Annotated in this window: 58 protein-coding genes, 6 tRNA genes and 3 rRNA genes (1 of these 67 cut by a window edge); 7 read left to right on the forward strand and 60 right to left on the reverse strand. The window is 56.2% G+C overall.

Going from position 1 to position 57082, the window contains the following annotated elements:
• Positions 1 to 126: 126 nt before the first annotated feature.
• The 4 genes from ACF6ZU_RS09485 to ACF6ZU_RS09500 are packed head-to-tail and all read left to right on the forward strand — an operon-like array spanning position 127 to position 4112.
• Positions 127 to 1053: a DUF72 domain-containing protein gene (locus ACF6ZU_RS09485; RefSeq protein WP_392891821.1), complete on the forward strand. Its 927-nt coding sequence runs from the start codon at positions 127 to 129 to the stop codon at positions 1051 to 1053.
• Positions 1050 to 1847, forward strand: coding sequence for an endonuclease/exonuclease/phosphatase family protein (locus tag ACF6ZU_RS09490; protein ID WP_392891822.1), 798 nt, complete (start codon positions 1050 to 1052; stop codon positions 1845 to 1847). The genes ACF6ZU_RS09485 and ACF6ZU_RS09490 overlap by 4 nt, the downstream gene beginning before the upstream one ends.
• Positions 1844 to 3139, forward strand: coding sequence for a cardiolipin synthase ClsB (gene clsB, locus ACF6ZU_RS09495; protein ID WP_392891824.1), 1296 nt, complete (start codon positions 1844 to 1846; stop codon positions 3137 to 3139). Before ACF6ZU_RS09490 ends, clsB begins: the two co-directional genes overlap by 4 nt.
• Positions 3126 to 4112 (forward strand): lysylphosphatidylglycerol synthase domain-containing protein, encoded by a 987-nt coding sequence (locus ACF6ZU_RS09500; RefSeq protein WP_392891826.1) that lies wholly within the window; start codon positions 3126 to 3128, stop codon positions 4110 to 4112. The genes clsB and ACF6ZU_RS09500 overlap by 14 nt, the downstream gene beginning before the upstream one ends.
• 106 nt (positions 4113 to 4218) lie before the next feature.
• Here the strand turns inward: ACF6ZU_RS09500 and ACF6ZU_RS09505 are convergent, their stop codons facing one another.
• The 3 genes from ACF6ZU_RS09505 to ACF6ZU_RS09515 form a co-directional block, all read right to left on the reverse strand.
• The gene (locus ACF6ZU_RS09505) at positions 4219 to 4977 is read right to left on the reverse strand and encodes an alpha/beta hydrolase family protein (RefSeq protein WP_392891828.1); all 759 of its coding nucleotides are present in this window, start codon (positions 4975 to 4977) and stop codon (positions 4219 to 4221) included.
• Positions 4967 to 6076, reverse strand: coding sequence for a DUF3182 family protein (locus tag ACF6ZU_RS09510; protein ID WP_392891830.1), 1110 nt, complete (start codon positions 6074 to 6076; stop codon positions 4967 to 4969). The genes ACF6ZU_RS09505 and ACF6ZU_RS09510 overlap by 11 nt, the downstream gene beginning before the upstream one ends.
• Before the next feature lie 277 nt (positions 6077 to 6353).
• Positions 6354 to 7352, reverse strand: a complete 999-nt coding sequence (locus ACF6ZU_RS09515; RefSeq protein WP_392891832.1) for a GlxA family transcriptional regulator — start codon at positions 7350 to 7352, stop codon at positions 6354 to 6356.
• A gap of 101 nt (positions 7353 to 7453) precedes the next feature.
• Here ACF6ZU_RS09515 and ACF6ZU_RS09520 point away from each other — a divergent pair, with 101 nt between their 5' ends.
• Positions 7454 to 8002 carry a cysteine hydrolase family protein gene (locus ACF6ZU_RS09520; RefSeq protein WP_392891834.1) on the forward strand — a complete coding sequence of 183 codons (549 nt, stop codon included), beginning with the start codon at positions 7454 to 7456 and terminating at the stop codon, positions 8000 to 8002.
• 263 nt (positions 8003 to 8265) lie between these two features.
• Positions 8266 to 10470, forward strand: coding sequence for an OsmC domain/YcaO domain-containing protein (locus tag ACF6ZU_RS09525; RefSeq protein ID WP_392891836.1), 2205 nt, complete (start codon positions 8266 to 8268; stop codon positions 10468 to 10470).
• Between the two features lie 187 nt (positions 10471 to 10657).
• On the opposite strand, the gene ACF6ZU_RS09530 is transcribed toward ACF6ZU_RS09525, so the two are convergent.
• Positions 10658 to 11179, reverse strand: coding sequence for a single-stranded DNA-binding protein (locus ACF6ZU_RS09530; protein ID WP_046028847.1), 522 nt, complete (start codon positions 11177 to 11179; stop codon positions 10658 to 10660).
• Positions 11180 to 11188: 9 nt separating this feature from the next.
• A complete protein-coding gene (locus tag ACF6ZU_RS09535) occupies positions 11189 to 12586 on the reverse strand; it encodes an MFS transporter (RefSeq protein ID WP_392891839.1) in 1398 nt (465 codons plus the stop codon).
• A 192-nt stretch (positions 12587 to 12778) separates the two neighbouring features.
• Between ACF6ZU_RS09535 and uvrA the strand changes: the two genes are divergently transcribed.
• On the forward strand, positions 12779 to 15613 hold the full coding sequence (uvrA, locus tag ACF6ZU_RS09540) for an excinuclease ABC subunit UvrA (protein WP_392891841.1): 2835 nt from the start codon (positions 12779 to 12781) through the stop codon (positions 15611 to 15613).
• Positions 15614 to 15678: 65 nt separating this feature from the next.
• Here uvrA and bfr read toward each other — a convergent pair whose 3' ends face one another.
• The 55 genes from bfr to tyrS all read right to left on the reverse strand — a co-directional run.
• A complete protein-coding gene (gene bfr / locus ACF6ZU_RS09545; protein WP_392891843.1) occupies positions 15679 to 16143 on the reverse strand; it encodes a bacterioferritin in 465 nt (154 codons plus the stop codon).
• A gap of 149 nt (positions 16144 to 16292) precedes the next feature.
• A complete protein-coding gene (locus ACF6ZU_RS09550; RefSeq protein WP_392893762.1) occupies positions 16293 to 17747 on the reverse strand; it encodes a catalase in 1455 nt (484 codons plus the stop codon).
• A 189-nt stretch (positions 17748 to 17936) separates the two neighbouring features.
• Positions 17937 to 18323, reverse strand: coding sequence for a 50S ribosomal protein L17 (gene rplQ / locus ACF6ZU_RS09555; protein WP_024778333.1), 387 nt, complete (start codon positions 18321 to 18323; stop codon positions 17937 to 17939).
• A gap of 42 nt (positions 18324 to 18365) precedes the next feature.
• Entirely contained in the window at positions 18366 to 19367 is a 1002-nt protein-coding gene (locus ACF6ZU_RS09560; protein WP_003186012.1) for a DNA-directed RNA polymerase subunit alpha, read from the reverse strand.
• Between the two features lie 22 nt (positions 19368 to 19389).
• A complete protein-coding gene (gene rpsD / locus ACF6ZU_RS09565; RefSeq protein ID WP_003176404.1) occupies positions 19390 to 20010 on the reverse strand; it encodes a 30S ribosomal protein S4 in 621 nt (206 codons plus the stop codon).
• Positions 20011 to 20028: 18 nt separating this feature from the next.
• Positions 20029 to 20418, reverse strand: coding sequence for a 30S ribosomal protein S11 (gene rpsK / locus ACF6ZU_RS09570; RefSeq protein WP_002555466.1), 390 nt, complete (start codon positions 20416 to 20418; stop codon positions 20029 to 20031).
• A gap of 30 nt (positions 20419 to 20448) precedes the next feature.
• Entirely contained in the window at positions 20449 to 20805 is a 357-nt protein-coding gene (gene rpsM, locus ACF6ZU_RS09575) for a 30S ribosomal protein S13 (RefSeq protein WP_003186020.1), read from the reverse strand.
• A gap of 130 nt (positions 20806 to 20935) precedes the next feature.
• Positions 20936 to 21052 (reverse strand): 50S ribosomal protein L36, encoded by a 117-nt coding sequence (gene rpmJ / locus ACF6ZU_RS09580; protein ID WP_002555468.1) that lies wholly within the window; start codon positions 21050 to 21052, stop codon positions 20936 to 20938.
• A 27-nt stretch (positions 21053 to 21079) separates the two neighbouring features.
• Positions 21080 to 22408, reverse strand: coding sequence for a preprotein translocase subunit SecY (gene secY, locus ACF6ZU_RS09585; protein WP_003228718.1), 1329 nt, complete (start codon positions 22406 to 22408; stop codon positions 21080 to 21082).
• Positions 22409 to 22846 (reverse strand): 50S ribosomal protein L15, encoded by a 438-nt coding sequence (gene rplO / locus ACF6ZU_RS09590; protein ID WP_007896782.1) that lies wholly within the window; start codon positions 22844 to 22846, stop codon positions 22409 to 22411. It lies immediately after the preceding gene.
• A 3-nt stretch (positions 22847 to 22849) separates the two neighbouring features.
• A complete protein-coding gene (rpmD, locus tag ACF6ZU_RS09595; RefSeq protein ID WP_003186033.1) occupies positions 22850 to 23026 on the reverse strand; it encodes a 50S ribosomal protein L30 in 177 nt (58 codons plus the stop codon).
• Between the two features lie 2 nt (positions 23027 to 23028).
• Entirely contained in the window at positions 23029 to 23529 is a 501-nt protein-coding gene (gene rpsE, locus ACF6ZU_RS09600) for a 30S ribosomal protein S5 (protein ID WP_007943782.1), read from the reverse strand.
• Between the two features lie 3 nt (positions 23530 to 23532).
• On the reverse strand, positions 23533 to 23883 hold the full coding sequence (gene rplR, locus ACF6ZU_RS09605) for a 50S ribosomal protein L18 (protein WP_003186037.1): 351 nt from the start codon (positions 23881 to 23883) through the stop codon (positions 23533 to 23535).
• A 10-nt stretch (positions 23884 to 23893) separates the two neighbouring features.
• Positions 23894 to 24427, reverse strand: a complete 534-nt coding sequence (rplF, locus tag ACF6ZU_RS09610) for a 50S ribosomal protein L6 (RefSeq protein ID WP_003176412.1) — start codon at positions 24425 to 24427, stop codon at positions 23894 to 23896.
• Positions 24428 to 24439: 12 nt separating this feature from the next.
• Positions 24440 to 24832 carry a 30S ribosomal protein S8 gene (gene rpsH, locus ACF6ZU_RS09615; protein ID WP_003186040.1) on the reverse strand — a complete coding sequence of 131 codons (393 nt, stop codon included), beginning with the start codon at positions 24830 to 24832 and terminating at the stop codon, positions 24440 to 24442.
• Positions 24833 to 25042: 210 nt separating this feature from the next.
• Positions 25043 to 25348: a 30S ribosomal protein S14 gene (gene rpsN, locus ACF6ZU_RS09620; protein WP_003176414.1), complete on the reverse strand. Its 306-nt coding sequence runs from the start codon at positions 25346 to 25348 to the stop codon at positions 25043 to 25045.
• Between the two features lie 13 nt (positions 25349 to 25361).
• The gene (rplE, locus tag ACF6ZU_RS09625) at positions 25362 to 25901 is read right to left on the reverse strand and encodes a 50S ribosomal protein L5 (RefSeq protein ID WP_003176415.1); all 540 of its coding nucleotides are present in this window, start codon (positions 25899 to 25901) and stop codon (positions 25362 to 25364) included.
• Positions 25902 to 25923: 22 nt separating this feature from the next.
• A complete protein-coding gene (rplX, locus tag ACF6ZU_RS09630) occupies positions 25924 to 26238 on the reverse strand; it encodes a 50S ribosomal protein L24 (RefSeq protein ID WP_003176416.1) in 315 nt (104 codons plus the stop codon).
• An 11-nt stretch (positions 26239 to 26249) separates the two neighbouring features.
• Complete coding sequence (rplN, locus tag ACF6ZU_RS09635; RefSeq protein WP_002555479.1) at positions 26250 to 26618, reverse strand: 50S ribosomal protein L14; 369 nt, start codon at positions 26616 to 26618, stop codon at positions 26250 to 26252.
• A 23-nt stretch (positions 26619 to 26641) separates the two neighbouring features.
• Positions 26642 to 26908, reverse strand: a complete 267-nt coding sequence (gene rpsQ / locus ACF6ZU_RS09640; RefSeq protein WP_003176419.1) for a 30S ribosomal protein S17 — start codon at positions 26906 to 26908, stop codon at positions 26642 to 26644.
• A 2-nt stretch (positions 26909 to 26910) separates the two neighbouring features.
• The gene (rpmC, locus tag ACF6ZU_RS09645) at positions 26911 to 27102 is read right to left on the reverse strand and encodes a 50S ribosomal protein L29 (protein WP_008030901.1); all 192 of its coding nucleotides are present in this window, start codon (positions 27100 to 27102) and stop codon (positions 26911 to 26913) included.
• Complete coding sequence (gene rplP / locus ACF6ZU_RS09650) at positions 27102 to 27515, reverse strand: 50S ribosomal protein L16 (protein WP_007896757.1); 414 nt, start codon at positions 27513 to 27515, stop codon at positions 27102 to 27104. Before rplP ends, rpmC begins: the two co-directional genes overlap by 1 nt.
• 12 nt (positions 27516 to 27527) lie before the next feature.
• Positions 27528 to 28214, reverse strand: a complete 687-nt coding sequence (rpsC, locus tag ACF6ZU_RS09655) for a 30S ribosomal protein S3 (protein WP_003176422.1) — start codon at positions 28212 to 28214, stop codon at positions 27528 to 27530.
• 13 nt (positions 28215 to 28227) lie between these two features.
• Positions 28228 to 28560 carry a 50S ribosomal protein L22 gene (gene rplV / locus ACF6ZU_RS09660; RefSeq protein WP_003103908.1) on the reverse strand — a complete coding sequence of 111 codons (333 nt, stop codon included), beginning with the start codon at positions 28558 to 28560 and terminating at the stop codon, positions 28228 to 28230.
• 11 nt (positions 28561 to 28571) lie between these two features.
• Positions 28572 to 28847, reverse strand: coding sequence for a 30S ribosomal protein S19 (gene rpsS / locus ACF6ZU_RS09665; protein WP_002555486.1), 276 nt, complete (start codon positions 28845 to 28847; stop codon positions 28572 to 28574).
• Positions 28848 to 28863: 16 nt separating this feature from the next.
• Positions 28864 to 29688, reverse strand: coding sequence for a 50S ribosomal protein L2 (gene rplB, locus ACF6ZU_RS09670; protein WP_008030897.1), 825 nt, complete (start codon positions 29686 to 29688; stop codon positions 28864 to 28866).
• 14 nt (positions 29689 to 29702) lie between these two features.
• Positions 29703 to 30002: a 50S ribosomal protein L23 gene (rplW, locus tag ACF6ZU_RS09675; RefSeq protein ID WP_002555488.1), complete on the reverse strand. Its 300-nt coding sequence runs from the start codon at positions 30000 to 30002 to the stop codon at positions 29703 to 29705.
• Positions 29999 to 30601: a 50S ribosomal protein L4 gene (gene rplD, locus ACF6ZU_RS09680; protein ID WP_003228735.1), complete on the reverse strand. Its 603-nt coding sequence runs from the start codon at positions 30599 to 30601 to the stop codon at positions 29999 to 30001. Before rplD ends, rplW begins: the two co-directional genes overlap by 4 nt.
• Positions 30602 to 30613: 12 nt before the next feature.
• On the reverse strand, positions 30614 to 31249 hold the full coding sequence (gene rplC / locus ACF6ZU_RS09685; protein ID WP_003186059.1) for a 50S ribosomal protein L3: 636 nt from the start codon (positions 31247 to 31249) through the stop codon (positions 30614 to 30616).
• 80 nt (positions 31250 to 31329) lie between these two features.
• Positions 31330 to 31641, reverse strand: a complete 312-nt coding sequence (gene rpsJ, locus ACF6ZU_RS09690) for a 30S ribosomal protein S10 (protein ID WP_003186070.1) — start codon at positions 31639 to 31641, stop codon at positions 31330 to 31332.
• A 156-nt stretch (positions 31642 to 31797) separates the two neighbouring features.
• Entirely contained in the window at positions 31798 to 32991 is a 1194-nt protein-coding gene (gene tuf, locus ACF6ZU_RS09695; protein WP_008030895.1) for an elongation factor Tu, read from the reverse strand.
• 30 nt (positions 32992 to 33021) lie between these two features.
• Complete coding sequence (fusA, locus tag ACF6ZU_RS09700) at positions 33022 to 35127, reverse strand: elongation factor G (protein WP_392891909.1); 2106 nt, start codon at positions 35125 to 35127, stop codon at positions 33022 to 33024.
• 30 nt (positions 35128 to 35157) lie between these two features.
• A complete protein-coding gene (rpsG, locus tag ACF6ZU_RS09705; RefSeq protein ID WP_002555493.1) occupies positions 35158 to 35628 on the reverse strand; it encodes a 30S ribosomal protein S7 in 471 nt (156 codons plus the stop codon).
• Between the two features lie 118 nt (positions 35629 to 35746).
• A complete protein-coding gene (rpsL, locus tag ACF6ZU_RS09710) occupies positions 35747 to 36118 on the reverse strand; it encodes a 30S ribosomal protein S12 (RefSeq protein WP_002555494.1) in 372 nt (123 codons plus the stop codon).
• Positions 36119 to 36334: 216 nt separating this feature from the next.
• Positions 36335 to 40534, reverse strand: a complete 4200-nt coding sequence (gene rpoC / locus ACF6ZU_RS09715; protein WP_392891913.1) for a DNA-directed RNA polymerase subunit beta' — start codon at positions 40532 to 40534, stop codon at positions 36335 to 36337.
• 64 nt (positions 40535 to 40598) lie between these two features.
• Positions 40599 to 44672: a DNA-directed RNA polymerase subunit beta gene (rpoB, locus tag ACF6ZU_RS09720; protein ID WP_392891915.1), complete on the reverse strand. Its 4074-nt coding sequence runs from the start codon at positions 44670 to 44672 to the stop codon at positions 40599 to 40601.
• Positions 44673 to 44892: 220 nt separating this feature from the next.
• Positions 44893 to 45258: a 50S ribosomal protein L7/L12 gene (gene rplL, locus ACF6ZU_RS09725; protein ID WP_145017335.1), complete on the reverse strand. Its 366-nt coding sequence runs from the start codon at positions 45256 to 45258 to the stop codon at positions 44893 to 44895.
• Between the two features lie 75 nt (positions 45259 to 45333).
• Positions 45334 to 45834: a 50S ribosomal protein L10 gene (gene rplJ, locus ACF6ZU_RS09730; protein WP_110755008.1), complete on the reverse strand. Its 501-nt coding sequence runs from the start codon at positions 45832 to 45834 to the stop codon at positions 45334 to 45336.
• 198 nt (positions 45835 to 46032) lie between these two features.
• Positions 46033 to 46728, reverse strand: coding sequence for a 50S ribosomal protein L1 (gene rplA / locus ACF6ZU_RS09735; protein WP_150638506.1), 696 nt, complete (start codon positions 46726 to 46728; stop codon positions 46033 to 46035).
• Positions 46728 to 47159 (reverse strand): 50S ribosomal protein L11, encoded by a 432-nt coding sequence (gene rplK, locus ACF6ZU_RS09740; protein ID WP_008030880.1) that lies wholly within the window; start codon positions 47157 to 47159, stop codon positions 46728 to 46730. The genes rplA and rplK overlap by 1 nt, the downstream gene beginning before the upstream one ends.
• 117 nt (positions 47160 to 47276) lie before the next feature.
• Complete coding sequence (nusG, locus tag ACF6ZU_RS09745; protein ID WP_007896622.1) at positions 47277 to 47810, reverse strand: transcription termination/antitermination protein NusG; 534 nt, start codon at positions 47808 to 47810, stop codon at positions 47277 to 47279.
• A 9-nt stretch (positions 47811 to 47819) separates the two neighbouring features.
• Positions 47820 to 48188 (reverse strand): preprotein translocase subunit SecE, encoded by a 369-nt coding sequence (secE, locus tag ACF6ZU_RS09750; RefSeq protein ID WP_007896620.1) that lies wholly within the window; start codon positions 48186 to 48188, stop codon positions 47820 to 47822.
• A gap of 45 nt (positions 48189 to 48233) precedes the next feature.
• A tRNA-Trp gene (locus tag ACF6ZU_RS09755) sits at positions 48234 to 48309 on the reverse strand.
• A gap of 162 nt (positions 48310 to 48471) precedes the next feature.
• Positions 48472 to 48547 (reverse strand) — tRNA-Thr (locus ACF6ZU_RS09760).
• A 26-nt stretch (positions 48548 to 48573) separates the two neighbouring features.
• Positions 48574 to 48647 (reverse strand) — tRNA-Gly (locus ACF6ZU_RS09765).
• Between the two features lie 24 nt (positions 48648 to 48671).
• Positions 48672 to 48756 (reverse strand) — tRNA-Tyr (locus ACF6ZU_RS09770).
• A 142-nt stretch (positions 48757 to 48898) separates the two neighbouring features.
• Positions 48899 to 49339, reverse strand: coding sequence for a hypothetical protein (locus ACF6ZU_RS09775; protein ID WP_392891920.1), 441 nt, complete (start codon positions 49337 to 49339; stop codon positions 48899 to 48901).
• 7 nt (positions 49340 to 49346) lie between these two features.
• A complete protein-coding gene (locus ACF6ZU_RS09780) occupies positions 49347 to 50096 on the reverse strand; it encodes a pantothenate kinase (protein ID WP_392891921.1) in 750 nt (249 codons plus the stop codon).
• Entirely contained in the window at positions 50086 to 51045 is a 960-nt protein-coding gene (birA, locus tag ACF6ZU_RS09785; RefSeq protein ID WP_392891923.1) for a bifunctional biotin--[acetyl-CoA-carboxylase] ligase/biotin operon repressor BirA, read from the reverse strand. The genes ACF6ZU_RS09780 and birA overlap by 11 nt, the downstream gene beginning before the upstream one ends.
• Positions 51046 to 51178: 133 nt before the next feature.
• Positions 51179 to 51294 (reverse strand): 5S ribosomal RNA (gene rrf, locus ACF6ZU_RS09790).
• Positions 51295 to 51440: 146 nt separating this feature from the next.
• Positions 51441 to 54332 (reverse strand): 23S ribosomal RNA (locus ACF6ZU_RS09795).
• Positions 54333 to 54567: 235 nt separating this feature from the next.
• Positions 54568 to 54643 (reverse strand) — tRNA-Ala (locus tag ACF6ZU_RS09800).
• Positions 54644 to 54671: 28 nt separating this feature from the next.
• Positions 54672 to 54748: transfer RNA gene (locus ACF6ZU_RS09805), tRNA-Ile, on the reverse strand.
• An 82-nt stretch (positions 54749 to 54830) separates the two neighbouring features.
• Positions 54831 to 56367, reverse strand: a 16S ribosomal RNA gene (locus ACF6ZU_RS09810).
• The 16S, 23S and 5S rRNA genes sit together here with 2 tRNA genes alongside, the layout of an rRNA operon.
• A gap of 552 nt (positions 56368 to 56919) precedes the next feature.
• Positions 56920 to 57082, reverse strand: the 3' end of a protein-coding gene (tyrS, locus tag ACF6ZU_RS09815) for a tyrosine--tRNA ligase (protein ID WP_392891925.1). Its footprint extends 1037 nt past the window's final position; the window shows 163 of its 1200 coding nt (coding positions 1038-1200); its start codon lies beyond the right edge, outside the window — the gene reads right to left on this strand; it ends in the stop codon at positions 56920 to 56922.

Genomic DNA, 57082 nt, shown 5'->3' on the forward strand with positions numbered 1-57082 from the left:
TTCTCCAAGCCATCGCGAGCAAGCTCGCTCCTACACTTCGACCGTTTGTAGTCCCGTCGAAACTTTCGCCGCTGCCCCGCAGTCATCCAAAGACAGGGCAACCGGGACCATCCGACGGGAGGCGACATGGCGGCGATTCACATTGGTATTTCTGGCTGGCGCTACACGCCCTGGCGGGGGGATTTCTACCCGGAGGGGCTGACCCAGAAGCGCGAACTGCAATTCGCCTCGCGGGCAGTGAACAGCATCGAAATCAATGGATCGTTCTACGCCCTGCAACGGCCTGAACGCTACGCCGAGTGGTACGCCGACACCCCGAGAGACTTCGTCTTCAGCCTCAAGGCCCCGCGCTTCATCACCCACATCAGACGCCTGCGTGACATCCACATACCCTTGGCCAATTTCTTCGCCTCCGGGGTACTCGAACTCAAGGAAAAGCTCGGGCCGATCCTCTGGCAGTTTCCGCCCAGTTTCAAATTCGACGCCGAGCTGTTCGAAAGCTTTCTCGAACAACTGCCCCACGATACCGAGCAGGCCACCGCCCTCGCCCACCAGCACGATTCGCACCTGCACGGCCACGCCAGCCTGAAGGCGTACAAGAAAAAGCCCGTACGCCATGCCGTCGAAATCAGGAACGACACCTTTATCGACCCGGCCTTTGTCCGTCTGCTGAAACGCCACAACGCCGCGCTGGTCATCGCTGACACTGCCGGAAAATGGCCCTATCGCGAAGACCTCACCAGTGACTTCGTTTACCTGCGCCTGCATGGCGCCGAAGAACTCTACGCCAGCGGTTACACCCCCGAAGCGCTGGATCGATGGGGCGATCGGATCGACGCCTGGCACCACGGCCGGCAACCGTCAGACCCGCACTTGATCGCGCCGCGACAAAAGCCCAGGGCGTGCAGATCCCGCGAAGTGTTCTGTTACTTCGACAATGACATCAAGGTCCGCGCGCCCTTCGATGCCCGCCGCTTGCTCGAGCATTTCCACCTCGACAAGGGCCTCGCCACCGCCCCCGGCGAACCCGCTGCCGAAGGAGTGCTGCCATGAATGGGCCCGAGCCGTTCAGCGCCACCGAGGATCAGCCACAGACCCTGGCTGCCGTGCGCCGTTTCACTGTGCTGACGGTCAACACCCACAAAGGTTTTACCGCGCTCAACCGGCGTTTCATCCTGCCGGAACTGCGTGAAGCGGTGCGCAGCGTGTCCGCCGACGTGGTGTTTCTGCAGGAAGTCCATGGCACCCACGAACACCATCCCCGGCGCTACAGCAACTGGCCGACGATGCCGCAGTACGAATTCCTCGCCGACACCCTGTGGCCGCAATTCGCCTACGGACGCAACGCGGTGTACCCGGCGGGCGACCACGGCAATGCGCTGCTGTCGAAATTCCAGATCATTCGCCACGACAACCTCGACATCTCGATCAGCGGCCATGAAAACCGCGGCCTCCTGCATTGCGTATTGCGCCTGCCCGGCGACGGCCCGGAAGTGCACGCCATTTGCGTCCATCTGGGGCTGCGCGAAACCCATCGCAATGAACAGCTGCAGCTGTTGCGCCAACGCCTGGAAGAATTACCCGACGATGCTCCGGTCATCGTTGCCGGCGACTTCAATGACTGGCGCCAGCGTGCCGATGCCCTGCTCAAACCCTGCGGTCTGCGCGAGGTATTCGCCGAACACCACGGCAAACCGGCGCGCAGTTTTCCGGCGCGCCTGCCAACGCTACGCCTGGACCGCATCTACGTGCGCAACCTCAAGGCCAGTCGCCCGCAAGTCCTGGCGGCGCGGCCCTGGTCCCACCTTTCCGACCACGCACCGTTATCGGTGGAGATCGAGCTATGAGCAGCGCACCGATGGAAAAAACCAGCGTGGAACACCTGTCCACCACCCCGCCGATCCGCGAGCCCGGCGTGGTCGACGTCGAGTACGGCTGGCAGGGCAACAACCGGGTGACACTGCTGGAAAACGGCGAGGCGTATTTCCCGCGGGTGTTCGAGGCCTTGCGCCAGGCCAAGACGGAAATCCTCCTGGAAACCTTCATCGTGTTCGAGGACAAGGTCGGCAACGAACTGCAGCAAGTGCTGATCGACGCGGCGCAACGCGGCGTGCGGGTCACCGCCAGCCTCGACGGTTTCGGCTGTGGCGAGCTGAGCACCGGCTACCTCACCGCGTTGAGCGAGGCCGGCGTGCACATTCAGATGTTTGACCCGGCGCCCAAGCACCTCGGCATTCGCACCAACTGGTTCCGGCGCCTGCACCGCAAGATCGTGGTGGTCGATGGCACGGTTGCATTCATCGGCGGGATCAACTTTTCCGCCGACCATCTGGCCGATTTCGGTCCAGAGGCCAAACAGGATTATTCGGTTGAAGTGCAAGGCCCGGCAGTGGCCGACATTCATCACTTTGCCCTGCTGCAAAGCGGTCGACCGGCGCGGGCCAAGTACTGGTGGCAGCGGCGTCGGCAACGCCGTTCCGAACTGGCCTTCAATGACCACGATGGCCAGGTGCGCCTGGTTTATCGCGACAACGGTGATCATCGCACCGATATCGAAGAGGTTTACCGACTGGTCCTGCGCACTGCCCAGCGCCGGGTGGTGATCGCCAACGCCTACTTCTTTCCGGGCTATCGCCTGCTGCGCGAGATCCGCAACGCCGCCCGCCGAGGCGTCGATGTACGGCTGATCCTGCAGGGGCAGCCGGACATGCTAGTGGCCAAACTGGCGGCGCGCATGACTTATGACTACCTGCTCAAGTCCGGCGTACAGATTCACGAATATTGCGAGCGCCCGTTGCACGGCAAGGTTGCGCTGGTGGACGAGGACTGGAGCACCGTCGGCTCAAGCAACCTCGATCCGCTGAGCCTGTCGATGAACCTCGAAGCCAACGTGCTGATCCGCGATCGCGCCTTCAACCGCGAACTGTTCGAGCGCCTCGAGGTGCTGAGCGACAACCACTGCAAAGCCATGTGTGCGGAAAAATCTCCCCGTGGACGGGTCTGGCACATGACGGTCGGTTTTCTGGTGTTTCACTTCCTGCGGCACTTCCCGGCGTGGGCCGGTTGGCTGCCGGCCCACAAGCCGCGCCTGAAGCCTTTCACTCACCTCGCCGGGGGTGATCGCCATGAGTCGCGTTGAAACACATTCACCGGCTCACGCCGACAGCCCGCATCACTCACGCTGGAGCCGCTGGAAAAAACCGCTGACGATGCTGTTTTTCCTCGCGCTGATCGTGCTGTTCACGATGCTCGCCCAGCGCATCGAATGGAACGAGGTGTTCGACACCCTCGCCGATTTCAAGGTGCGCACGCTGATCATCGCCTCCGGGCTGACGCTGGTGAGTTTTCTGGTGTACGCCTGCTTCGACCTGATCGGCCGCACCTACATCCGCCAGGACCTGACCTGGAAGCAGATCCTGCCGGTGGGCATCATCAGCTACGCGTTCAACCTCAACCTCAGCGCCTGGGTCGGCGGCATCGCCATGCGTTATCGCCTGTATTCGCGGCTTGGGGTGAGCAAAAGCAACATCGCGAAAATCCTCGGCCTGAGCCTGGCGACCAACTGGTTTGGCTACATGGTGATTGCCGGTGCGGTGTTCAGCAGCGGACTGGTGCGGATGCCGCCCGGCTGGAAACTGAGCAGTGGTGCGTTGCAGGGTGTGGGGATTTTGTTGCTGCTGGTGAGCGCGGGTTATCTCGCGGCTTGCCAGTTTTCCAAGCGCAGGGAATGGGCGATTCGTGGCGTCGAAATCAACTTGCCGTCCCTGCGCATGGCGGTACTGCAACTGGCGCTGGGTGCGCTGAATTGGTCGCTGATGGCCGCGGTGATTTTCACGTTGCTGCCGAGCAAACTGGATTATCCACTGGTGCTGGGGGTGTTGTTGATCAGCGCGATTGCCGGGGTGATTACGCACATTCCGGCGGGGCTTGGGGTGCTGGAGGCGGTGTTTGTCGCGTTACTGCAGCATGAGGCTTCGCGGGGAAGTCTGGTGGCGGGGTTGCTGGCGTATCGGGCGATTTACTTCATTTTGCCGCTGCTGATTACCCTGGTGATGTATTTGATTGTGGAGGCCAAGGCCAAGTCGCTGCGGATTGCCAAGAAACCTAAATAATCGTGGCGTTTACGAGGACGTCATCGCCAGCAAGCCGGCTCCTACAAGGTGTGCGCTAACCTGTAGGAGCCGGCTTGCTGGCGATTCGCAAAAGCACCACCGACGTTCAACTTGATTGGATAATGCTCAACCGCTCCCCAACCACCATCTCGGTAATCCAGTCCACCAGGATTGAGGTGTACGCCTGCTGCGACACCGGCTCGCTCAACGCGTGATCGGCGCCGTCGATGATCCGGTGGGTCAGCGAATGCGTCTGCTGGCACGCGGCGCGGTAACTCATGATCGTCGCGTGGGGCACGTAATCGTCAGTCTCGGATTCCACCAGCAACACATCCCCGGTGAATTGCGAACAGGCATGCAGCGCGCGGTTGCTGTCGGCGCGCACCAGCGTGCTGCGGTAATCGCGCAAATCGAGCTTGTCCAGTTCGCGCTTGGGCGTGTGCCATTGCTCGTCGCGGTACAGCGCCGGCACTCGCAACGCCAGCCAGCGCACGGGCCGCAATGAGGTCAGGATCGACGCCAGGTACCCGCCATAACTGGTGCCGACCACGGCAATCGCCGACGTATCGAGCGCCGGATGCGCCAGCAGTCGGTCATACGCCGCCAGCAGATCACGCAGGTTGTCCTCGCGGCTGACCCGCGTCAGCGGAATCCCGGTGCCGCCGGTATGCCCGCGCAAATCGAACGTCAGGCACACGCAACCCAGGCCGGCGATGCCTTTGGCCCGCTCAAGATCACGCTCCTGACTGCCGCCCCAGCCGTGCACGAACAGCACGCCGGGGACCTTGGATTTGGGGCTGAGAAAAGTCCCGCTCATCTGTTCATCGTCGATGTCGATCTGAATGGTTTCGCTTCTAGCCGTCATAGGAATTGACCGTCACGTACTTGAGGAGAAATTCACTGTTTTCCGCCGGGCCGCGGTACACCTCGATGGCGTCCGCCGGCAGCGGCTGATCGATGTAGGTTTCCACCGAGGAAACGCGGATCGCGCGCATTCCTGGGTCGTTGACGAAGCTCTGCAACGCCGCCACTTCGGCGCTGCTGGCACCGCCCATGCGCCAGGACTGCTCGAGCACGCCGCTGCGCGATTGACCGCTGCTGTCCAGGCCCTGGGCAATGTCGTAGTTGCGCCGCGACGCGTAGAAACCGGGGTAGGCTTCGTCCGCCGCACGGTCGAACACCTGCGCTTGGCGGATGGCCAGGCGCACGTCATCGGGCAGGTCCAGCGCCAGCAAATCGTCGTAGTCGCCTTGCACCACGAGCAGGTTGGACCCTCCATAAACCTGCTCGCCCCGGGCGTCGTCGGTCAAGTATTGATCACCGCAGTAACTCAGCAGTTTGTCGCCGATGAAGCTCTGGCCAACGCTGTGGGTCACCACCTCGCTCAGGTCCTGCTCAAGGACCACGCCTTCGTTGAACAGGGCTTTGGCTTCGGGCCTGGCGAGAATTTCGTCGAATTGGTCGAGACTTCGGATGACCTCCTGACCGCGGCCGGCGCAGGCGTGAATCGGCTTCAGGCGAATCGGCCCGCTGTAGAGCAAATGCTCCGCCGCCGGACGCGCATCGTCGAGGGAAAACACGCTCAAGCCATCGAGCACCACGTTGCGCACCTGCTCGGAAAACAAGGGCGACCAGCCCTGCGGCGCGAGAGCATTTTTATTGCGCAGGCCGTGGCTGATCGCTTTGGTGCAGATGAAATCATGCTCGACATAACCACCCCACAAATCCCCCGGCCCGCTGACGCCCAGCTTTCGCGCCGCCGCAGCGCCGACCACGGTTTGAGTAGGCAGCAGGTAAAGGTCGCGACCGCTGTGCCGATCGGGGTCAAAACTACCGCCGAACTTGAGCCCGAGGATCTGCGCCAGCCAGCGGGCCAGCGCGCGGTTGGTCTCGACCTCGTGCTGTGGCGCGTCGGGTCGCACGGAATGGGCGACCACCAGTTTCTTGCGGTTTGTTGGGGTCATGCTTCCCCCTTCAATCGGCGCTGGATGAATGTAGTGAAAGGGGTGCAGAGATCAGGCCAAGGACGCCTGAGTTGAAATAATCGACAATTCAAACAGTTGCCGAATCGGTGATAGCACTAAGCCTGCCTCATTCTGCACGACCGCCATTTCGCTCCCGGCATTTTGCACGACCGCAGTTCCCTTGTAGGAGCGAGCCTGCTCGCGATGAACCTGAGGGCGACGCTTTCATCCAGACAACATGCGTTATCGTTCACGCCCATCGCGAGCAGGCTCGCTCCTACAAGGATCGGGCTACGGCACCCGGTGAAACACCAAACCGCGTTCGATAATCACTCGGCGCCAGCCCGGTAATCTTCTTGAACGTCGCGCGAAAGGCGCTCGGGTCCTGATAGCCCACCGTCCAGGCAATGTGGTCGATGGTGCCGTTGGTGAATTCGAGCATTTCCCGAGCCTTGCCGACCCGCAGATGCTGGCAATACTCAGTGGGCTTCAACCCGGTCGCCGCGCGGAACCGGCGCAGGAAGGTGCGCTCTTCCAGCCCTGCCCGCTCGGCCATTGTCGTCAGCGACACCTCGGTCGCGCCGGTGCTTTGCAGCCAGTGCTGGACCTTGAGAATCGACGCGTCGCCATGGCTGAGAATCGGCGAAAAATTGCTGCCGCATTCGCTCGCGCTGTCGCTGTGTTCCACCACCAGGAATCGCGCGGTGCCGGTGGCGATGCTCGGCCCCAGCAAGCGGTCCACCAGGCGTAAACCCAGCTCGGACCAGGCCATCAGCCCGGCGGTGGTAATCAGGTCGCCGTCATCGACGATCGGTGTATCGGCCTTGAGCTTGATTGCTGGATAACGCTCGGCAAAGGCCTTGGCCGAGGTCCAGTGGGTGGTGGCGCTGCGACCGTCGAGCAAGCCGCTTTCGGCCAATAGAATCGAGCCCACGCACACGCCGCCGAGCGTCGCGCCTTGTGCATGTTGCTGACGAATCCAGCTCAGCAAGCCCTCGGGCGCCTGGCCTTCGGAAAAACCGCCAATTGACGGCGGGATCAGCACCGCCACCAACCCGCCATCCAGCGCGGGATGACTGTCATAGATGCGTTCGGGTGCCTGATCGCCATTGACCTGCCAGTGGCTGACCCGCAGCAGCGGCAACTGCGCCGACTCATGCTCGGCGGCAATCCGGTTCGCCACGCTGAACAAGTCGGTCAAACCGTGCACCGCCGCCATCTGTGCGCCGGGATAAATCAGCACGCCCAGTTCGGCGATTGTCCTTTGTGCTTCCATTGTCAGTTTTCCCCCTGCAATTGTCGGTGCGGCCAATCCTCGCGCGGGCCGCCAGAGCCAATACTTCATTCCACACCAACACACACTTCGAGGAAACAGTCATGGCCAAGCAAGCACTCATCGTAGTTGATATCCAAAACGACTACTTCCCTCAGGGCAAGTGGCCGCTGGTCGGCGCCGACGCTGCTGCGGACAACGCCGTACGTCTGCTCAAAGCCTTTCGCGATGCTGGTGATTCGGTGGTGCACATTCGCCACGAATTCACTTCCGAGGAAGCGCCCTTCTTCACCCCAGGTTCCGAAGGCGCGAAGCTGCACCCCAAAGTTCTCAACCGCGCCGATGAGCCGGTGGTGCTCAAGCATTTCGTCAACTCGTTCCGCGAAACCGAACTGCAGTCGATTCTCGACGAGCAAGGCATCAAGGAGTTGGTGGTGGTTGGCAGTATGAGCCACATGTGTGTCGACGGTATCACCCGCGCCGCCAACGACCTCGGCTACAGCGTCACGGTGATTCATGACGCCTGTGCCTCACGTGACCTGGAATTCAACGGTCTCACCGTGCCGGCCGCCCACGTTCACGCCGCCTTCATGTCGGCATTGGGATTTGCCTATGCCAACGTGGTGTCCACCGACGAGTTCCTGGCGGGTTGACCTGCGCATTCCCCCTGTAGGAGCGAGCCTGCTCGCGAAGGACGAAAACGATAACGCGAGCGTCGTCCAAACGTTTTTCGCGAGCAGGCTCGCTCCTACAATGGGTCGGTGTGCGCTTTCTGCTTTTTTTGCCCGCTGCCGTGCATCGGGCATTGCGCAGAAACAGGTCTAAACCTGATCGACGACCTGACAACCACAAGACTTACCGCTGAAAAGCCGGATAATGGCGGCCAAATCGTCTAGCCGCTATCTGGTAATCCCCCATGGAAATCAAGGTCAACTTTCTCGACAACCTTCGGCTTGAAGCCAAGTTCGATGACTTCACGGTGGTGGCCGACCAACCTATCCGCTACAAGGGCGATGGCTCGGCACCGGGCCCGTTCGACTACTTCCTGGCTTCGTCGGCGCTATGTGCGGCGTACTTCGTGAAGTTGTACTGCAGCACGCGCAATATCCCCACGGATAACATTCGCCTGTCGCAGAACAACATTGTTGACCCGGAAAACCGCTACAACCAGATTTTCAAGATTCAGGTCGAGTTGCCTGCGGACATCTCCGACAAGGACCGCCTGGGCATCCTGCGTTCCATCGACCGTTGCACCGTGAAAAAAGTGGTGCAGGCCGGGCCTGAATTTGTGATCGAAGAGGTGGAAAACCTCGACGCCGACGCCCAGGCGTTGCTGATGCCTGCCTCCACTTCAGACGCCAGCACTTACATTGCGGGCAAGGACCTGCCGCTGGAGCAGACCATCGCCAACATGTCGGCGATTCTGGCGGACCTGGGCATGAAGATCGAAATCGCCTCGTGGCGCAATATCGTGCCCAACGTGTGGTCGCTGCATATCCGCGATGCGCATTCGCCGATGTGCTTCACCAACGGCAAGGGTTCGACCAAGGAAAGCGCGCTGGCGTCGGCGCTGGGCGAGTTCATCGAGCGGCTCAACTGCAACTTCTTCTACAACGACCAGTTCTGGGGCGAAGACATCGCCAACGCGGCGTTCGTGCACTACCCGGACGAGCGCTGGTTCAAGCCTGGGCGCAAAGACGCGCTGCCGACTGAAATTCTCGACGAGTACTGCCTGAAGATTTACAACCGCGACGGCGAGCTGCGCGGCTCCCATCTGATCGACACCAACTCGGGCAACGAAGAGCGCGGCATCTGCTCGCTGCCGTACGTGCGTCAGTCGGACGGCGAAGTGGTGTATTTCCCATCCAACCTGATTGAAAACCTGTTCCTGAGCAACGGCATGAGTGCCGGCAACACCTTGGCCGAGGCCCAGGTGCAGTGCCTGTCGGAGATCTTCGAACGCGCGGTGAAACGCGAAATCATCGAAGGTGAATTTGCCCTTCCGGACGTGCCGACCGAGGTGCTGGCGAAATACCCCGGCATACTGGCCGGTATCCAGGCGCTGGAGGAACAGGGTTTCCCGGTGCTGGTGAAGGACGCGTCCCTGGGTGGCGAATTCCCGGTGATGTGCGTCACCCTGATGAACCCGCGTACCGGCGGTGTGTTCGCCTCGTTCGGCGCGCACCCGAGCCTGGAAGTGGCGCTGGAACGCAGCCTCACCGAGCTGCTTCAGGGCCGCAGCTTCGAAGGCCTCAACGACTTGCCTCAGCCGACGTTCGAAGGGCATGCGGTGACCGAGCCGAACAACTTCGTCGAGCACTTCATCGACTCCAGCGGCGTGGTGTCGTGGCGCTTCTTCAGTTCCAAATCGGACTACGAATTCGTCGAGTGGGACTTCTCCGGCCAGGGTGAAAACTCGAACGCCGAGGAAGCCGCGACCTTGTTTGGCATTCTCGAAGGCATGGGCAAGGAAGTGTACATGGCGGTCTACGAGCATATCGGCGCGACCGCCTGCCGCATCCTGGTGCCCGACTACTCGGAAATTTATCCGGCAGACGACCTGATCTGGGACAACACCAACAAGGCGCTGTTTTTCCGCGAAGACATCCTCAACCTGCATCGCCTGGACGAAGCAGAACTGCAAGCGCTGGTCGAGCGTCTGGTGGAAAGCGAGCTGGACGACTACACCGACATCACCTCCTTGATCGGCATCGAATTCGATGACAACACCGCCTGGGGTCAGTTGACGATCCTGGAGTTGAAACTGCTGATTTATCTCGCCCTGCAACAATTCGAAGAGGCGAAAGAAGCGGTGGAAATGTTCCTGCAGTACAACGACAACACGGTTGAGCGCGGCTTGTTCTACCAGGCCGTCAATGTGGTGCTGGAGATGAAGCTGGACGAAGACCTGGAGCTGGAAGACTACGAAGCCAACTTCCGTCGGATGTTCGGCAACGAGCGGACAGATGCGGCAATCGGCTCGGTGGAAGGCACCGTGCGTTTCCATGGCTTGACGCCGACCAGCATGAAACTGGAGGGGCTCGACCGGCATCTGCGTCTGATCGACAGCTACAAAAAACTGCACGCGGCGCGGGCCGCGGTAACCACGTCATCCCGCTGAGCGCAAATCTGTAGGAGCCGGCTTGCTGGCGATGGTGGAGGTTCAGTCAACCTGCTTATTGACTGAATGGACGCCATCGCCAGCAAGCTGGCTCCTACAAATTAATGTACAAAAGAAAACCCCCGACCAGTCCAGAGGACTGATCGGGGGTTTCGAGGTTAAACCTTACAAAGGTCTAAGCCATATCCTAGAACGGGATATCGTCATCAAAGCTGTCGAAATCCGGAGCCGGCTGCGGGGCGGCCTGCTGTGGAGCCGGGCGCGACTGTTGCGGAGCCGACTGCTGCGGACGCGGAGCCTGTTGACGTGGCGCCGGGGCGGACTGCTGGTAGTTATTGCCCCCGCCTTGTTGGTCGCCCTGTTGTGGACGGCCACCCAGCAGCTGCATGGTGCCTTGCATGTCGACCACGATTTCGGTGGTGTAACGCTTGATACCGTCTTTTTCCCACTCGCGGGTCTGCAGCTTGCCTTCGATGTAGACCTGCGAACCTTTACGCAAGTATTCGCCGGCGATTTCCGCCACCTTGCCGAACATCGATACACGGTGCCATTCGGTCTTCTCGACCTTCTGACCGGTTTGCTTGTCGGTCCACTGTTCGCTGGTCGCCAGACTCAGGTTGGTCACGGCGTTACCGTTAGGCAGGTAGCGAACTTCGGGATCCTGGCCGCAAGTGCCGACCAATATGACTTTGTTAACCCCACGGGCCATAACGTTCTCCTAGGCTTCGCACGCTGCCCCGGCCGGGTTGTTCACCAGGCGCTCGAGGGTAGTGCGATCCAATAGTTCGGTGTCCAATTTGATGTAAATCGCCGCTTCATCCGCGATGATCACTGCATCTGTTACCCCTACAACGGCCATGAGGCGCTCGACCAGACCCGCTTCGCGGATCGCCTCGGGCGACAACGGCAAGCGCAGGCTCGTCACGTAGGGAGGTTCGCGCATGGTAACAGCAAAGGCCAGCCAGAGGGCAGCCAGGCCGGCGCATCCGAGGAAGACAACCGACAGGCCGCCATGCTGGAACATCCAGCCGCCGAGTATCCCGCCCAGTGCCGATCCGAGGAATTGGCTGGTGGAATAAACCCCCATCGCAGTGCCCTTGCCGCCCGCCGGTGAAACCTTGCTGATCAGCGATGGCAACGAAGCTTCCAGCAAGTTGAACGCGGTAAAGAACACCACCGTCCCGATCACCAGAGCCCGCAAGCTATCGCCGAACTGCCAGAAGAATAGCTCAGTGAGCATCAGCGTCAGCACTGCGCCCAACAAAACTCGTTTCATTTTGCGTTTCTTCTCGCCGTAGATAATGAACGGGATCATGGCGAAGAAGGAAATCAGCAGCGCAGTGAGGTAGACCCACCAATGCTGCTCCTTGGGCAGCCCGGCTTTTTCCACCAGGGCCAGCGGCAGTGCAACGAAGCTCGACATCAACATCGCGTGCAACACAAAAATACCCAGGTCCAGACGCAGCAGGTCCGGGTGCTTGAGCGTCGGCATCAGCGCCTGGCGCGCGACACCGGATTCACGGTGCTGCAACGGCCCGGTGGCACGCGGCACCATGAACATCACGATCACAATGCCCACCAGCGCCATGCCACCCGTGGCGAGGAACAACCCGGACAAACCGAAAGCGCGGGTCAGCAACGGTCCTACGACCATGGCGACCGCGAACGACAGGCCGATCGTCATGCCGATCATGGCCATGGCTTTGGTCCGATGCTGCTCGCGGGTCAGGTCAGACAGCAACGCCATGACCGCTGCGGAAATCGCCCCGGCGCCTTGCAGGATTCGTCCGGCGATTACGCCCCAGATCGAATCGGCGTTGGCTGCCAGCACGCTGCCGAGGGCGAAGACGATCAGCCCCAGGTAAATCACCGGCCGGCGGCCGATGCGGTCGGAAATGAAACCGAAGGGAATCTGGAAAATCGCCTGGGTCAGGCCATAAGCGCCAATCGCCAGCCCGATGAGGGCCGGGGTCGCTCCTGCCAGATCCATCCCATAGGTCGCCAATACCGGCAACACCATGAACATGCCAAGCATACGGAAGGCGAACACGAGGGCCAGACCGCTTGCCGCGCGGGTCTCACTGCCACTCATGCGTTCGCTGTGGGGATCGTGCATGGAAAAACCTCATGTGAACCGGCGGCGATTCTACCAGTCCCATCGATTGACAGGGTATATCGCGACGCTTTGACGCGCTCCGCTGACAGACTCTTCATGTAAGTCAGCCATCCACTCGTTTGATAGTGTGCATCCATCCAGTATTTGGCCGTATACTCCTACGTTTTCGACGCCCGCCAAGCGAGGCCACTTTTGGACAAGATCCTGATTCGTGGGGCCCGGACCCACAACCTGAAGAACATCGACCTGACCCTGCCACGGGACAAACTGATCGTCATCACCGGCCTGTCCGGATCCGGCAAATCGTCCCTGGCCTTCGACACGCTGTACGCCGAAGGCCAGCGCCGCTATGTCGAGTCGCTGTCGGCCTATGCCCGGCAGTTTTTGTCGATGATGGAAAAACCTGACGTCGACACCATCGAAGGCCTGTCGCCAGCCATTTCCATCGAGCAGAAGTCGACCTCGCACAACCCGCGTTCGACCGTCGGCACCATCACCGAAATCTACGATTACCTGCGCCTGCTGTACGCACGCGTAGGTATTCCGCGCTGCCCGGATCACGACATTCCGCTGGAAGCGCAGACCGTCAGCCAGATGGTCGACCTGGTCCTCGCCCAACCGGAAGGCAGCAAGCTGATGTTGCTGGCCCCGGTGATCCGCGAGCGCAAGGGCGAACACCTTTCGGTCTTCGAAGAACTGCGCGCGCAGGGTTTCGTCCGTGCCCGGGTCAACGGCAGGATCTGCGAGCTGGATGAGCTGCCGAAGCTGGATAAGCAGAAGAAGCATTCGATCGATGTGGTCGTCGACCGCTTCAAGGTCCGTGCCGATCTGCAACAGCGCTTGGCCGAATCCTTCGAGACCGCGCTGAAACTGGCCGACGGCATCGCCCTTGTGGCGCCAATGGACGACGAACCGGGTGAAGAGATCATCTTCTCCGCGCGCTTCGCCTGCCCGATCTGCGGCCACGCCATCAGCGAGCTGGAACCCAAGCTGTTCTCTTTCAACAACCCGGCCGGCGCCTGCCCGACGTGCGATGGCCTGGGGGTTAAGCAGTTCTTCGACATCAAGCGACTGGTCAACGGCGAACTGACTCTGGCCGAAGGGGCGATTCGCGGCTGGGACAGGCGCAACGTCTATTACTTCCAGATGCTCGGGTCGCTGGCGGCTCACTACAAGTTCAGCCTGGAAGTGCCGTTCAACGAACTGCCGGCCGATCAGCAGAAATTCATCCTGCACGGCAGCGGATCGCAAAACGTCGACTTCAAATACCTGAACGACCGGGGCGATATCGTCAAACGCTCGCACCCGTTCGAAGGCATCGTGCCGAACCTGGAACGCCGCTACCGCGAAACCGAGTCCGCCTCGGTGCGTGAAGAGCTGGCCAGGTTCCTCAGCACCCAGCCTTGCCCGGATTGCCGCGGCACCCGCCTACGTCGTGAGGCGCGGCATGTGTGGGTCGGCGAGAAAACACTGCCGGCGGTGACCAATCTGCCGATTGGCGATGCCTGCGACTATTTCGGCGTGCTGAAACTGACCGGACGTCGTGGCGAGATTGCCGACAAGATCCTCAAGGAAATCCGCGAGCGCCTGCAGTTCCTGGTCAACGTAGGCCTCGACTATCTGTCTCTGGATCGCAGTGCCGACACGCTGTCGGGTGGTGAAGCACAGCGGATTCGTCTGGCCAGTCAGATCGGTGCCGGTCTGGTGGGCGTTCTGTATATCCTCGATGAGCCTTCGATTGGCCTGCATCAGCGCGATAACGATCGGTTGCTGGGCACGCTCAAGCACCTGCGCGATATCGGCAACACGGTGATCGTGGTCGAGCATGACGAGGACGCCATTCGCCTGGCGGACTACGTCGTGGATATCGGCCCGGGCGCCGGCGTGCACGGCGGGCATATCGTCGCCGAAGGTACTCCGGCGGAAGTGATGGCTCACCCCGACTCGCTGACCGGCAAGTACTTGTCAGGCCGGGTGAAGATTGCCGTTCCGGCCAAACGCACACCGCGCAACAAGAAGCTGTCGCTGTCCCTCAAGGGCGCTCGCGGCAACAACCTGCGCAATGTCGATCTGGAGATCCCGATTGGCCTGCTGACGTGTGTCACCGGCGTGTCCGGTTCGGGCAAGTCCACCCTGATCAACAACACGCTGTTCCCCTTGAGCGCTACGGCACTCAACGGTGCCACGACGCTGGAGGCCGCGGCTCACGACAGCATCAAGGGTCTGGAGCACCTGGACAAGGTCGTCGACATTGACCAGAGCCCGATCGGTCGCACCCCTCGCTCCAACCCGGCGACGTATACCGGGCTGTTCACGCCGATTCGCGAACTGTTCGCCGGCGTGCCGGAATCCCGCTCGCGCGGTTACGGGCCGGGGCGTTTCTCCTTCAACGTGAAGGGCGGCCGCTGCGAGGCCTGCCAGGGCGATGGCCTGATCAAGGTTGAAATGCACTTCCTGCCGGACATCTATGTTCCGTGCGACGTCTGCAAGAGCAAGCGCTACAACCGCGAAACGCTGGAGATCAAGTACAAGGGCAAGAGCATCCACGAGACCCTCGAAATGACCATCGAGGAAGCCCGGGTGTTCTTCGACGCAGTACCGGCGCTGGCGCGCAAGCTTCAGACGTTGATGGATGTCGGCCTTTCGTACATCAAGCTGGGACAATCGGCGACCACGCTGTCCGGCGGTGAAGCACAGCGGGTGAAGCTATCCCGTGAGCTGTCCAAGCGTGACACCGGCAAGACGCTGTACATCCTCGATGAGCCAACCACCGGTTTGCACTTCGCGGATATCCAGCAACTGCTCGACGTGCTGCATCGACTGCGCGACCACGGCAACACCGTGGTGGTGATCGAGCACAACCTGGACGTGATCAAGACGGCCGACTGGCTGGTGGATCTGGGGCCGGAAGGCGGTTCCAAAGGCGGACAGATCATTGCCGTCGGTACGCCGGAAGAGGTTTCCGAGATGAAGCAGTCTCACACCGGTTACTACCTCAAACCACTGCTGGCTCGCGACCGGGACTGAATCAGGCCCATGAAAAAGCCCCTGTCACTTTGTCGGTGACAGGGGCTTTTTTGTATCGGGAGCAATCAAGCGTGAGATTGCAGGTAATTCTCAAGACCGATCAACTTGATCAGACCCAACTGCTTCTCGAGCCAGTAAGTGTGATCTTCCTCGGTATCGTTCAGCTGAATACGCAGCATCTCGCGGCTGACGTAGTCCTTATGCTTCTCGCAGAGCTCGATGCCCTTGCACAGTGCGGCGCGGACTTTGTATTCCAGGCGCAGGTCTGCAGCGAGCATGTCCGGCACAGTCGTACCGACATCGAGATCATCCGGACGCATGCGTGGCGTACCTTCCAGCATCAGGATTCGGCGCATCAACGCATCGGCGTGACCTGCCTCCTCTTCCATCTCGTGGTTGATTCGTTCGTAGAGCTTGGTGAATCCCCAGTCCTCATACATCCGCGAGTGAACGAAATATTGATCACGCGCGGCCAGTTCGCCGGTCAGCAACGTGTTGAGGTAATCGATTACGTCTGGGTGGCCTTGCATCGCCCTACATCTCCCTGCTTGAAAGTCTGTAGTTTGAACCAACATGACTATCAGGTCACTCACTTGACGCGATAAAAGCGAAGATATTCTGAGAAAAGTAGTTTAAATAACGCAAAAACCGCCCTAATGAGGGCGGTTCTGCTTCTCGTTTAGACTTCGTTAATCTGTACGTTGAGTGCCTTTGCGATTGCTTCTCCATACGCCGGGTCGGCCTTGAAGAAGTGCTGCAATTGACGATCAACTACATCAGACGAAACTCCCGCCATCGCGCGTGCGATATTGTTGATCAGCAGGTTTTTCTGCTCATCACTCATCAAACGGAACAAGGCACCGGCGTGGCTGTAGTAGTCCGTGTCTTCGCGATGATCGTAACGATCAGCCGCACCGCTGAGTGCCAGAGCCGGTTCGGCATAGCGAGGTGCCTGTTTCGGCGACTCGACGTAGCTGTTGGGCTCGTAGTTCGGCGCTGCACCGCCATTGCTGCCAAACGCCATGGAGCCATCACGCTGGTAGCTGTTGACCGGACTGCGAGGCGCATTCACAGGAAGTTGCTGGTGGTTGGTGCCGACACGGTAGCGGTGCGCATCGGCGTAAGCGAACACTCGCCCCTGAAGCATGCGGTCCGGCGACAGGCCAACACCCGGCACCATGTTGCTCGGACCGAACGCAGCCTGCTCAACTTCAGCGAAGTAGTTCTGCGGATTGCGGTTGAGTTCGAGCTCGCCGACTTCAATCAGTGGAAACTCTTTCTGCGACCAGGTCTTGGTCACATCGAAAGGGTTTTCGTAGTGGGCCGCCGCTTGAGCCTCGGTCATGATTTGAATGCATACACGCCATTTCGGGAAGTCACCGCGCTCAATCGCTTCGAACAAATCGCGCTGTGCGTAATCCGGATCTGTGCCCGCCAAACGGGCAGCGTCTGCCGGCGCCAGGTTCTTGATCCCTTGCTGAGTCTTATAGTGCCATTTGACCCAATGACGCTCGCCACTGGCGCTTATCAGGCTGTAGGTGTGGCTACCAAAGCCGTGCATGTGACGGTAGCCGTCAGGGATGCCCCGATCCGAAAACAGGATGGTGACCTGGTGCAGCGCCTCAGGCGAGTGCGACCAGAAGTCCCACATCATCTGCGCACTTTTCAGATTGCTTTGCGGAAGGCGCTTTTGGGTGTGGATAAAGTCCGGAAACTTAAGCGGATCACGAATGAAAAACACCGGGGTGTTATTACCCACGATGTCCCAGTTGCCTTCCTCGGTATAAAACTTCAAGGCGAAACCACGTGGATCGCGTTCAGTATCGGCCGAACCGCGCTCACCGCCCACCGTGGAAAATCGCAGGAACGTCGGGGTCTGCTTGCCGACGGACTCGAACAATTTGGCGCTGGTGTATTGGGTGATATCGCGCGTCACAGTGAACGTACCGTAAGCACCCGAACCTTTCGCGTGCACACGGCGCTCAGGAATGTTTTCACGGTTGAAGTGAGCAAGCTTCTCGATCAGGTGAAAGTCGTCGAGGAGCAATGGGCCGCGAGGGCCGGCAGAGCGGGAATTCTGGTTGTCGGCGACAGGAGCGCCACTGGCGGTGGTAAGCGTTTTATTTTGGCTCATGCGATCTCTTCCTCTGTCAGTCTTAAACGGCCGGCTAATCGGCTGACAAGGAGTATTGATCACCAACGTTACACCTTCAAATTCATTAACTTGTGAGTGTCGATAGAAAATTACTAACAGCAGTTTCACTTTTCGAGCGCCCACAAAAAACCGGGCACTAGGCCCGGTTCTTCGTTTCAGACTGACGTCTTACTCAGCGGATACAGCTTCACCGCCGGTAGCACGATCAACCAACTCGACGTACGCCATAGGCGCGTTGTCGCCAGCGCGGAAACCGCACTTGAGGATGCGCAGGTAGCCACCCTCACGGGTAGCGTAACGCTTGCCCAGGTCGTTGAAGAGCTTACCAACGATAGCTTTCGAACGAGTACGGTCGAAAGCCAGACGGCGGTTAGCCAGGCTGTCTGTCTTGGCCAAAGTGATCAGCGGCTCAGCAACGCGACGCAGTTCTTTAGCTTTCGGCAGTGTAGTTTTGATCAGCTCGTGCTCGAACAGCGACACTGCCATGTTTTGAAACATGGCCTTGCGGTGCGAGCTAGTGCGGCTCAGGTGACGACCACTTTTACGATGACGCATGGTTCATTCCTTACCAAACACGACGTTCGGTGATTACGACGATCAGGCAGTCGCCTTGTCGTCCTTCTTAAGACTTGCAGGCGGCCAGTTGTCGAGGCGCATGCCGAGGGACAGACCGCGGGAGGCCAGAACGTCCTTGATTTCAGTCAAGGATTTCTTGCCAAGGTTCGGAGTCTTCAACAGCTCTACTTCGGTACGCTGAATCAGGTCACCGATGTAGTAGATGTTTTCCGCCTTAAGGCAGTTAGCCGAACGTACAGTCAGTTCCAGATCGTCAACCGGGCGAAGCAGGATCGGATCGATCTCGTCTTCCTGCTCGACAACCACTGGCTCACTGTCACCTTTAAGGTCGACGAACGCAGCCAACTGCTGTTGCAGAATGGTTGCAGCGCGGCGGATAGCCTCTTCAGGGTCCAGAGTACCGTTGGTTTCCAGATCAATAACCAGCTTGTCCAGGTTAGTACGCTGCTCGACACGGGCGTTTTCCACCACGTATGCGATACGGCGAACCGGGCTGAACGAAGAGTCAAGCTGCAAGCGACCGATGCTGCGGCTTTCGTCTTCATCGCTCTGACGCGAGTCTGCCGGTTCATAACCACGACCACGAGCTACGGTGAGCTTCATGTTCAGGGCGCCGTTAGACGCCAGGTTAGCGATTACGTGATCGGGATTAACGATCTCGACATCATGATCCAGCTGAATATCGGCAGCGGTAACCACCCCCGAACCCTTCTTCGACAAGGTCAGCGTAACTTCGTCACGACCGTGCAGCTTGATAGCCAGACCTTTAAGGTTCAACAGGATTTCAATTACGTCTTCCTGTACGCCTTCGATGGCGCTGTACTCATGGAGTACACCGTCAATCTCGGCCTCGACTACTGCACAGCCGGGCATTGAGGACAACAGGATGCGGCGCAGCGCGTTGCCCAGGGTGTGGCCGAAACCACGCTCGAGAGGCTCGAGAGTGATCTTGGCGCGGGTTGGACTGACAACCTGCACATCAATGTGGCGGGGTGTCAGGAACTCATTTACCGAAATCTGCATGGATGCACCTATTTTCTAGCCCTTACTTGGAGTAGAGCTCGACAATCAGGCTTTCGTTGATGTCGGCGGACAGATCACTGCGAGCTGGAACGTTCTTGAAAACGCCCGACTTCTTCTCAGTGTCTACTTCTACCCATTCTACGCGGCCACGTTGGGCACACAGATCGAGAGCTTGGACAATGCGAAGTTGGTTCTTTGCTTTCTCGCGAACAGCAACCACGTCACCAGCACGAACCTGGTAGGACGGAACGTTAACGGTCTGACCGTTTACGCTGATCGACTTGTGCGATACCAGCTGACGGGATTCGGCACGAGTAGAGCCAAAACCCATACGGTATACAACGTTGTCCAGACGGCATTCGAGCAGTTGCAGCAGGTTCTCACCGGTTGCACCTTTCTTGCCAGCAGCTTCTTTGTAGTAGCCGCTGAATTGACGCTCGAGAACGCCGTAGATACGACGGACCTTCTGCTTTTCACGCAGTTGGGTGCCGTAATCGGACTGGCGACCGCGGCGTTGGCCGTGGATACCAGGTGCTGCTTCGATGTTGCACTTCGATTCGATCGCGCGCACGCCGCTCTTCAGAAAGAGATCGGTGCCTTCGCGACGAGCGAGTTTGCATTTTGGACCAATGTAACGAGCCATTCTTTACAATCTCCTGGATTACACGCGGCGCTTCTTCGGCGGACGGCACCCGTTGTGCGGGATTGGCGTCACGTCGGTGATGCTGGCGATCTTGTAGCCACAGCCGTTCAAAGCGCGGACTGCAGATTCACGACCTGGGCCTGGACCTTTGACGTTAACGTCGAGGTTTTTCAGACCGTATTCCAGCGCAGCTTGACCAGCACGTTCAGCAGCTACTTGAGCAGCAAACGGGGTGGACTTGCGGGAACCGCGGAAACCCGAACCACCGGAGGTAGCCCAGGAAAGAGCGTTGCCTTGACGGTCGGTGATGGTCACGATTGTGTTGTTAAAAGAAGCATGGATGTGGGCGATGCCATCAACCACTGTCTTTTTAACTTTTTTACGAGGACGAGCAGCAGGTTTAGCCATGATTAATTTCCTGTCGATTCGCTGGGGCGATTACTTGCGGATCGGCTTACGCGGACCTTTACGGGTACGCGCGTTAGTCTTGGTACGCTGACCGCGTACTGGAAGACCACGACGATGACGCAGACCGCGATAGCAACCGAGGTCCATCAAACGCTTGATTTTCATGTTGATTTCGCGACGCAGGTCACCTTCAGTGGTGAACTTCGCCACTTCGCCACGCAGCTGTTCAATCTGCTCGTCGCTCAGATCTTTGATCTTTGCGGCTGGGTTTACCCCAGTCACTGCACAGATCTTCTGTGCAGTAGTGCGACCAACACCATAGATGTAGGTCAGCGAGATAACAGTATGCTTGTTATCTGGAATGTTAACGCCTGCAATACGGGCCATTCAGTGGGACTCCAATTGACAGCTACCTACGCCCCGGAAGCCAAGAAATAGGGCGCGAGATAATATCGCTGTAATAACAAATAATCAACCCGGTAGCGCACTAGCTACCGGGCTTGAAGCACAATCACACTCAGCCTTGGCGCTGTTTGTGACGCGGTTCCGCGCTGCAAATTACTCGAACAACACCTTCGCGGCGAATAATCTTGCAGTTACGGCACAGCTTTTTCACCGATGCACGAACTTTCATCACCAACTCCTCGAACCTTATGGGTACTCAGCGCAACATGCCGCTGCCGTAACCCTTCAGGTTGGCTTTCTTCATCAGGGATTCGTACTGGTGCGAAACGAGGTGCGATTGTACTTGGGACATGAAGTCCATCACAACCACGACGACGATCAGCAACGAGGTCCCGCCAAGGTAGAACGGTACGTTGGCTGCAACCACCAAGAACTGGGGCAACAGACATACGGCCGTCATGTAAAGAGCACCGAACATGGTCAAGCGGGTCAGAACGCCATCAATGTAGCGCGCAGACTGCTCACCTGGACGGATGCCCGGAATAAAGGCACCGGACTTCTTCAGGTTTTCCGCTACGTCTTTCGGATTGAACATCAACGCCGTATAGAAGAAGCAGAAGAAAATAATCCCTGCACTAAACAGCAGAATATTCAACGGCTGACCAGGAGCGATCGACTGCGAGATGTCCTGCAACCAGCCCATACCTTCAGACTGGCCGAACCAGGCACCCAACGAAGCCGGGAACAGCAAAATGCTGCTCGCGAAAATGGCCGGAATAACACCGGCCATGTTCACCTTCAGCGGCAAGTGGCTAGTCTGCGCAGCGAAGACCTTGCGGCCCTGCTGACGCTTGGCGTAGTGAACAGCAATACGACGCTGACCACGCTCAATGAACACCACGAAACCGATAATCGCTACTGCCAGCAAACCGATGGCAACCAGGGCGAAGATGTTGATATCACCCTGACGCGCAGACTCGAAAGACTGCCCGATCGCTCTCGGAAGACCGGCGACGATACCCGAAAAAATCAACATCGAGATACCGTTGCCAACACCACGCTCAGTAATCTGCTCACCCAGCCACATCATGAACATCGCACCAGCCACAAAAGTGGATACCGCGACGAAATGGAAGCCAAAGTCACCAGTGAACGCTACGCCCTGCCCTGCCAGACCAATGGACATGCCAATTGCCTGAACCAGAGCGAGAACGACAGTGCCGTAGCGGGTGTACTGGCTGATCTTGCGACGGCCAGCTTCACCTTCCTTCTTCAACTGCTCCAGCTGCGGGCTGACGGCGGTCATCAGCTGCATGATGATCGATGCCGAAATGTACGGCATGATCCCCAGTGCAAAGATGCTCATCCGCTCCAGCGCGCCGCCGGAAAACATGTTGAACAAGCTAAGAATGGTCCCCTCATTCTGTCGAAACAGGTCCGCGAGTCGGTCCGGGTTGATACCTGGAACCGGGATGTGTGCGCCTATTCGGTAGACGATAATCGCCAGGAACAGAAAACGCAGACGAGCCCAGAGTTCAGACATACCGCCTTTGCCGAGCGCAGAGAGAGCACCTTGCTTAGCCATTTATTCCTCGAACTTGCCGCCAGCTGCTTCGATAGCCGCACGCGCACCTTTGGTGGCGCCGATTCCCTTTCCGATGGTAACAGCGCGAGTCACTTCGCCGGACAGCATGATTTTCACACGCTGTACGTTGACGTTGATCACGTTGGCATCTTTCAAGGACTGCACGGTGACGATGTCGCCTTCCACTTTAGCCAGCTCGGACAGACGCACTTCTGCGCGGTCCATGGCTTTCAGGGAAACGAAACCGAACTTCGGCAGGCGACGATGCAGCGGCTGTTGACCGCCTTCAAAGCCTGGAGCAATGGTGCCACCGGAGCGGGAGGACTGACCTTTGTGGCCACGGCCACCGGTCTTACCCAAACCACTACCGATACCACGGCCCGGACGATGCTTTTCGCGACGGGAACCCGGCGCTGGACTCAGATCATTGAGTTTCATCGATTAACCCTCGACACGCAGCATGTAGTAAGCCTTGTTGATCATCCCGCGATTCTCGGGAGTATCAAGTACTTCTACAGTGTGACCGATGCGACGCAGACCCAGACCCTTAACGCACAGTTTGTGGTTAGGGATGCGGCCGGTCATGCTTTTGATCAGCGTAACTTTAACGGTAGCCATGATCAGAAGATCTCCTTGACGCTTTTGCCACGCTTGGCGGCAATGGATTCAGGAGACTGCATAGCTTTCAAACCTTTGAAAGTGGCGTGAACCACGTTTACCGGGTTAGTCGAGCCGTAGCACTTGGCCAGAACGTTCTGAACGCCAGCAACTTCGAGGACAGCACGCATAGCGCCGCCAGCGATGATACCGGTACCTTCAGAAGCAGGCTGCATGTACACCTTCGAAGCGCCGTGACCGGACTTCATTGCGTACTGCAGAGTGGTGCCGTTCAGATCAACTTGGATCATGTTGCGGCGAGCAGCTTCCATTGCCTTCTGGATCGCAGCAGGCACTTCACGCGACTTGCCACGGCCGAAGCCAACACGCCCTTTACCATCACCAACCACGGTCAACGCGGTGAAAGTGAAGATACGGCCGCCTTTAACGGTTTTGGCTACGCGGTTAACTTGAACCAGCTTCTCGATGTAGCCTTCGTCGCGCTTTTGGTCGTTATTTGACATAACTTAGAACTCCAGCCCAGCTTCACGAGCAGCATCAGCCAGCGCCTTGACGCGGCCGTGGTACTTGAAGCCAGAGCGGTCGAAAGCCACCTGCGAGACGCCAGCGGCTTTAGCACGCGTAGCGACCAGCTGGCCAACCTTAGTGGCCGCGTCGATGTTGCCAGTGGCGCCATCACGCAGTTCTTTATCCAAAGTCGAGGCAGATGCCAGGACTTTGTTGCCGTCGGCCGAAATGACCTGGGCGTAGATGTGCTGCGACGAGCGGAACACGCAGAGACGCACGACTTCGAGTTCGTGCATTTTCAGGCGTGCTTTGCGAGCGCGACGCAGTCGAGTAACTTTTTTGTCGGTCATTTGCTATGCCCTACTTCTTCTTGGCTTCTTTACGACGGACGACTTCGTCCGCGTAGCGCACACCTTTGCCTTTGTACGGCTCTGGTGGACGGAAGTCGCGGATCTCGGCGGCCACTTGACCTACCAGCTGCTTGTCGATGCCCTTGATCAGGATATCGGTCTGGCTAGGAGTCTCAGCGGTGATGCCTTCCGGCAGTTCATAATCCACTGGGTGCGAGAAGCCAAGAGCCAGGTTCAGCACTGTGCCTTTTGCTTGCGCTTTGTAACCAACACCGACCAGCTGGAGCTTACGCTCGAAGCCTTGGCTTACGCCTTGGACCATGTTGTTTACCAACGCACGAGTGGTACCAGCCATTGCGCGAGTTTGTTGATCGCCATTGCGAGCAGCGAAACGCAGCTCACCAGCTTCTTCAACGATCTCAACGGACGAATGGATGTTCAGTTCGAGAGTGCCCTTGGCACCCTTCACCGAAAGCTGTTGGCCTGCGAATTTGACTTCGACGCCGGCTGGCAGCTTAACGGGGTTCTTAGCGACGCGTGACATGCTTATCCCCCCTTAGAACACAGTGCAAAGAACTTCGCCGCCGACACCGGCAGCGCGCGCAGCACGATCCGTCATCACACCTTTGTTGGTGGAGACGATAGACACACCGAGACCGCCACGAACTTTTGGCAGATCATCGACGGACTTGTACTGACGCAGGCCTGGACGGCTAACGCGCTTCACTTCCTCGATGACCGGACGGCCTTCGAAGTACTTCAGCTCGATGGACAGCAGTGGCTTGATTTCGCTGCTGATCTGATAACCCGCAATGTAACCTTCGTCCTTCAGGACTTTGGCAACAGCTACCTTCAAAGTAGAAGATGGCATGCTTACGACGGACTTTTCAGCCATCTGGGCATTACGGATTCGAGTTAGCATGTCCGCTAACGGGTCCTGCATACTCATGGGCTAGACGCTCCTAATACACAAAAAATTAGCCTTGCGGCTACTACGTGTCGCCGAGGACATCCGCGCGAAAAAAGCACGGGCTCAGGCGAGCCGGGTATTCTAGACACACCCCACAAATGAATCAAGCCCCAAAAGGGGCTTGATTCAAGTTCAAGGTCACCGGCGGTCAGGATCTTGCGAACCTGGACGCCGAGACTTTGATAGTGCTTACCAGCTGGCTTTAACCAGACCAGGTACGTCACCACGCATTGCAGCTTCACGCAGTTTGTTACGGCCGAGGCCGAACTTGCGGTAAACGCCGTGTGGACGACCGGTCAGGCGGCAGCGGTTACGCATGCGCGAAGCGCTTGCGTCACGTGGCTGCTTCTGCAGAGCTACTGTAGCTTCCCAACGCGCTTCTGGACTTGCGTTCAGATCAACGATGATTGCTTTCAGTGCTGCACGCTTTTTGGCGTACTTGGCAACCGTGAGCTGACGCTTCAGCTCGCGGTTTTTCATGCTCATCTTGGCCATTTTCCTACTCCAATCAGTTGCGGAACGGGAATTTGAAAGCACGCAACAGGGCGCGACCTTCATCATCGTTCTTGGCAGTGGTGGTCAGGGTAATGTCCAGACCGCGGAGAGCATCGATCTTGTCGTAGTCGATTTCCGGGAAGATGATCTGCTCTTTAACGCCCATGCTGTAGTTACCACGACCATCGAAGGACTTGGCATTCAGGCCGCGGAAGTCGCGAACCCGAGGCAGGGAGATCGACAGCAGACGATCCAGGAACTCGTACATACGCTCACGGCGCAGGGTCACTTTGACGCCGATCGGCCAACCTTCACGGACTTTAAAGCCAGCGATGGATTTCCGAGCGTAGGTCACAACGACTTTCTGGCCGGTGATCTTTTCCAGGTCAGCAACAGCGTGCTCGATGACTTTTTTGTCACCGACTGCTTCGCCCAGACCCATGTTCAGGGTGATTTTGGTAACGCGTGGAACTTCCATCACGTTCGAAAGCTTAAGTTCTTCCTTAAGCTTCGGTGCGATTTCTTTCCAGTAAATCTCTTTTAGTCGTGCCATGGTCTCATCTACCTAGCAGTGTTCAAGCATCAACCGCTTTTTGGGTCGACTTGAAGACACGAATTTTCTTGCCGTCTTCTACTTTGAAACCAACGCGATCAGCCTTGTTGGTTTCGCCGTTGAAAATGGCTACGTTAGAAGCGTCCAGTGGAGCTTCTTTCTCGACGATACCGCCTTGTACGCCCGACATCGGGTTAGGCTTGGTATGACGCTTGACCAGGTTCAAACCACCGATAACCAGACGGTTATTAGCGAGAACCTTAAGCACCTTACCGCGCTTACCTTTGTCTTTGCCGGCGATCACGATGATCTCGTCGTCACGACGAATCTTTTGCATGTCGGATCTCCTTACAGCACTTCTGGGGCGAGCGAGACGATCTTCATGAACTTCTCAGTACGAAGTTCACGGGTCACTGGCCCAAAGATACGGGTGCCGATCGGCTCTTGCTTGTTGTTCAGAAGAACAGCAGCGTTGCCATCAAAGCGGATAATGGAGCCATCAGCACGACGTACGCCGTGACGAGTGCGGACTACAACAGCAGTCATCACTTGGCCTTTTTTCACTTTACCGCGAGGAATTGCTTCCTTCACGGTAACTTTGATGATGTCACCGATACCAGCGTAACGACGATGGGAGCCACCCAGCACCTTGATGCACATAACGCGGCGAGCGCCGCTGTTATCGGCCACATCGAGCATGGATTGAGTCTGAATCATATAATTTCTCCGACCCCTAGTCCTTAGACTTCCACAGCGCGTTCGAGAACATCAACCAGCGCCCAAGACTTGGTCTTGGCCAAAGGACGAGTTTCACGAATAGTGACTTTGTCGCCGATGTGGCACTGATTGGTTTCGTCGTGCGCGTGCAGCTTAGTCGAACGCTTAACGTATTTACCGTAGATCGGGTGCTTAACGCGACGCTCGATCAGAACGGTGATGGTCTTGTCCATTTTGTCGCTGACAACACGGCCAGTCAGCGTACGGACGGTTTTTTCGGCTTCAGCCATGATTACTTACCTGCCTGCTGTTTGAGCACAGTCTTCACGCGAGCGATGTCACGCTTAACTTGCCGGAGCAGGTGAGACTGCCCCAACTGGCCAGTTGCTTTCTGCATGCGCAGATTGAACTGGTCGCGCAGCAGGCCGAGCAGTTGCTCGTTAAGCTGCGGCGCGTCTTTTTCACGAAGTTCGTTCGCTTTCATCACATCACCGTCCGTTTAACGAAGGCGGTGGCGAGCGGCAGCTTTGCAGCAGCCAGGGCAAATGCCTCACGCGCCAGCTCTTCAGAAACACCCTCGATTTCATACAGGACTTTGCCTGGCTGAATCTGGGCAACCCAATATTCCACGCTACCTTTACCTTTACCCATCCGAACTTCGAGTGGCTTCTTGGAAATAGGCTTGTCCGGGAATACACGGATCCAGATCTTGCCGCCACGTTTTACGTGACGGGTCAGAGCACGACGCGCTGACTCGATCTGACGAGCGGTGAGACGACCACGAGCTACAGACTTCAGCGCGAACTCGCCGAAGCTGACTTTGCTACCGCGCTGAGCCAGACCACGGTTGTGGCCTGTCATCTGCTTGCGGAACTTCGTACGCTTTGGTTGCAACATTTGGCGTACCCCTTACTTAGCAGCTTTTTTACGAGGCGCTGGTGCTTGTGGTTTCAGTTCTTCTTGGCGACCACCAATTACTTCGCCTTTGAAGATCCAAACCTTTACACCGATCACACCGTAAGTGGTGTGAGCTTCGTAGTTGGCATAGTCGATGTCGGCACGCAGGGTGTGCAGTGGCACACGACCTTCGCGATACCATTCAGTACGTGCGATTTCAGCACCGCCGAGACGACCGCTCACTTGGATTTTGATGCCTTTGGCACCAATGCGCATGGCGTTCTGTACAGCGCGCTTCATAGCGCGACGGAACATTACGCGACGCTCCAGCTGCTGAGCTACGCTCTGCGCAACCAACATACCGTCGAGCTCCGGCTTGCGGATTTCTTCGATATTGATGTGCACAGGCACACCCATTTGCTTGGTCAGGTCCTGACGCAGTTTTTCAACATCTTCACCTTTCTTCCCGATAACGATACCTGGGCGAGCGGTGTGGATGGTGATACGTGCAGTTTGGGCCGGACGATGGATATCGATACGGCTTACGGACGCGCTTTTTAGTTTGTCTTGGAGATACTCACGCACCTTCAGATCAGCGAACAAATAGTCCGCATAAGTCCGACCGTCTGCGTACCAGACGGAGGTGTGCTCCTTGACGATTCCCAGGCGAATGCCAATGGGATGTACTTTCTGACCCATCTCTTCGACTCCGTTACTTGTCAGCAACCTTGACAGTGATATGGCAAGACCGCTTGACGATGCGATCAGCACGGCCTTTGGCACGTGGCATGATGCGCTTCAGCGAACGCCCTTCGTTGACGAAAACGGTGCTGACTTTAAGGTCATCAACGTCTGCGCCTTCGTTATGCTCGGCGTTGGCTACGGCCGACTCCAGCACTTTCTTCATGATCTCGGCGGCTTTCTTACTGCTGAAAGCCAACAAGTTGAGCGCTTCGCCCACCTTCTTCCCGCGGATCTGGTCGGCGACCAAGCGGGCTTTCTGGGCGGAGATTCGAGCGCCCGACAACTTAGCGGCTACTTCCATTTCCTAACCCCTTAACGCTTGGCTTTCTTGTCAGCCACGTGCCCACGATAAGTGCGGGTACCGGCGAACTCGCCCAGTTTGTGGCCGACCATGTCTTCGTTCACGAGAACTGGCACATGCTGACGACCGTTGTGTACTGCGATGGTCAGACCGACCATTTGTGGCAGGATCATCGAACGACGCGACCAGGTTTTAACTGGTTTGCGATCGTTCTTTTCCGCCGCCACTTCGATCTTCTTCAGTAGGTGAAGATCGATAAAAGGACCTTTTTTCAGAGAACGTGGCACTGTCGTATCCCTCTATTTACTTGCGACGACGGACGATCATTTTGTCGGTACGCTTATTACCACGAGTCTTCGCGCCCTTAGTCGGGAAGCCCCATGGCGATACCGGATGACGACCACCAGAGGTACGACCTTCACCACCACCATGTGGGTGGTCAACCGGGTTCATGGCAACACCACGAACGGTTGGGCGAACGCCACGCCAGCGTTTGGCACCGGCTTTACCCAGCGAACGCAGGCTGTGCTCGGAGTTCGAGACTTCGCCCAGGGTCGCACGGCATTCAGCCAGCACTTTACGCATCTCACCAGAGCGCAGACGCAGGGTCACATAGACACCTTCACGAGCGATCAGCTGAGCCGAAGCACCAGCGGAACGAGCGATTTGCGCGCCTTTACCTGGCTTCAATTCGATGCCGTGTACGGTACTACCAACTGGAATGCTGCGCAGTTGCAACTGGTTGCCCGGCTTGATCGGAGCCAAAGCACCCGAAATCAGCTGGTCACCAGCGTTCACGCCTTTAGGGGCGATGATGTAACGGCGTTCGCCGTCTGCGTACAACATAAGAGCAATGTGAGCAGTACGGTTTGGATCGTATTCGATACGCTCGACAGTGGCTGGAATGCCATCTTTGTCGTTGCGACGGAAATCGACCAGACGATAATGCTGCTTATGGCCACCACCGATGTGACGAGTGGTAATACGACCATTGTTGTTACGACCACCAGACTTCGATTTCTTCTCGAGCAGCGGTGCGTGAGGAGCGCCTTTATGCAGCTCCTGGTTGACCACCTTGACCACATGACGGCGGCCAGGGGAAGTCGGTTTGCATTTAACGATTGCCATGATGCACCCCTTCCTTACTCAGCACTGCTGCTGAAATCGAGATCTTGGCCTGGCTGAAGGGAGATAACTGCCTTCTTCCAGTCATTACGCTTGCCCAGACCGCGAGCAGTGCGCTTGCTCTTACCCAGAACATTCAGGGTAGTAACACGCTCTACTTTCACGCTGAACAGGCTTTCGACGGCCTTCTTGATTTCCAGCTTGGTTGCGTCAGTGGCAACCTTGAAAACGAACTGGCCTTTCTTGTCTGCCAGAACCGTAGCCTTCTCGGAAACGTGCGGGCCAAGCAGAACTTTAAATACGCGTTCCTGGTTCATCCCAGCAGCTCCTCGAATTTCTTCACGGCCGACACGGTGATCAACACCTTGTCGTATGCGATCAGACTAACTGGATCGGAACCTTGCACATCACGTACATCTACGTGCGGCAGGTTGCGAGCAGCCAGGTACAGGTTCTGATCAACAGCGTCCGACACGATCAGAACGTCGGTCAGGCTCATGTTGTTCAGCTTGCCCAGCAGGTCTTTGGTTTTCGGCGTTTCAACGGCGAAATCCTGAACCACGACCAGACGATCAGTACGCACCAGCTCAGCAAGGATGGAACGCATTGCTGCGCGATACATCTTCTTGTTCAGCTTCTGGGAGTGATCCTGAGGACGAGCTGCGAAAGTGGTACCGCCGCCACGCCAGATTGGGCTACGGATAGTACCGGCACGAGCACGGCCAGTACCTTTCTGACGCCAAGGGCGCTTACCGCCACCACGAACGTCGGAACGGGTCTTTTGCTGCTTGCTACCTTGACGGCCGCCGGCCATGTAGGCCACGACTGCTTGGTGAACCAGCGTCTCGTTGAATTCGCCGCCAAATGTCAGTTCGGAAACTTCGATCGCTTGAGCGTCATTTACATTTAATTGCATGTCAGCTTCCCCTTAACCGCGAGCCTTGGCTGCTGGACGTACAACCAAGTTGCCGCCAGTAGCGCCAGGAACAGCGCCCTTGACCAACAACAGATTGCGTTCAGCGTCCACGCGCACTACTTCGAGGGACTGCACGGTCACGCGCTCAGCGCCCATATGACCGGACATTTTTTTGCCCTTGAATACACGACCAGGAGTCTGGCACTGGCCGATAGAGCCTGGAACGCGGTGGGACACGGAGTTACCGTGGGTGTTATCTTGCCCGCGGAAGTTCCAACGCTTGATCGTACCCTGGAAGCCTTTACCTTTGGACTGACCGGTTACATCAACCAGTTGACCAGCAGCGAAGATTTCAGCGTTGATCAGATCGCCAGCCTGGTACTCGCCTTCTTCAAGGCGGAATTCCATGACGGTACGACCAGCGGCAACGTTCGCCTTAGCGAAGTGGCCAGCCTGAGCAGCTGTTACACGCGAAGCACGACGCTCGCCGACAGTGACTTGCACTGCACGATAGCCATCGGTCTCTTCAGTTTTGAACTGGGTGACGCGATTCGGCTCGATCTCAATGACCGTGACCGGAATGGAGACACCTTCTTCGGTGAAAATACGGGTCATACCGCATTTACGACCGACTACACCAATAGTCATGTTGTAAACCTCATGAGTGTACGGGGCTTTCACCCGCTATGGCCGCCCATTTCAGAGCGTTACACGACTAAGACCGAGTCTTAGCCGAGGCTGATCTGCACTTCCACACCGGCCGCAAGATCAAGCTTCATAAGAGCATCAACGGTTTTATCCGTTGGCTGGACGATGTCCAGAACGCGCTTATGAGTACGGATCTCGTACTGGTCACGCGCGTCTTTGTTGACGTGCGGGGAGACCAGAACGGTGAACCGCTCTTTACGGGTAGGCAGTGGAATTGGACCACGCACTTGAGCACCAGTACGTTTCGCGGTTTCCACGATTTCCTGGGTGGATTGGTCGATCAGGCGATGGTCAAAAGCCTTCAACCTGATACGGATTTGCTGATTTTGCATTGGATTTCAGACTCCGGCTGCTATTCCCACCGGGCGCAATACGCCCGTTAAAAGGAGGCGCAATTCTATAGACGCCCCAGATAGGTGTCAACCCAATAAAAAAGCCCCCGCTGAGCGGGGGCTTTTTCAAAGCATCAAAGCTAACTCTAAAAGAGCTTACTCGATGATTTTAGCTACAACACCAGCACCAACGGTACGGCCGCCTTCACGGATAGCGAAGCGCAGACCGTCTTCCATTGCGATGGTTTTGATCAGGGTAACAGTCATTTGAATGTTGTCACCTGGCATCACCATTTCAACGCCTTCTGGCAGCTCGCAGTTACCAGTCACGTCAGTAGTACGGAAGTAGAACTGTGGACGGTAGCCTTTGAAGAACGGAGTGTGACGACCGCCTTCTTCCTTGCTCAGAACGTAAACTTCTGCGGTGAACTTGGTGTGCGGCTTAACCGAACCCGGCTTAACCAGAACCTGACCACGCTCAACGTCGTCACGCTTGGTGCCACGCAGCAGAACGCCGCAGTTCTCGCCAGCACGACCTTCGTCGAGCAGTTTGCGGAACATTTCAACACCGGTGCAGGTGGTGACGGTGGTGTCACGCAGACCAACGATTTCCAGTGGATCTTGAACGCGAACGATACCGCGCTCGATACGACCAGTCACAACAGTACCGCGACCCGAGATCGAGAATACGTCTTCGATTGGCATCAGGAACGGCTTGTCGGTCAGACGAACTGGTTCTGGGATGTAGCTGTCCAGAGTTTCAACCAGTTTACGAACGGCAGTGGTGCCCATTTCGTTTTCGTCGTTACCTTCCAGAGCCATACGAGCAGAACCGATGATGATCGGAGTGTCGTCACCTGGGAAGTCGTAAGTGCTCAGCAGGTCGCGCACTTCCATCTCAACCAGTTCCAGCAGCTCAGCGTCGTCTACCAGGTCAGCCTTGTTCAGGAAAACCACGATGTACGGAACGCCTACCTGACGGGACAGCAGGATGTGCTCACGGGTTTGTGGCATCGGACCATCGGCGGCCGAGCAAACCAGGATAGCGCCGTCCATCTGAGCAGCACCGGTGATCATGTTCTTCACATAGTCAGCGTGACCTGGGCAGTCAACGTGAGCGTAGTGACGGATCAGCGAGTTGTATTCAACGTGCGCGGTGTTGATGGTGATACCACGAGCTTTCTCTTCTGGTGCGCTGTCGATCTTGTCGAAGTCAACACGAGCCGAACCGAAAACTTCGGAGCAGACGCGAGTCAGAGCAGCAGTCAGAGTGGTTTTACCGTGGTCAACGTGACCGATGGTGCCAACGTTGACGTGCGGAAGGGAACGATCAAATTTTTCTTTAGCCACGACAATTAACTCCTAGCCTAAAGGACTGAATCAGCCTTGTTTTTTGGTTACAGTTTCGACGATGTGCGACGGAGCTGTATTGTATTTTTTGAATTCCATAGAGTAGCTTGCGCGACCTTGGGACATGGAACGAACGTCGGTCGCATAACCGAACATCTCGCCCAACGGAACCTCGGCACGAATTACTTTACCGGAAACCGTATCTTCCATACCCAGGATCATGCCGCGACGACGGTTAAGGTCGCCCATCACGTCACCCATATAGTCTTCAGGTGTAACAACCTCTACAGCCATGATCGGCTCAAGCAACTCACCACCGCCCTTCTGGGCCAGTTGCTTGGTCGCCATGGAAGCAGCCACCTTAAACGCCATCTCGTTCGAGTCGACGTCGTGGTAGGAACCATCAAACACGGTAGCCTTCAGGCCGATCAGCGGATAGCCGGCAACAACGCCGTTCTTCATCTGCTCTTCGATACCCTTCTGGATAGCCGGGATGTACTCCTTAGGAACCACACCACCCACTACTTCGTTCACGAATTGCAGACCTTCCTGACCTTCGTCAGCAGGAGCAAAACGGATCCAGCAGTGACCGAACTGGCCACGACCGCCGGATTGACGAACGAACTTACCTTCGATTTCACAGTTCTTCGTGATGCGCTCACGATAGGAAACCTGAGGCTTACCGATGTTGGCTTCGACGTTGAACTCGCGGCGCATCCGGTCAACCAGGATGTCCAGGTGCAACTCGCCCATGCCGGAGATGATCGTTTGACCAGTCTCTTCATCAGTCTTGACGCGGAAAGATGGATCTTCCTGAGCAAGCTTGCCCAGAGCGATACCCATTTTTTCCTGGTCATCCTTGGTCTTAGGCTCAACGGCAACCGAAATAACCGGCTCCGGGAAGTCCATACGAACCAGGATGATTGGCTTGTCAGCGTTGCACAAAGTTTCACCAGTGGTGACGTCCTTCATGCCGATCAAGGCCGCGATGTCACCAGCGCGCACTTCCTTGATTTCCTCACGGGCGTTTGCGTGCATTTGCACCATACGACCCACACGCTCTTTCTTGCCTTTAACCGAGTTGATCACGCCGTCGCCGGATGCCAACACGCCCGAGTAAACACGAACGAAGGTCAAAGTACCCACGAATGGGTCGGTAGCGATCTTGAACGCCAGAGCCGAGAACGGCTCGTTGTCGTCTGCATGACGCTCCATCAATTCTTCCTCGTTATCAGGGTTGGAACCCTTGATAGCAGGAATGTCGACAGGAGCCGGCAGGTAGTCGATAACGGCGTCGAGAACCAGGGGAACGCCCTTGTTCTTGAAGGAAGAACCGCAAACAGCCAGAACGATCTCACCAGCAATAGTACGCTGACGCAGAGCGGCCTTGATTTCCTCGATGGTAAGCTCTTCGCCTTCGAGGTACTTGTTCATCAGCTCTTCGCTGGCTTCGGCCGCAGCCTCAACCATGTTGCTGCGCCACTCTTCAGCCAATTCCTGCAGTTCAGCAGGGATAGCTTCGCGACGAGGAGTCATGCCCTTGTCGGCATCGTTCCAGTAAACCGCTTCCATGGTCATCAGATCGATCTGACCTTGGAAATTGTCTTCGGAACCGATAGCCAACTGGATCGGCACCGGAGTGTGACCCAGACGCTGCTTGATCTGAGCGATCACGCGCAGGAAGTTAGCGCCAGCACGGTCCATTTTGTTCACGTAAACAATACGCGGAACACCGTACTTGTTGGCTTGACGCCATACGGTTTCGGACTGCGGCTCTACGCCCGAAGTACCACAGAACACAACAACCGCGCCGTCGAGTACACGCAGGGAACGTTCAACTTCGATGGTGAAGTCAACGTGGCCCGGGGTGTCAATGACGTTGAAGCGGTATTGGTCTTTGTGCTGCTTCGCAGAACCCTGCCAGAAGGCGGTAATAGCAGCAGAAGTAATGGTAATACCACGCTCCTGCTCCTGAACCATCCAGTCTGTGGTCGCGGCGCCGTCATGCACCTCGCCCATTTTGTGACTTTTGCCAGTGTAAAAAAGGACGCGCTCGGTGGTGGTGGTTTTACCAGCATCCACGTGAGCAACGATACCAATGTTACGGTAGCGATTAATCGGTGTTGTACGAGCCATAAAGCCCTCGCAAAATTAGTGACGCTAAAATTAGAAGCGGTAGTGCGAGAAAGCTTTGTTAGCTTCAGCCATACGGTGCACGTCTTCACGCTTCTTAACTGCAGCACCTTTACCTTCAGCGGCGTCCAACAGTTCGCCAGCCAAACGCAGAGCCATAGACTTCTCGCCGCGCTTACGGGCGAAGTCTACCAACCAGCGCATTGCCAGAGCGTTACGACGGGACGGACGAACTTCAACCGGAACCTGGTAAGTAGCACCGCCTACACGGCGCGACTTTACTTCGACCAGCGGAGCGATGGCGTCGAGAGCTTTCTCGAAGATTTCCAGGGGGTCGCTGTTCTTGCGTTCTTTAACCTTTTCCAGCGCGCCATAAACGATACGCTCGGCAACGGCTTTCTTGCCGCTTTCCATCACGTGGTTCATGAACTTGGCCAGGATCTGGCTGCCGTATTTTGGATCGTCAAGCACTTCGCGCTTGGCTGCTACGCGTCTTCTTGGCATGGATAAGCCCTCAAACGGTCTTCAGGTTCGCTCGGAATCGGTGCCCTTTCGGGACGCCTCCGACCTTACTCTTATCGACTCAGAAAAATAGATGATTCAGTTTTACAAAAAGCCGCTACTACTTAGGCTTCTTGGTACCGTACTTCGAACGACCTTGGTTACGACCTTTAACGCCGGAAGTATCCAAAGAGCCGCGAACGGTGTGGTAACGAACACCTGGCAAGTCTTTTACACGGCCGCCACGGATCAGTACGACGCTGTGCTCTTGCAGGTTGTGGCCTTCACCGCCGATGTACGAGGAAACCTCGAAACCGTTGGTCAGACGCACACGGCATACTTTACGCAGTGCCGAGTTAGGTTTTTTCGGCGTAGTGGTATACACACGGGTGCATACGCCACGACGTTGCGGGCAGTTCTGCAGCGCAGGCACGTCGGATTTCTCGACGATACGCTTACGCGGCTGACGTACCAGCTGGTTGATAGTTGCCATCTACTAGCTCCACTGTTGTCTTGCGACGCTATTGTCTTGCAAGAAAAGCAAAATGGCAGGAACGAATTCCCGCCAAATTTAGGGGTACAAGAGTCTAAAGAGGATCTTGTCCCCAGTCAAGGCAAGGCCCCGACCTTCCCGCTCATCCAACCTCGACAAATTGTCTCGATTCGATGAACGGAACGACCAGGGCCTTACGCTCATTTATCGCAGAACTCAGTTACCGCTAGAGTTCAGCGCTTCGGTCAGTGCAGCTTCCACTTCACTGGCGCTTACGCGCAACGGTTTGTCAGCATCACGGCGGCGCTTACGCTCGCTGTGATAAGCCAGACCGGTACCTGCCGGGATCAGACGACCCACGACTACGTTTTCTTTCAGGCCGCGCAGGTAATCGCGCTTGCCGGTTACCGCCGCTTCGGTCAGTACGCGGGTGGTTTCCTGGAAGGAAGCCGCCGAGATGAACGATTCGGTGGACAACGACGCCTTGGTGATACCCAGCAGTACGCGAGTGAACTTGGAAACGAATTTCTCGTCGTTCGCCAGGCGCTCGTTCTCTACCAGAACGTGAGTCAATTCCATCTGGTCGCCCTTGATGAAACTGGAATCGCCGGATTCAGCGATTTCAACTTTACGCAGCATCTGACGCAGGATGGTCTCGATGTGCTTGTCGTTGATCTTCACGCCTTGCAGACGGTAAACGTCCTGGATCTCGTTCACGATGTACTTCGCCAGCGCACTCACACCCAACAGACGCAGGATGTCGTGTGGATCGCTCGGGCCGTCGGAGATAACTTCGCCGCGGTTTACCTGTTCGCCTTCGAAGACGTTCAGGTGACGCCACTTCGGAATCAGCTCTTCGTACGGATCGCTACCGTCGTTCGGAGTAATGACCAGACGGCGCTTGCCTTTGGTCTCTTTACCGAACGCGATGGTGCCGCTGACTTCAGCCAGAATCGAGGCTTCTTTCGGACGACGTGCTTCGAACAAGTCGGCAACACGCGGCAGACCACCGGTGATGTCACGGGTCTTCGAAGTTTCTTGCGGGATACGAGCGATAACATCACCGATCGCGATCTTCGCACCGTCCGCTACACCGACCAGGGCGTTCGCAGGCAGGAAGTACTGAGCAATTACGTCGGTACCCGGCAGCAAGAGATCCTTGCCGTTGTCATCAACCATCTTCACAGCAGGACGGATATCTTTACCGGCAGCTGGACGGTCTTTGGCGTCGAGTACTTCAATGTTGGTCATACCGGTCAATTCGTCAGTCTGACGCTTGATCGTGATGCCTTCTTCCATGCCCACGTAGGTCACGGTACCTTTCATTTCGGTAACGATTGGGTGAGTGTGCGGATCCCACTTGGCCACGATTGCGCCAGCGTCGACCTTGTCACCCTCTTTAACCGAAATCACAGCACCGTACGGCAGCTTGTAACGCTCACGCTCACGACCGAAGTCATCAGCGATTGCCAGCTCACCGGAACGGGAAACCGCAACCAGGCAGCCATCCACTCGCTCAACGTGTTTCAGGTTGTGCAGACGGACGGTACCGCCATTCTTCACCTGAACGCTGTCGGCTGCGGAGGTCCGGCTTGCCGCACCACCGATGTGGAACGTACGCATGGTCAGCTGGGTACCCGGCTCACCGATGGACTGGGCAGCAATTACGCCGACCGCTTCACCGATGTTCACCTGGTGACCACGAGCCAGATCACGGCCGTAGCACTTGGCGCAAATGCCGTAGCGGGTTTCGCAGCTGATCGGCGAGCGCACGATCACTTCGTCGATGCTGTTCAGCTCGATGAACTCGACCCACTTCTCGTCTACCAGGGTGCCGGCAGGAACGATAACTTCCTCGGTACCAGGCTTGAATACGTCACGGGCAATGACACGACCCAATACGCGCTCACCCAACGGCTCAACAACGTCACCGCCTTCAATGTGCGGAGTCATTACCAGGCCATGTTCGGTGCCGCAATCGATCTCGGTCACGACCAGATCTTGCGCCACGTCTACCAGACGACGAGTCAGGTAACCGGAGTTAGCGGTTTTCAACGCGGTATCCGCCAGACCTTTACGAGCACCGTGAGTGGAGATGAAGTACTGAAGTACGCTCAAACCTTCACGGAAGTTCGCAGTAATCGGCGTTTCGATGATGGAACCGTCCGGCTTGGCCATCAGGCCACGCATACCGGCGAGCTGACGGATCTGCGCAGCAGAACCCCGTGCGCCCGAGTCGGCCATCATGTACATCGAGTTGAAGGATTCCTGGTCGACTTCGACGCCATGACGGTCGATGACTTTCTCTTTCGAGAGGTTGGCCATCATCGCCTTGGAAACTTCGTCGTTCGCCTTGGACCAGAGGTCGATCACTTTGTTGTACTTCTCGCCCTGGGTTACCAGGCCGGAGGCGTACTGACTTTCGATCTCTTTCACTTCGTCGGTAGCAGCACCGATGATGCGGGCTTTTTCATCCGGGATAACGAAGTCGTTAACACCGATGGAAACGCCGGAAATGGTCGAATAGGCAAAACCGGTGTACATCAACTGGTCAGCGAAGATCACGGTCTCTTTCAAACCAACCACGCGGTAGCACTGGTTGATCAGCTTGGAGATCGCCTTTTTCTTCATTGGCAGGTTAACGACGTCAAAGGACAAGCCTTTTGGCACAACCTGGAACAACAGCGCACGGCCGACAGTGGTGTCGACGATACGGGTGCCGCTCACGCTGCCACCGTCACGATCGTTCACGGTTTCGTTGATCCGCACCTTGACCTTGGCGTGCAGTGCGGCTTCGCCGGCACGGAACACACGGTCAACTTCCTGCAGATCCGCGAACACACGACCTTCGCCCTTGGCGTTGATCGCTTCACGAGTCATGTAATACAGACCCAATACAACGTCCTGCGACGGAACGATGATTGGCTCACCGTTGGCTGGCGACAGAATGTTGTTGGTCGACATCATCAACGCACGCGCTTCCAGCTGGGCTTCCAGCGTCAGCGGTACGTGCACGGCCATTTGGTCGCCGTCGAAGTCGGCGTTGTACGCAGCACAGACCAGCGGGTGCAGCTGGATAGCCTTACCTTCGATCAGTACCGGTTCAAACGCCTGGATACCCAGACGGTGAAGGGTCGGTGCACGGTTGAGGAGAACCGGGTGTTCGCGAATCACTTCAGCGAGAACGTCCCAAACTTCCGGCAGCTCGCGCTCGACCATCTTCTTGGCGGCTTTGATGGTGGTCGCGAGACCACGCATTTCCAGCTTGCCGAAAATGAACGGCTTGAACAGCTCGAGAGCCATTTTCTTCGGCAGACCGCACTGGTGCAGACGCAGGGTCGGACCTACGGTAATTACCGAACGACCGGAGTAGTCAACACGCTTACCGAGCAAGTTCTGACGGAAACGACCTTGCTTACCCTTGATCATGTCAGCCAGGGATTTCAGAGGACGCTTGTTGGAACCGGTGATAGCGCGGCCACGACGACCGTTGTCGAGCAGTGCATCGACGGCTTCCTGCAACATACGCTTTTCGTTGCGCACGATGATGTCCGGAGCGGACAGATCGAGCAGGCGCTTCAAGCGGTTGTTACGGTTGATCACTCGACGATACAGATCGTTGAGGTCGGAAGTCGCGAAGCGACCGCCATCCAGCGGGACCAGTGGACGCAGATCTGGCGGCAGAACCGGCAGAACGGTCAGCACCATCCATTCTGGAAGGTTGCCGGAACCCTGGAAGGCTTCCATCAACTTCAGACGCTTGGACAGCTTCTTGATTTTGGTTTCGGAGTTGGTTTGCGGAATCTCTTCACGCAGACGACCAATCTCGTGCTCCAGATCGATAGCGTGCAGCAGTTCACGGACAGCTTCGGCACCCATGCGGGCATCGAAATCGTCGCCGAACTCTTCCAGCGCTTCGAAGTACTGCTCATCGTTCAGCAGCTGACCCTTTTCAAGGGTGGTCATGCCTGGATCGATAACGACATAGCTCTCGAAGTAGAGAACGCGTTCGATATCACGCAGGGTCATGTCCATCAGCAAGCCGATACGCGACGGCAGCGATTTCAGGAACCAGATGTGGGCAACTGGCGAGGCCAGTTCGATGTGCGCCATGCGCTCACGACGAACCTTGGCCAGTGCAACTTCAACGCCGCACTTCTCGCAGATCACACCACGGTGCTTCAAGCGCTTGTACTTACCGCACAGGCACTCGTAATCCTTTACCGGGCCAAAGATCTTGGCGCAGAACAGACCGTCACGCTCAGGTTTGAACGTACGGTAGTTGATGGTTTCCGGCTTTTTAACTTCACCGAACGACCACGAACGGATCATCTCAGGCGATGCCAATCCGATACGGATGGCGTCGAACTCTTCGACTTGACCCTGGTTTTTCAGCAAATTCAGTAGGTCTTTCAAGGCCTTTCCTCCTGGCGGAGCAGAGAGCGGGCAATCCTGCCCCGCTCTCGATTCGCGTCACGTGTTATTCGGTTTCCAGATCGATATCGATGCCGAGGGAACGAATTTCCTTGATCAACACGTTGAAGGACTCGGGCATGCCCGGCTCCATACGGTGATCGCCATCCACGATGTTTTTGTACATCTTGGTACGGCCGTTCACATCGTCCGACTTCACTGTGAGCATTTCTTGCAGAGTGTAAGCAGCACCGTATGCTTCCAGTGCCCAGACCTCCATCTCCCCGAAACGCTGACCACCGAACTGCGCCTTACCACCCAGCGGCTGCTGGGTAACCAGGCTGTACGAACCGGTAGAACGGGCGTGCATCTTGTCGTCTACCAAGTGGTTCAGCTTCAGCATGTACATGTAGCCAACAGTAACCGGGCGCTCGAACTTGTTGCCGGTACGGCCGTCGGTCAGCTGCATCTGGCCGCTTTCTGGCAGGTCTGCCAGTTTCAGCATGGCCTTGATTTCGCTTTCCTTGGCGCCGTCGAACACTGGAGTGGCCATTGGAACGCCGCCACGCAGGTTCTTCGCCAGATCCAGGATTTCCTGGTCGGAGAAGCTGTCCAGATCTTCGTTACGACCGCCGATCTCGTTGTAGATCTCGTGCAGGAACTTGCGAAGCTCGGCGACTTTACGCTGCTCTTCGATCATCCGGTTGATCTTCTCACCCAGACCTTTGGCCGCGAGGCCGAGGTGGGTTTCAAGGATCTGACCAACGTTCATACGCGAAGGTACGCCCAACGGGTTGAGGACGACGTCGACCGGGGTGCCATTGGCATCGTGCGGCATGTCTTCAACCGGCATGATCACGGAGACCACACCTTTGTTACCGTGACGACCGGCCATCTTGTCGCCCGGCTGGATGCGACGACGGATTGCCAGGTAAACCTTGACGATTTTCAGCACGCCTGGAGCCAGGTCATCGCCCTGCTGCAGTTTGCGCTTCTTGTCTTCGAACTTGTCGTCCAGCAGACGGCGGCGATCAACGATGTAGGCCTGAGCCTTCTCGAGCTGCTCGTTCAGAGCATCTTCAGCCATGCGCAGTTTGAACCACTGACCATGCTCAAGACCGTCGAGAACTTCGTCGGTGATGTCCTGACCTTTCTTCAGACCGGCGCCGCCTTCGGCTTTGTGGCCGACCAGAGCGGAACGCAGACGTTCGAAAGTGGCGCCTTCAACGATACGGAACTCTTCGTTCAGATCCTTGCGGATCTCGTCGAGTTGAGTCTTCTCGATCGACAGCGCACGAGCATCACGCTCAACGCCGTCACGGGTGAAGACCTGTACGTCGATGACAGTACCCTTGGTGCCGGTAGGCACGCGCAGGGAGGTGTCTTTAACGTCGCTGGCTTTTTCACCGAAGATGGCACGCAGCAGCTTTTCTTCCGGAGTCAGTTGGGTCTCGCCTTTCGGAGTGACCTTACCTACCAGAATGTCGCCTGCGCCGACTTCAGCACCTACGTAAACGATACCGGCTTCGTCCAGCTTGTTCAGTGCAGCTTCACCCACGTTCGGGATGTCTGCAGTGATTTCCTCAGGCCCAAGCTTGGTGTCACGCGCCACACAGGTCAGTTCCTGGATGTGGATCGTGGTGAAGCGGTCTTCCTGAACCACACGCTCGGACAGGCAGATGGAGTCTTCGAAGTTGAAGCCGTTCCATGCCATGAACGCGATGCGCATGTTCTGACCCAGCGCCAGTTCACCCATGTCGGTGGACGGGCCGTCGGCCATGATGTCGCTACGCTGAACCCGATCACCTTTACGCACCAGCGGACGCTGGTTGATGCAGGTGTTCTGGTTGGAGCGGGTGTACTTGGTCAGGTTGTAGATGTCGACACCAGCTTCGCCGGTTTCAACTTCATCATCAGCAACACGAACCACGATACGGCTGGCGTCCACGGAATCGATAACACCGCCACGACGAGCCACGACGCAAACGCCGGAGTCACGAGCTACGTTACGCTCCATGCCGGTACCGACCAGCGGCTTGTCAGCACGCAGGGTTGGTACAGCTTGACGCTGCATGTTCGAACCCATCAACGCACGGTTGGCGTCGTCGTGCTCGAGGAACGGGATCAGCGACGCTGCAACCGAAACTACCTGCTTCGGCGATACGTCCATCAAGGTGACGTCTTCCGGCGCCTTGACGGTGAACTCGTTCAAGTGACGAACGGCTACCAGCTCGTCGATCAGCACTTTCTTGTCGTTCATCGTGGCCGAAGCCTGAGCGATCACGTGATCAGCTTCTTCGATGGCGGACAGGAACACGATCTCGTCGGTGACCAGAGCGTCTTTCACCACACGATACGGGCTCTCGAGGAAGCCGTACTGGTTGGTGCGCGCATAAGCAGCCAGGGAGTTGATCAGACCGATGTTCGGACCTTCCGGCGTTTCAATCGGGCACACACGACCGTAGTGAGTCGGGTGTACGTCACGGACTTCAAAGCCGGCACGCTCACGAGTCAGACCGCCAGGGCCGAGTGCAGAAACACGACGCTTGTGGGTGATCTCGGACAGCGGGTTGTTCTGGTCCATGAACTGGGACAGCTGGCTCGAACCGAAGAACTCTTTCACCGCCGCAGCCACTGGCTTGGCGTTGATCAGGTCTTGCGGCATCAGGCCTTCGCTTTCAGCCATCGACAGACGTTCTTTGACCGCACGTTCAACACGTACCAGGCCAACGCGGAACTGGTTCTCAGCCATTTCGCCTACGCAGCGAACACGACGGTTACCCAGGTGGTCGATGTCATCGACGATGCCTTTACCGTTACGGATGTCGACCAGAGTCTTCAGGACCGCGACGATGTCTTCTTTGCACAACACGCCCGAACCTTCGATCTCGGTACGACCGATACGACGGTTGAACTTCATCCGGCCGACCGCAGACAGGTCATAGCGCTCAGGGCTGAAGAACAGGTTGTTGAACAGAGTCTCGGCAGCGTCTTTGGTTGGCGGCTCGCCTGGACGCATCATGCGATAGATCTCGACCAGCGCTTCCAATTGGTTGCTGGTGGAGTCGATCTTCAATGTGTCGGAAACGAACGGACCGCAGTCGATATCGTTGGTGTACAGAGTCTCGATGCGAACAACGCCGGCCTTGGCGATTTTCGCCAGGATCTCGGTGTTCAGCTCGGTGTTGCACTCTGCCAGGATTTCGCCGGTTGCCGGATGCACGATGACCTTGGCGGTAGTGCGACCCAGGACGTAGTCCAGAGGCACTTGCAGCTCTTTGATCCCGGCTTTTTCCAGCTGGTTGATGTGACGAGCAGTGATACGACGACCTTGCTCGACAATAACCTTGCCTTTGTCATCCAGGATATCCAGGACAGCAATTTCACCGCGCAGACGCTGAGGCACCAGTTCCAGGCTGAGGTTTTCACCTTGCACGTGGAAGACGTTGGTGGTGTAGAACGCGTCGAGCACTTCTTCAGTGGTATAGCCGAGCGCGCGCAGCAGTACCGATGCAGGCAGCTTGCGACGACGGTCGATACGCACGAATACGCAGTCTTTCGGGTCGAACTCGAAGTCCAGCCACGAACCGCGGTAAGGAATGATGCGCGCGGAGTACAGCAGTTTGCCGGAGCTGTGCGTCTTGCCACGGTCGTGGTCGAAGAACACGCCCGGGGAACGGTGCAGCTGGGAAACGATTACACGCTCGGTACCATTGATTACGAAGGTACCGTTCTCAGTCATCAGGGGGATTTCACCCATGTAGACTTCTTGCTCTTTGATGTCCTTGATCGCTTTGTTCGACGATTCTTTGTCGAAAATGATCAGGCGCACTTTTACCCGCAAAGGTACGGCGTAAGTTACACCGCGCAATACGCATTCTTTGACATCAAATGCCGGTTCGCCCAGGCGATAACCGACGTACTCCAGCGCAGCATTGCCGGAGTAGCTGATGATCGGGAAAACGGATTTGAAGGCCGCATGCAGGCCCACGTCGCGGAACTGATCTTTAGTCGCTCCCGCTTGCAAGAATTCACGATACGAATCCAGCTGGATGGCCAGGAGGTACGGCACATCCATGACGTCCGGCAACTTGCTAAAGTCCTTGCGGATACGTTTTTTCTCAGTATATGAGTAAGCCATCAGCGTTCCCCAGCTTGGTCACCTGCTTGTTTGGCCCCTCCCGACGGGAGCAGCCAGAAAATCGTGCAAACCCCATGGTTTGCGCCACCGCATCGGGTGGTTACAGCTCGTTATCAGCACCGACCCAGTCGGCTGCCAATAACGGAAAAAGGCCGGTGGCAAGAGCCACCAGCCATCAGCCTTTCGCTTAACGCTCGGGCTGGAGGAGCAAAGTCGATGCTTACTTCAGCTCGACTTTAGCGCCTGCTTCTTCCAGTACTGCTTTGGCTTTGTCAGCTGCGTCTTTGGCAACAGCTTCCAGAACCATGGCAGGAGCGCCGTCAACTACAGCCTTGGCTTCTTTCAGGCCCAGACCGGTCAGTTCACGTACTGCCTTGATCACGTTAACTTTCTTCTCGCCAGCTTCGGTCAGCATGACGTTGAATTCAGTTTGCTCTTCAACAACAGCGGCAGCAGCAGCTGGACCAGCCGATGCAGCAGCAGCGGTAACACCGAATTTTTCTTCGAAAGCTTTGATCAGCTCAACAACTTCCATTACGGACATGCTGCCAACTGCTTCAAGGATATCGTTCTGAGAGATAGACATGAATCTAATTCCTGATATTGGGGACGGCCTACGCGACCATCGAAAAAAACAAAAAACGCGAGAAGCTGACGAGCCTTAGGCTGCAGCGGCTTCTTTCTGGTCGCGAATCGCCGCCAGAGTACGAGCCAATTTGCTGGTAGCGCCTTGAATCACGCTCATCAGCTGAGAAATTGCTTCGTCACGGGTCGGCAGAGTTGCCAGTACGTCGATTTGGTTAGCTGCGAGGAACTTGCCCTCGAACGCAGCTGCCTTGATCTCGAACTTGTCCTGACCCTTTGCGAACTCTTTGAAGATCCGGGCAGCAGCGCCTGGATGTTCTTTGGAGAAGGCAATCAGGGTAGGGCCAGTGAACGTGTCGTTGAGAACACTGAATTCAGTGTCAGCAACGGCGCGCTTGAGCAGGGTGTTACGTACAACACGTACGTAAACGCCAGCTTCACGAGCCTCTTTACGGAGTCCGGTCATCGCGCCTACTGTTACGCCACGGGCATCAGCCACGACAGCGGACAGAGCGACTTTGGCAGCCTCGTTGACTTCAGCGACGATGGCCTTCTTGTCTTCGAGTTTAATTGCCACGGGTTTAACTCCTGCTTGTTACCGTTTCATCTGGTCGAAACCGGATGTCGTTTTGGTGTCTGATTCGGTAAGGAACCGGGAGCACCATCTGCGTAGGCTTGTGGTTTAAGACTTGCGTCGCCTACGGTCTTGGATAGCCCCCGCCAGGCAGGGACCCCAATCTTTCAATTGGCGTAATCGCTTACGCCAACTTTTGTCTTACGCGTCGAGCGAGCTTTGGTCGATGACCAGACCTGGGCCCATAGTGGTGCTCAGGGTAACGCGCTTGACGTAAATGCCTTTCGAGGAAGCTGGTTTGATACGCTTCAGATCAGCGATCAGGGCTTCAACGTTTTCCTTCAGCTTGACGGCGTCGAAGCCGATCTTGCCAACGGAAGTGTGGATGATGCCGTTTTTGTCGGTGCGATAACGAACCTGACCAGCCTTGGCGTTTTTAACCGCGGTAGCTACGTCTGGAGTTACGGTGCCGACTTTAGGGTTAGGCATCAGACCACGTGGACCGAGGATCTGACCCAACTGGCCTACAACGCGCATTGCATCCGGGGATGCGATAACTACGTCATAGTTCAGGTCGCCGCCTTTCATTTCGGCAGCCAGGTCGTCCATACCTACACGGTCAGCGCCGGCAGCCAGAGCGGCCTCAGCAGCTGGACCCTGGGTGAACACGGCAACGCGAACAGTCTTGCCAGTGCCGTGTGGCAGCACAGTAGCGCTACGAACAACCTGGTCAGATTTACGCGGGTCAACACCGAGGTTCACAGCAACGTCGAACGACTCGCTGAACTTGACGGTCGACAGCTCAGCCAGCAGAGAAGCTGCGTCTACAAAGTTGTAGGACTTGCCTGCTTCGATTTTGCTGGCGATAGCCTTTTGACGCTTGGTCAACTTAGCCATTACACACCCTCCACGTTAAGGCCCATGCTACGAGCAGAACCGGCGATGGTACGCACGGCTGCTTCCATATCAGCTGCAGTCAGATCCGCGTTTTTAACTTTCGCGATTTCTTCCAGCTGAGCACGAGTTACGGTGCCAACCTTAACGGTGTTCGGACGAGCGGAACCGCTAGTCAGACCAGCCGCCTTCTTCAGCAGAACCGAAGCAGGGGTGGATTTGGTTTCGAAAGTGAAGCTACGGTCGCTGTAGACAGTGATGATCACTGGAGTCGGCAGGCCTGGCTCAATACCCTGAGTACGGGCGTTGAAAGCCTTGCAGAATTCCATGATGTTCACGCCGTGCTGACCCAGAGCAGGACCAACAGGTGGGCTTGGGTTAGCCTGAGCGGCCTTCACTTGCAGCTTGATGTAAGCGGTAATCTTCTTGGCCATGAGGCACTCCAATTACGGGTTCAAACGCCTCGAAAGGCTCCCCGGTTACTTGCGCGTTTATCCCAGTGACGACAAAACCCCACAGCCTAGGGCTGCGGGGTTGGGATGCTTGCTCAGCTAGACCTTTTCGACCTGACTGAACTCGAGCTCTACCGGAGTAGAGCGACCGAAAATGAGCACTGCCACTTGGATCCGGCTCTTTTCGTAGTTAACTTCTTCAACCGTGCCTGTAAAGTCAGCAAACGGCCCGTCGTTGACACGCACCGACTCACCCGGCTCGAACAATGTCTTCGGCTTCGGCTTGTCGCTACCATCAGCAACGCGACGCAGAATTGCTTCTGCCTCTTTATCTGTGATTGGCGCAGGCTTATCAGCAGTACCACCGATAAAACCCATCACTCGAGGAGTATCCTTGACCAAGTGCCAAGTACCCTCATTCATATCCATCTGAACCAGCACGTAACCAGGGAAGAATTTACGCTCGCTTTTGCGTTTCTGGCCATTACGCATCTCAACCACTTCTTCAGTGGGAACCAGAATTTCGCCGAAGCCATCTTCCATGCCAGCCAGCTTTACGCGCTCTACCAACGAGCGCATGACATGCTTCTCGTAACCGGAGTAAGCATGCACAACGTACCAACGCTTAGCCACGGGACACCCTTAGCCGACGATCAAGGAAACAAGCCAGCCGAGGAGCGAATCAAGCCCCCACAGCAGCAACGCCATAACCAGGACAACAGCCACGACAATCAGCGTGGTCTGAGTGGTTTCTTGGCGAGTTGGCCATACGACTTTACGAATCTCGGTGCGAGCTTCCTTAACCAGTACAAAGAAAGACTTGCCCTTGACTGTCTGCAGGCCTACAAAGGCAGCAACAGCAGCAATGACAAGCAATGCAAGTACGCGATACAGGATCGGCGAAGCAGAGTAGTACTGATTGCCAACAACGCCAACAACCACCAAAGCGACTACTACTAGCCACTTGAGCAGATCGAAGCGAGAGCCTTGAGCTTCAGCTTTAGGAGTCATCTATGAAGATCCTGTGAAAAGAAAGCCAGACACACCGAGTGAATCTGGCAGGTCAGGAGGGAATCGAACCCCCAACCTACGGTTTTGGAGACCGTCGCTCTGCCAATTGAGCTACTGACCTAAAACAAAATCAGGCCGACCATTATGCCGACCCAAAAAAGACATTACAACAACTTACTCGGCAGCCCTGGCACGAACACCAGAACCACACGCACGATCGCCAAGAAAACGCGACCGCAACCCTTAAAACAAAGGCAGATATTTTCATATCTGCCTTGTTATATGGAGCTCTTGAGCGGATTTGAACCGCTGACCTCACCCTTACCAAGGGTGTGCTCTACCAACTGAGCTACAAGAGCGTAACACTGTGCAAAACCTGTAAACTTGGAGCGGGTAGCGGGAATCGAACCCGCATCATCAGCTTGGAAGGCTGAGGTTCTACCACTAAACTATACCCGCGAGGCTTACAGCTCTCGCTAAAAATGGTGGAGGGGGAAGGATTCGAACCTTCGAAGTCGTAGACGTCAGATTTACAGTCTGATCCCTTTGGCCGCTCGGGAACCCCTCCTAAGCGAGCCGGCATTCTATATCATGCCAGCCTTCTGTCAAGCATTTTCTCATTAAAAACCTGAGGTTAGCTGCGTTGACCTCGCTTCGCATCGTTAACCTTTGAAGGTCTTCGCTGCTGAGCGGGCGCCATTCTATGCAAACTATTCCGCGGGTGCAACCCCCTCGCACGGCATTATTTTATGTTTTAACTCATTGAATTCTCTGGAAAGGTTTTGCAGCTGCACATCATCGAGCCAGCGGCGGCTTTCCGGAGCTACACGCACCCAATAACCAGAAAAGTCAGGGCTATCTTTTGGCAGTGGCTGAAATTTGATTTCCATGCCATTCAGCCGCCTCTCGACTGCCTGAGCCAACTCCGGACGCACAAGACCACCCACGTACAGACAGCCGGTTTCCGCGGGAGCAGACTTTCCTTTTTCACGGGAGAGGTCAGACGCCTCGCTTAACAAGCGAATATCCTGCTGATTCCCACGGTACAAACTCAAAGGGGTAACATCCTTCGCACGCAGAGGAGCCTCTTGTTGGTGCCAGATGTAATAGAAAATGTTGAGCACTAGCAGCAGCAGGAACAACCAACGCATACGAACCTCAGGATAAAGGACACGCCATAGCCAACCCTACAAACACCAGATCCGGAACCACTCTGGCCTCAGGCACGATCTCGGAAACCAACCCCGCATCGCCGCCTGTGAGGAACACGGAGAATTCCGCCCCCCAATAGCTACGCGCAAGCTCCAACTGGGTTAGAACAAAACCTCTCAACATCAACGAGCACCCTCGCTCAACTGCTTCGACGGTCGTTCGTCCAGGTGCAAGATTCTCCAAAGCTCGCTCCGCAGCCAAGTCTCCATATCGGATTTTACGGGTATGGGTACGCAACTGATTTCGCATCAACGGCATTCCCGGACAAATAAAGCCGCCAAGGTGCGCTCCATCAGCAGCGACAAAGTCCGCTGTGACTGCAGTACCGAAGTCCAGCACCAGGCATGCACCCGAAGCCAAGTGAAACCCTCCAAGCATCGCCAGCCAACGATCAAGCCCCAGGCGATCGAACTCCTCATAGCCATTGCGAACGCCCGACATTTCGCGAGCGGGCGCCGCGCAAGCCACGGACACCCCATAAGTCTCTGCCAGCAGAGAAACCAATGCAGCGGTTTCCTCAGCCGTCCTTACGCTGACCAGCCGGCAGAACCTGAGAGCCAGCCCCTGGAGCGCATTCAAACTCTCCAGCAAGGCGAGATTCGAATCGACAACGCCCTCCCCAACAGTTTGGCGGGCGTCCGCAGCGAGGACTCGCCACTTGATAAAACTGTTTCCGCAGTCGAGCTCAAGAATCATCACGCAACCTCAAACTGAGCTCACCACCACTAAAGACCTTTTCCACACCGTCTACCCTCAAGCGCAGAGCACCTTGACTATCAATGCCCAGCACTTCGCCATCTATTTGGTTAACACCCGCGATCAACGAGACCGCCCGCCCCTGCCATAGGTGATTCTGCTCCCACTCAGACTGGATAGCGGGAAATCCATCGGTCTGGTGCCGCCCCAAATAGACCTGGAGCACCCCTCCCAACTTCGCGACCAGGTGATTTCGATCAAACGCCCGCCCCGACTCGAGCCGCATAGACGTCCACTCCTGGTCAATCTCACTGGTCAGCTGCATGTTCACATTAATGCCAACACCCAACACCACGTGACATACGTCAGCGGGGTCACCGACCAGCTCAAGCAAGATACCGGCGATTTTTTTCTGCCCAACCAGCACATCGTTAGGCCACTTCAAGCCGACATCTGAAATACCAAGCTCCCGCAAGGTTTGCATGACCGCGAGCCCAACTACAAGGCTCAGCCCCTCCAGCTGACGCATGCCGCCCTCAATGCGCAGCACCAGGCTGTAGTAGACGTTTTCTGCAAAAGGACTTGCCCACTTGCGCCCACGACGCCCGCGGCCTGACGTCTGCCGTTCGGCGAGCACCAGGAATGGCGCGACTTTTCCACGCTCAATCGTACGAAGCGCTTCGGCATTAGTGGAGTCAATAGAATCAAAAACCAGGACGGGCCAATCACAGGAAGGCGCTTGCTCTGCTATCTCGGCAGAGTCGAGCAACGTCAATGGCGAAGCCAATTGATAACCACGCCCACGCACCTTGTGGACAGACAAGCCAAGTTCAGCCTCTAAAAGCTGAAGCTGTTTCCACACAGCACTGCGACTGACACCCAACGCCGCACCAAGGGCCTGACCGGAATGGAAACGACCATCTTTAAGAAGCTTTAACAACGTCAGCATGCAAGTCCCGCCTCACAATGAGGCCCGCATGATAGCCACGCCTCGAGCCGTTGCATAGAAACCGTACCAAGCGGTTTTCCTGCGGGCAAAACAAAACCCCAACTGCTTTCGCAATTGGGGTTTCGGAATTTAATCTTGACGATGACCTACTCTCACATGGGGAAACCCCACACTACCATCGGCGATGCATCGTTTCACTGCTGAGTTCGGGATGGGATCAGGTGGTTCCAATGCTCTATGGTCGTCAAGAAATTCTTGAGCTGACGCGTCTTTCGACGTTCCAGCGAATTGGGTATGCGATAGTTTGTGTGTTTGTTCTCGAACTTTCGGTTCGTTTCGTCTTCACACACCGCAATTTGATGCTCTCTCGAGTAGTCAAATTGCTTGGGTGTTATATGGTCAAGCCTCACGGGCAATTAGTATTGGTTAGCTCAACGCCTCACAGCGCTTACACACCCAACCTATCAACGTCGTAGTCTTCGACGGCCCTTCAGGGGACTCAAGGTCCCAGTGAGATCTCATCTTGAGGCTAGTTTCCCGCTTAGATGCTTTCAGCGGTTATCTATTCCGAACATAGCTACCCGGCAATGCCACTGGCGTGACAACCGGAACACCAGAGGTTCGTCCACTCCGGTCCTCTCGTACTAGGAGCAGCCCCTCTCAAATCTCAAACGTCCACGGCAGATAGGGACCGAACTGTCTCACGACGTTCTAAACCCAGCTCGCGTACCACTTTAAATGGCGAACAGCCATACCCTTGGGACCGGCTTCAGCCCCAGGATGTGATGAGCCGACATCGAGGTGCCAAACACCGCCGTCGATATGAACTCTTGGGCGGTATCAGCCTGTTATCCCCGGAGTACCTTTTATCCGTTGAGCGATGGCCCTTCCATACAGAACCACCGGATCACTAAGACCTACTTTCGTACCTGCTCGACGTGTCTGTCTCGCAGTCAAGCGCGCTTTTGCCTTTATACTCTACGACCGATTTCCGACCGGTCTGAGCGCACCTTCGTACTCCTCCGTTACTCTTTAGGAGGAGACCGCCCCAGTCAAACTACCCACCATACACTGTCCTCGATCCGGATAACGGACCTGAGTTAGAACCTCAAAGTTGCCAGGGTGGTATTTCAAGGATGGCTCCACGCGAACTGGCGTCCACGCTTCAAAGCCTCCCACCTATCCTACACAAGCAAATTCAAAGTCCAGTGCAAAGCTATAGTAAAGGTTCACGGGGTCTTTCCGTCTAGCCGCGGATACACTGCATCTTCACAGCGATTTCAATTTCACTGAGTCTCGGGTGGAGACAGCGCCGCCATCGTTACGCCATTCGTGCAGGTCGGAACTTACCCGACAAGGAATTTCGCTACCTTAGGACCGTTATAGTTACGGCCGCCGTTTACCGGGGCTTCGATCAAGAGCTTCGCGTTAGCTAACCCCATCAATTAACCTTCCGGCACCGGGCAGGCGTCACACCCTATACGTCCACTTTCGTGTTTGCAGAGTGCTGTGTTTTTAATAAACAGTCGCAGCGGCCTGGTATCTTCGACCGGCATGAGCTTACGGAGCAAGTCCTTCACCCTCACCGGCGCACCTTCTCCCGAAGTTACGGTGCCATTTTGCCTAGTTCCTTCACCCGAGTTCTCTCAAGCGCCTTGGTATTCTCTACCCAACCACCTGTGTCGGTTTGGGGTACGGTTCCTGGTTACCTGAAGCTTAGAAGCTTTTCTTGGAAGCATGGCATCAACCACTTCGTGTTCTAAAAGAACACTCGTCATCAGCTCTCGGCCTTAGAATCCCGGATTTACCTAAGATTCCAGCCTACCACCTTAAACTTGGACAACCAACGCCAAGCTGGCCTAGCCTTCTCCGTCCCTCCATCGCAATAACCAGAAGTACAGGAATATTAACCTGTTTTCCATCGACTACGCTTTTCAGCCTCGCCTTAGGGACCGACTAACCCTGCGTCGATTAACGTTGCGCAGGAAACCTTGGTCTTTCGGCGTGGGTGTTTTTCACACCCATTGTCGTTACTCATGTCAGCATTCGCACTTCTGATACCTCCAGCAAGCTTCTCAACTCACCTTCACAGGCTTACAGAACGCTCCTCTACCGCATCACCTAAGTGATACCCGTAGCTTCGGTGTATGGTTTGAGCCCCGTTACATCTTCCGCGCAGGCCGACTCGACTAGTGAGCTATTACGCTTTCTTTAAAGGGTGGCTGCTTCTAAGCCAACCTCCTAGCTGTCTAAGCCTTCCCACATCGTTTCCCACTTAACCATAACTTTGGGACCTTAGCTGACGGTCTGGGTTGTTTCCCTTTTCACGACGGACGTTAGCACCCGCCGTGTGTCTCCCATGCTCGGCACTTGTAGGTATTCGGAGTTTGCATCGGTTTGGTAAGTCGGGATGACCCCCTAGCCGAAACAGTGCTCTACCCCCTACAGTGATACATGAGGCGCTACCTAAATAGCTTTCGAGGAGAACCAGCTATCTCCGAGCTTGATTAGCCTTTCACTCCGATCCACAGGTCATCCGCTAACTTTTCAACGGTAGTCGGTTCGGTCCTCCAGTTAGTGTTACCCAACCTTCAACCTGCCCATGGATAGATCGCCCGGTTTCGGGTCTATTCCCAGCGACTAGACGCCCTATTAAGACTCGCTTTCGCTACGCCTCCCCTATTCGGTTAAGCTCGCCACTGAAAATAAGTCGCTGACCCATTATACAAAAGGTACGCAGTCACCCAACAAAGTGGGCTCCCACTGCTTGTACGCATACGGTTTCAGGATCTATTTCACTCCCCTCTCCGGGGTTCTTTTCGCCTTTCCCTCACGGTACTAGTTCACTATCGGTCAGTCAGTAGTATTTAGCCTTGGAGGATGGTCCCCCCATATTCAGACAAAGTTTCTCGTGCTCCGTCCTACTCGATTTCATGACTAAGAGATTTTCGCGTACAGGGCTATCACCCACTATGGCCGCACTTTCCAGAGCGTTCCGCTAATCTCAAAGCCACTTAAGGGCTAGTCCCCGTTCGCTCGCCACTACTAAGGGAATCTCGGTTGATTTCTTTTCCTCAGGGTACTTAGATGTTTCAGTTCCCCTGGTTCGCTTCTTAAGCCTATGTATTCAGCTTAAGATACCTAACTTATGTTAGGTGGGTTCCCCCATTCAGACATCTCCGGATCAAAGTCTGTTTGCCGACTCCCCGAAGCTTTTCGCAGGCTACCACGTCTTTCATCGCCTCTGACTGCCAAGGCATCCACCGTATGCGCTTCTTCACTTGACCATATAACCCCAAGCAATCTGGTTATACTGTGAAGACGACATTCGCCGAAAATTCGCGATTAAACTCACAAATTTTACCTTAGCCTGATCCGTTACCAGTGAAAGTAACGTTCAGTCTATCTTTCTATCACATACCCAAATTTTTAAAGAACGATCTAGCCAAAGACTAGAAATCAACATTCACCATGTCACCATGGAATGCTCATTTCTAAGCTTTCAACAAACAGAAGCAGTAGTGGTGGAGCCAAACGGGATCGAACCGTTGACCTCCTGCGTGCAAGGCAGGCGCTCTCCCAGCTGAGCTATGGCCCCGTATTGCTACAGGATCCCACACAAAAATTGGTGGGTCTGGGCAGATTCGAACTGCCGACCTCACCCTTATCAGGGGTGCGCTCTAACCAACTGAGCTACAGACCCAATTTCGGGCTGCTTCTTATCGTCTTCTTCAATGAATCAAGCAATTCGTGTGGGAACTTATGGAGCAGCTGATGTCGTCGATTAAGGAGGTGATCCAGCCGCAGGTTCCCCTACGGCTACCTTGTTACGACTTCACCCCAGTCATGAATCACACCGTGGTAACCGTCCTCCCGAAGGTTAGACTAGCTACTTCTGGTGCAACCCACTCCCATGGTGTGACGGGCGGTGTGTACAAGGCCCGGGAACGTATTCACCGCGACATTCTGATTCGCGATTACTAGCGATTCCGACTTCACGCAGTCGAGTTGCAGACTGCGATCCGGACTACGATCGGTTTTATGGGATTAGCTCCACCTCGCGGCTTGGCAACCCTCTGTACCGACCATTGTAGCACGTGTGTAGCCCAGGCCGTAAGGGCCATGATGACTTGACGTCATCCCCACCTTCCTCCGGTTTGTCACCGGCAGTCTCCTTAGAGTGCCCACCATTACGTGCTGGTAACTAAGGACAAGGGTTGCGCTCGTTACGGGACTTAACCCAACATCTCACGACACGAGCTGACGACAGCCATGCAGCACCTGTCTCAATGTTCCCGAAGGCACCAATCCATCTCTGGAAAGTTCATTGGATGTCAAGGCCTGGTAAGGTTCTTCGCGTTGCTTCGAATTAAACCACATGCTCCACCGCTTGTGCGGGCCCCCGTCAATTCATTTGAGTTTTAACCTTGCGGCCGTACTCCCCAGGCGGTCAACTTAATGCGTTAGCTGCGCCACTAAGAGCTCAAGGCTCCCAACGGCTAGTTGACATCGTTTACGGCGTGGACTACCAGGGTATCTAATCCTGTTTGCTCCCCACGCTTTCGCACCTCAGTGTCAGTATCAGTCCAGGTGGTCGCCTTCGCCACTGGTGTTCCTTCCTATATCTACGCATTTCACCGCTACACAGGAAATTCCACCACCCTCTACCATACTCTAGCTTGTCAGTTTTGAATGCAGTTCCCAGGTTGAGCCCGGGGCTTTCACATCCAACTTAACAAACCACCTACGCGCGCTTTACGCCCAGTAATTCCGATTAACGCTTGCACCCTCTGTATTACCGCGGCTGCTGGCACAGAGTTAGCCGGTGCTTATTCTGTCGGTAACGTCAAAACAGCAAAGTATTAATTTACTGCCCTTCCTCCCAACTTAAAGTGCTTTACAATCCGAAGACCTTCTTCACACACGCGGCATGGCTGGATCAGGCTTTCGCCCATTGTCCAATATTCCCCACTGCTGCCTCCCGTAGGAGTCTGGACCGTGTCTCAGTTCCAGTGTGACTGATCATCCTCTCAGACCAGTTACGGATCGTCGCCTTGGTGAGCCATTACCTCACCAACTAGCTAATCCGACCTAGGCTCATCTGATAGCGCAAGGCCCGAAGGTCCCCTGCTTTCTCCCGTAGGACGTATGCGGTATTAGCGTCCGTTTCCGAACGTTATCCCCCACTACCAGGCAGATTCCTAGGCATTACTCACCCGTCCGCCGCTCTCAAGAGAAGCAAGCTTCTCTCTACCGCTCGACTTGCATGTGTTAGGCCTGCCGCCAGCGTTCAATCTGAGCCATGATCAAACTCTTCAGTTCAAACATCTTTGGGTTTTTAAGAAACCCTAAACTTGACTCAGCAATCGTTGGTTACATCTTTGATTTCTCGCGGAGTAACTTGTGATGCTGATAATCTTGTTGACTATCAGTCTGACTCCACAAGCACCCACACGAATTGCTTGATTCAGTTGTTAAAGAGCGGTTGGTTAAGATCTTTCGTCTCAACCGAGGCGCGCATTCTACAGCAGCCTCTGTTGCTGTCAAGCGGTTATTTTCAGAAGTTTTCAAAGTTTCCCTTGCAACTTCAACCACTTGCGCTTCCGATCTCTCGTTAGCGGGAGGCGAATTCTACAGCGTTACTCGCTGCTGTCAACACCTCTTTTTCTCCGCTTTCGACCGAGAAGATCGAACCGTCCATCAAGCCTTACAACACCGCTTGACCGACTCCTTCTGAGCTTCGATGACCTGAAGCAACTCGCTGCCGAAAACTGCGTAACTCGTTGTTTACCAAGGAGTTTTCCGTTTCGACTGCGCCGGAAGTGGGGCGAATTATAGACTTCCAGAATCTGCCGTCAACCCCTAATTTCAGCCTTATTCAGATTTGAGCGAAATACGCGCAAATGCCTTCTTTCCGGCCTGGCAAACATGGGTCGCGCCGAGTACGTATATAAAGGTGCGATCTACAACCTCACCATCTATACGCACACCGCCGGAATTCAGCAGATCACGCGCCACTGCCGAGTTCTTCACCAGA

The organism is Pseudomonas migulae (genome assembly GCF_043225285.1).
GTDB lineage: Bacteria > Pseudomonadota > Gammaproteobacteria > Pseudomonadales > Pseudomonadaceae > Aquipseudomonas > Aquipseudomonas migulae_C.

Coding starts and splice junctions, on each gene's coding strand:
- ACF6ZU_RS09485 (WP_392891821.1), top strand. CDS start 127: ATGGCGGCGATTCACATTGGTATTTCTGGCTGGCGCTACACGCCCTGG.
- ACF6ZU_RS09490 (WP_392891822.1), top strand. CDS start 1,050: ATGAATGGGCCCGAGCCGTTCAGCGCCACCGAGGATCAGCCACAGACC.
- clsB (WP_392891824.1), top strand. CDS start 1,844: ATGAGCAGCGCACCGATGGAAAAAACCAGCGTGGAACACCTGTCCACC.
- ACF6ZU_RS09500 (WP_392891826.1), top strand. CDS start 3,126: ATGAGTCGCGTTGAAACACATTCACCGGCTCACGCCGACAGCCCGCAT.
- ACF6ZU_RS09505 (WP_392891828.1), bottom strand. CDS start 4,977: ATGACGGCTAGAAGCGAAACCATTCAGATCGACATCGACGATGAACAG.
- ACF6ZU_RS09510 (WP_392891830.1), bottom strand. CDS start 6,076: ATGACCCCAACAAACCGCAAGAAACTGGTGGTCGCCCATTCCGTGCGA.
- ACF6ZU_RS09515 (WP_392891832.1), bottom strand. CDS start 7,352: ATGGAAGCACAAAGGACAATCGCCGAACTGGGCGTGCTGATTTATCCC.
- ACF6ZU_RS09520 (WP_392891834.1), top strand. CDS start 7,454: ATGGCCAAGCAAGCACTCATCGTAGTTGATATCCAAAACGACTACTTC.
- ACF6ZU_RS09525 (WP_392891836.1), top strand. CDS start 8,266: ATGGAAATCAAGGTCAACTTTCTCGACAACCTTCGGCTTGAAGCCAAG.
- ACF6ZU_RS09530 (WP_046028847.1), bottom strand. CDS start 11,179: ATGGCCCGTGGGGTTAACAAAGTCATATTGGTCGGCACTTGCGGCCAG.
- ACF6ZU_RS09535 (WP_392891839.1), bottom strand. CDS start 12,586: ATGCACGATCCCCACAGCGAACGCATGAGTGGCAGTGAGACCCGCGCG.
- bfr (WP_392891843.1), bottom strand. CDS start 16,143: ATGCAAGGCCACCCAGACGTAATCGATTACCTCAACACGTTGCTGACC.
- ACF6ZU_RS09550 (WP_392893762.1), bottom strand. CDS start 17,747: ATGAGCCAAAATAAAACGCTTACCACCGCCAGTGGCGCTCCTGTCGCC.
- rplQ (WP_024778333.1), bottom strand. CDS start 18,323: ATGCGTCATCGTAAAAGTGGTCGTCACCTGAGCCGCACTAGCTCGCAC.
- ACF6ZU_RS09560 (WP_003186012.1), bottom strand. CDS start 19,367: ATGCAGATTTCGGTAAATGAGTTCCTGACACCCCGCCACATTGATGTG.
- rpsD (WP_003176404.1), bottom strand. CDS start 20,010: ATGGCTCGTTACATTGGTCCAAAATGCAAACTCGCTCGTCGCGAAGGC.
- rpsK (WP_002555466.1), bottom strand. CDS start 20,418: ATGGCTAAACCTGCTGCTCGTCCTCGTAAAAAAGTTAAAAAGACAGTG.
- rpsM (WP_003186020.1), bottom strand. CDS start 20,805: ATGGCCCGTATTGCAGGCGTTAACATTCCAGATAACAAGCATACTGTT.
- rpmJ (WP_002555468.1), bottom strand. CDS start 21,052: ATGAAAGTTCGTGCATCGGTGAAAAAGCTGTGCCGTAACTGCAAGATT.
- secY (WP_003228718.1), bottom strand. CDS start 22,408: ATGGCTAAGCAAGGTGCTCTCTCTGCGCTCGGCAAAGGCGGTATGTCT.
- rplO (WP_007896782.1), bottom strand. CDS start 22,846: ATGAAACTCAATGATCTGAGTCCAGCGCCGGGTTCCCGTCGCGAAAAG.
- rpmD (WP_003186033.1), bottom strand. CDS start 23,026: ATGGCTACCGTTAAAGTTACGCTGATCAAAAGCATGACCGGCCGCATC.
- rpsE (WP_007943782.1), bottom strand. CDS start 23,529: ATGTCAAATAACGACCAAAAGCGCGACGAAGGCTACATCGAGAAGCTG.
- rplR (WP_003186037.1), bottom strand. CDS start 23,883: ATGACCGACAAAAAAGTTACTCGACTGCGTCGCGCTCGCAAAGCACGC.
- rplF (WP_003176412.1), bottom strand. CDS start 24,427: ATGTCACGCGTCGCTAAGAACCCCGTTAAGCTGCCAGCCGGCGTCGAA.
- rpsH (WP_003186040.1), bottom strand. CDS start 24,832: ATGAGTATGCAGGACCCGTTAGCGGACATGCTAACTCGAATCCGTAAT.
- rpsN (WP_003176414.1), bottom strand. CDS start 25,348: ATGGCCAAGATGAGCATGAAAAACCGCGAGCTGAAGCGTCAGCTCACG.
- rplE (WP_003176415.1), bottom strand. CDS start 25,901: ATGGCACGACTAAAAGAGATTTACTGGAAAGAAATCGCACCGAAGCTT.
- rplX (WP_003176416.1), bottom strand. CDS start 26,238: ATGCAAAAGATTCGTCGTGACGACGAGATCATCGTGATCGCCGGCAAA.
- rplN (WP_002555479.1), bottom strand. CDS start 26,618: ATGATTCAGACTCAATCCATGCTCGATGTGGCCGATAACAGCGGCGCT.
- rpsQ (WP_003176419.1), bottom strand. CDS start 26,908: ATGGCTGAAGCCGAAAAAACCGTCCGTACGCTGACTGGCCGTGTTGTC.
- rpmC (WP_008030901.1), bottom strand. CDS start 27,102: ATGAAAGCGAACGAACTTCGTGAAAAAGACGCGCCGCAGCTTAACGAG.
- rplP (WP_007896757.1), bottom strand. CDS start 27,515: ATGTTGCAACCAAAGCGTACGAAGTTCCGCAAGCAGATGACAGGCCAC.
- rpsC (WP_003176422.1), bottom strand. CDS start 28,214: ATGGGTCAGAAAGTACATCCCATTGGCATTCGCCTGGGAATCGTCAAG.
- rplV (WP_003103908.1), bottom strand. CDS start 28,560: ATGGAAGTAGCCGCTAAGTTGTCGGGCGCTCGAATCTCCGCCCAGAAA.
- rplB (WP_008030897.1), bottom strand. CDS start 29,688: ATGGCAATCGTTAAATGCAAACCGACTTCCCCTGGCCGCCGTCATGTG.
- rplW (WP_002555488.1), bottom strand. CDS start 30,002: ATGAACCAGGAACGCGTATTTAAAGTTCTGCTTGGCCCGCACGTTTCC.
- rplD (WP_003228735.1), bottom strand. CDS start 30,601: ATGCAATTAAATGTAAATGACGCTCAAGCGATCGAAGTTTCCGAACTG.
- rplC (WP_003186059.1), bottom strand. CDS start 31,249: ATGACTATTGGTGTAGTCGGTCGTAAATGCGGTATGACCCGTATTTTC.
- rpsJ (WP_003186070.1), bottom strand. CDS start 31,641: ATGCAAAATCAGCAAATCCGTATCAGGTTGAAGGCTTTTGACCATCGC.
- fusA (WP_392891909.1), bottom strand. CDS start 35,127: ATGGCTCGTACAACACCGATTAATCGCTACCGTAACATTGGTATCGTT.
- rpsG (WP_002555493.1), bottom strand. CDS start 35,628: ATGCCAAGAAGACGCGTAGCAGCCAAGCGCGAAGTGCTTGACGATCCA.
- rpsL (WP_002555494.1), bottom strand. CDS start 36,118: ATGGCAACTATCAACCAGCTGGTACGTCAGCCGCGTAAGCGTATCGTC.
- rpoB (WP_392891915.1), bottom strand. CDS start 44,672: ATGGCTTACTCATATACTGAGAAAAAACGTATCCGCAAGGACTTTAGC.
- rplL (WP_145017335.1), bottom strand. CDS start 45,258: ATGTCTATCTCTCAGAACGATATCCTTGAAGCAGTTGGCAGCATGTCC.
- rplA (WP_150638506.1), bottom strand. CDS start 46,728: ATGGCTAAGTTGACCAAGCGTCAAAAGGCTATCGCCAGCAAAATCGAA.
- rplK (WP_008030880.1), bottom strand. CDS start 47,159: ATGGCCAAGAAGATTACCGCTTACATCAAGCTGCAAGTGAAGGCCGCT.
- secE (WP_007896620.1), bottom strand. CDS start 48,188: ATGACTCCTAAAGCTGAAGCTCAAGGCTCTCGCTTCGATCTGCTCAAG.
- ACF6ZU_RS09775 (WP_392891920.1), bottom strand. CDS start 49,339: ATGCGTTGGTTGTTCCTGCTGCTGCTAGTGCTCAACATTTTCTATTAC.
- ACF6ZU_RS09780 (WP_392891921.1), bottom strand. CDS start 50,096: ATGATTCTTGAGCTCGACTGCGGAAACAGTTTTATCAAGTGGCGAGTC.
- birA (WP_392891923.1), bottom strand. CDS start 51,045: ATGCTGACGTTGTTAAAGCTTCTTAAAGATGGTCGTTTCCATTCCGGT.